Genomic DNA, 56,509 nt, shown 5'->3' with positions numbered 1-56,509 from the left:
TCTGGCCGGTGAACGAGTTCACCGTGAAGACGATCTGGTCGATGTGGACCGGAACCCGCTGCAGGTCGACCAGGATCGCCTCGTCGTCCCCGCCCGAGCCCGCGCCGCCGACGAGGTTGTCGCCGGTGTGCTTGACCGAGCCGTCGTCACTGACGAGGTGGCGGAAGAACACGACGTCCACGGGCTGCTTGTCGGCGAAGAGAACCGCCGAGGCGTCCAGGTCGATCTCCCGGGTGCGCGAGCCGAAAAGCCCGCGGCGCGGGGCCGCCTGCCAGCCGAGCCCCATCCGTACCGCGGTCAGGGTCCCCCCGTCGCTCTTCTGCAGGCTGATGGCCTGGCCCTTGGTCATGTTGACCGTCACGCGCTGTCCCCTCTCCGCTTGCCCCGCAACCGTCGGTGTGCGGTTTCCCCGCACCCTACGCAGTCCCCGGGGGCGGGAAGGAGTGATGGGCCGTTTTTGTGTCGGTCCTGCAACACTGCGCGCCCCACCGGTCAGGCGAGTCCCGCCTCCCTCATCTGACGCAGCTCCTTCTTCAGCTCCCCCACCTCGTCACGGAGTCGCGCGGCGACCTCGAACTGCAGGTCGGCGGCGGCCGCGCGCATCCGGTCCGTCATCTCCTCGATGATCCCCGCGAGCTCCGTGGCGGGCCGGTCGGTGACCACCGGGGCTTCGCCCTTTTTGCCCTTCGTCTTGGCTCCCGGCGCCGTCTGCGTGCCGAGCGTGGGCACCGGGGCCTTGGCTCCCTTTGCCTGCCGGTAGCCCGTGCCGAGGAGCTGCTCGGTGTCGACCTCCTCGCGGGCGATCGACGCCACGATGTCGTTGATCTTCTTGCGGAGCGGCTGCGGATCGACGCCCCGCTCGGTGTTGTAGGCGATCTGCTTCTCGCGGCGGCGGTTGGTCTCGTCGATCGCCTGGGCCATCGCGGGGGTGACCTTGTCGGCGTACATGTGGACCTGCCCGGAGACGTTACGGGCGGCACGGCCGATGGTCTGGATGAGCGAGGTGCCCGAACGCAGGAAGCCCTGCTTGTCCGCGTCGAGGATGGCCACGAGCGACACCTCGGGGAGGTCGAGGCCCTCACGCAGCAGGTTGATGCCGACCAGGACGTCGAATTCACCGGAGCGCAGCTCGCGCAGCAGCTCGATACGGCGCAGGGTGTCGACGTCGCTGTGGAGGTAGCGGACCTGGATGCCGAGCTCCAGGAAGTAGTCCGTGAGGTCCTCGGACATCTTCTTGGTGAGGGTGGTGACCAGGACGCGCTCGTCCTTCTCGGTCCGCTTGCGGATCTCGTGCACCAGGTCGTCGATCTGGCCCTCGGTCGGCTTGACGACGACCTCCGGGTCGACGAGCCCGGTGGGGCGGATGATCTGCTCGACGTAACCGTCGCCCCGGGACATCTCGTACTTCCCGGGGGTGGCCGAGAGGTAGACCGTCTGGCCGATCCGGCCCAGGAACTCCTCCCACTTCAGCGGGCGGTTGTCCAGGGCGGAGGGCAGCCGGAAGCCGTGGTCGACGAGTGTGCGCTTGCGGGAGGCGTCGCCCTCGTACATCGCGCCGATCTGCGGGACGGTGACGTGCGACTCGTCCAGGACGAGGAGGAAGTCCTCGGGGAAGTAGTCGAGGAGGGTGTTGGGGGCGGTGCCGGGCGAGCGGCCGTCGAAGTGCATCGAGTAGTTCTCGACGCCGGAGCAGGTGCCGATCTGACGGAGCATCTCGATGTCGTAGGTCGTGCGCATCCGCAGCCGCTGGGCCTCCAGCATCTTGCCCTGCTTCTCCAGCTCGGCGAGGCGCTCCCCCAGCTCCTGCTCGATGCCGCTGACCGCCTTCTCCATGCGCTCGGGTCCCGCGACGTAGTGGCTGGCGGGGAAGACGTGGAGCGAGGCGTCCTCGCTGATCACCTCGCCGGTGAGCGGGTGGAGCGTGGAGAGCGCCTCGATCTCGTCACCGAACATCTCGATGCGGACGGCGAGCTCCTCGTACACCGGGAAGATCTCGATGGTGTCGCCCCGCACCCGGAAGGTGCCTCGGGTGAACGCCAGGTCGTTGCGGGTGTACTGGATCTCGACGAAGCGGCGCAGCAGCTGGTCGCGGTCGATCTCGTCGCCGACCTTGAGCTGGACCATCCGGTCGACGTACTCCTGCGGGGTGCCCAGGCCGTAGATGCAGGAGACGGAGGCGACCACGACGACGTCGCGCCGGGTGAGCAGCGAGTTCGTCGCGGAGTGCCGCAGCCGCTCGACCTCCTCGTTGATCGAGGAGTCCTTCTCGATGTAGGTGTCCGACTGCGGGACGTACGCCTCGGGCTGGTAGTAGTCGTAGTACGAGACGAAGTACTCCACGGCGTTGTTCGGGAGGAGCTCGCGGAACTCGTTGGCCAGCTGGGCGGCGAGGGTCTTGTTCGGTGCCATCACCAGGGTCGGGCGCTGCAGCTTCTCGATCATCCAGGCGGTCGTCGCCGACTTTCCGGTGCCGGTCGCGCCGAGCAGGACGACGTCCTTCTCACCGGCGCGGATGCGCCGGTCCAGCTCGGCGATGGCCGCGGGCTGGTCACCGCTTGGCTGGTAGGGACTGACGACCTCGAAAGGCGCCACCGAACGTTCGATCTTCGAAACTGGCCGCATGCAACCACCGTACGACCCACCACTGACAACGGCCGGGGGTCAGCGGTTCCGCTGCTGCCGGTACTCCTTGCGGGCGGCCGTCGCGTACGGCCTGCGCCCGTGCTGGACCGGGATGGCGGCCATCTGCCCGCCACGCCGCACGGTGAGGCCGCGCTGCCGCACCGGGCCCGCGGGAGCACCCGACACCACCAGCGGGTCGATCATCACGACCACCGCGGCGAGCAGCAGGAAGCAGCCCGGCCCGATCATCATCGGCAGGAGCAGCGAGGTGGGGGCCTCGCCGGGCGGGACCGGCACGGCGTCGGCGTGCAGGTGCACCCGGAGCGCGGCCATTCCCGTGTAGTGCATCCCGCTCACCGCCACGCCCATGACCACGCTCGCGCCGAGGCTGGGCAGGAAGCCGTGGATGGAGACGGTCGCCCACAGGGCCGCCGTCGCCGCCACCACGGCGATGACGACGGAGAGCGAGACGGTGAGCGTGTCGTATTCGAACACTCCGTCGAAGGTCATGCCGGCCATGCCGAGGTAGTGCATGGAGGCGACACCGAGGCCGGTAATCGTCCCGCCCGTGACCAGCGCCATGCGGGTGGCGCCCCGGTAGCCGACGAGGAAGATGCCGATCCCGACCATCAGGATCGCCACGGCGAGGCTGGCGAAGGTGAGGGGCCTGTCGTAGCTGACCGGCGCCTCACGGACGCTGAAGCCCAGCATCGCGATGAAGTGCATCGTCCAGATGCCCGAGCCGATGGAGGTCGCCCCGAGGGCCAGCCAGCCCGCCCTGGACGAGCCGCGGGTGCGCAGGGAGCGGTTGGTGCAGCGAAGACCCAGAGCCGCGCCGAGGCAGGCCATGACGAACGCCGTGACCGGCGTGACGAGGCCGTAGGTGAATCCGTCAACTGTGCCCTGCATGCTGGTACGCCCTTCGCGGTGGCCCGGGTTCGGGGGTGACCCTAAAGGGCAAGGCCCGGCAAGCAAACGTAAGAACGGCATTTTATCCGCTTCTGGAGGGGCCCGGGATCCGGCACCCGACAATCCGTTCACATCATGGCCACCATCGTCCTGCCGTCCGTTGGGTAACGGCTGAGAGTCTCTGCATGTCGCCATCCCGATGCGAGGAGTACACGTGTCCGTACGCACAGCCACCACGTCCGCCGCCGTCACCGCCCTGCTCGGCACCTGCGTCCTGCTGCCCGCCACCCAGGCGCAGGCCACGGGCAGCCAGGACAGCCCGGTCGTCTACGCCCACCGCGGTGCCTCCGCGTACGCCCCGGAGAACACCCTGGCGGCCGTGGACGCGGCCGACGATCTGGGCATCGCGTGGGTGGAGAACGACGTGCAGCTCACCAAGGACGGTGTGCTGGTCGTCGTGCACGACACCACCCTGAACAGGACCACCGACGCCGAGGAGGTCTACCCCGACCGCGCCCCCTGGGGGGTCAAGGACTTCACCGCCGCGGAGATCGCGAAGCTTGACGCGGGCAGCTGGTTCGGCGCCGGTTTCAAGGGGGCCCGGGTGCCGACGCTGGAGCAGTATCTGCACCGCGTCGAGCGCAACCGCCAGAAGCTGCTCCTGGAGATCAAGAGCCCGGAGATCTACCCGGGGATCGAGAAGGAGACCCTGCGCGTCCTGCGCGAGGAGGGGTGGCTCGACCGCTCCCACGTCAAGCAGCGGCTGGTCATCCAGAGCTTCGGTGCAGAGAGTGTGAAAACTGTCCACGCGCAGCGTCCGGACGTCGTCACGGGCTTCCTCGGCACCCCGGCGGTGGCCGATCTGCCCTCCTACGCGGCGTTCACCGACCAGATCAATCCGTCGTACACCTCGATCGGTGCCGACTACGTCGCCGCGGTGCAGAAGCTGAAGGGCGCCCACGGCAAGCCGCTGCGGGTGAACACCTGGACGGTGAACGACGCGGCGAAGGCGGCGGAGGTGGCCGGCTTCGGCGTGGACGGCATCATCACGAACAACCCGGACGTGGTGCGGGACGCCACCCGCTGACCTGCGGCATCGGGGCGTTGTCGGTGGCCGGCCGTACGGTGGTCGCATGGAGAGCAACGAGCAGGTCGTGGAGTGGTCCGTGGTGCCGAGCGGCATCGGCCCGCTGCTGCTCGCCGCGACCCGCGCCGGCCTGGTGACCGTGGTCTTCCACGCGCGCCCCGGCGTCCGGGAGAAGGCGCTCGGACAGCTGCGGACACGACTGGGCGCGGAGCCGGTGGAGTCCCCCGGTTCCGCGCTGCTGGCCGGGCCCGTCCGCCAGCTCGCGGCGTATTTCGACGGAGAGCTGAGGGAGTTCTCGCTCGACCTCGACTGGTCGCTGACCTCCGGCTTCAACCGCGAGGTGCTCCAGGAGCTGGCCGCGGGCGTGCCGTACGGGACGGTCGTGGGCTACGGGGACCTGGCGGCCCGGGTCGGCCAGCCGGGCGGTGCCCAGGCCGTGGGGGCGGCGATGGGTTCCAACCCCCTCCCGGTGGTGGTGCCGTGCCACCGGGTGGTGGAGAGCGGCGGGGGCCTCGGCGGGTTCGGCGGCGGACTGGAGACGAAGCGGCGGCTGCTGGCACTGGAGGGGATACTTCCGCAGCCCCTGTTCTGAGGGCCCCCGGTCCGAGGGTGCCCGAAGGGCTCCGGCCGGTCCCGGCGAAAGACTCCGGGAGCTCTGGTTTGCGGCCACGGCGGCTGCGACAGGGATGGGGCATGCCTCAGAATCCAGCACTCCCCTCACAGGAAACCGGCCACCACGCGTCCGTGCTCTCCGAGGAGGTGCGGGAGGCCCTCGGTGAGCGGCGGCCCGTCGTCGCTCTGGAGTCGACGATCATCGCGCACGGTCTGCCGCGTCCCCGCAATCTCCAGGTCGCCCAGGAGCTGGAGGAGACCGTACGGAAGGCGGGCGCCGTGCCCGCCACCGTCGCCGTGCTGGACGGCCGGGCCCATGTGGGCCTGTCACCGGGCCAGTTGGAGCGGATCGCCGAGGACCCCGCCGTGCGGAAGCTGGGTCACCGCGACCTCGCGCCCGCCCTCGCCCGGAAGGCGAGCGGGGCGACCACCGTCTCCGCGACCGCCTTCCTCGCGGCGCGGGCGGGGCTCGGCGTCTTCGCGACCGGCGGGCTCGGCGGCGTACACCGCGAGTGGGCGCTGACACAGGACGAGTCCGCCGACCTGCGGCTACTCGCCCGGACCGGGATCACGGTGGTGTGCGCGGGCGTGAAGTCGATCCTGGACGTGCCCGCCACGCTCCAGCGCCTGGAGACGCTCGGCGTCGGGGTGCTCGGTTACGGCACGGAGTTCTTCCCGGGCTTCTATCTGAGCAGTTCGGGCGAGCCGGTCGACTGGACCGTGCGTACGCCGCAGGAGGTCGCCGACGTGATGCGGGCCCGGGAGGAGCTCGGGGGCCCGCCCGCGGCGCTGATCGTGGCCAACCCGGTTCCGGAGGAGGAGCAGTTGGACCCCGCCGTGCACGACCGGGTGCTCGCCGGGGCCCTGGAGGCCTGCCGGGAGCGCGGGATCACCGGGCAGGCCGTCACCCCGTTCCTCCTGGAGTACCTGATGCGGGAGACCGGGGGCGCGTCCCTGGAGGCCAATCTCGCCGCAGTACGCGGAAACGTGGCGCTGGCGGCGCGGATCGCCGTGGCGGCGGCGCGGTGAGCGGGGGCGCCCTGCTCGTCGTCGGGGAGGTGGTCACGGATGTGGTCGTCCGGCACGGCTCCGCGCCGCTCCACGGCACGGACACCCCGGCGCGGATCACCACGCTGCCGGGCGGGGCGGGGGCCAACGCGGCGTGCTGGGCGGTGCGTTCGGGCTGCCGGGACGTGCGGCTGCTCGCCCGGGCGGGGGCCGACTCCGCCGACTGGCACAGGGACGCGCTGCGCCGCGCGGGGGTGCGTCCGCTGCTGGCCGTGGACGAGGAGGTGCCGACCGGCACGGTGGTGGCGCTCGTCGACCCGTCGGCCGAGCGCACCTTCCTCACCGACAGCGGAGCGGTCCTGCGTCTCTCCCCCGGCGACTGGTCGCCCTCGCTGCTCGACGGCGTCGCCAGGCTCCATCTGTCCGGCTATCTCCTCTTCGCCGAGACGAGCCGGGCCGCGGCCGCTCTCGCGCTGCGCGAAGCACGGCGGCGGGGCGTCCCGGTGAGCGTGGACCCGGCGTCGGCCGGTTTCCTCGCCGGGCTGGGCGCCGGGGCGTTCCTGGACCTGGTGGAAGGCGTGGACCTGCTGCTGCCCAACGCCGACGAGGCACGCGAGCTGACCGGGCTTCCGGAGCCCGCCGACGCGGCGGTCAAGCTGAGCCGCCATGTCGGCCGGGTCGCGGTCACGCTCGGGGACCGGGGCGTGCTGCTGGCGGCGGGAGGCACGGTGACCACGCGCGTGCCGGCGGCGGCGATCCGCGCCCGGGTCGACTCGACGGGCGCGGGGGACGCCTTCACCGGCGGCTTCCTCGCGGCGCTCATCGCCGGGGCCGACGACGCCTCGGCCGCCGCGGCGGGCTGCCGGGCGGGGGCGGAGGCGGTCGCGACGGTCGGGGGGCGTCCGGCCTGAGCGAGGGGCGTTCAGGCCGAGCGACGAACACTCGGCCCGAGCACGGGCACCCGGCCCGAGCGAGGGGGCGTCCGGCCTGAGCGAGGGGGCATCCGGCCCGGACCAGGCAGGTCAGGCGGACCATGCAGGTCAGACCGGACCAGTCACCAGTCACCAGTCACCAGTCACCAGTCACCAGTCACCAGTCACCAGTCACCAGCATGATCCGGACGAGACCTACGCTCCGAGTCCCGTCCAGGCGGGGTGGTGCGGGTCGTCGGCCCGGACCACCACGTCCGCGCGTTCGGCGGGCGCGACCTCGTCCTCGTAACGCGCGAAGGCGGGCAGTGTCCACCGCTCCCCCTCCTCCGTGCGCCGCCGGAGCGCGCCGGGCGAGAGGCTCAGATGGACGCTCACGTCGAACGGGAACCAGTGCCCGAGGAGCAGCGGGCCGTGCAGGATCAGCACCCCGCCCTCGGGCAGTTCCTCATAAGGGCTGCGGGTCGCCCGGTCCGTCACGGGGTTCCAGAGATCGGGCAGGACCCGTCCGTTTCCGCCGGCCTCCAGCGGGCGGAAGACCTCGCGCCACAGCGCCCCGGTGTCGAACCAGCTGTCGGCGTAGGAGTCCGGGTCCTCCTTGCCGTACTCGTACCGCAGGCTGGCCGGGCGCAGGAAGCCGCTGGTGGAGACCGTGAGTACGGGCCGACCACGGCTCCGCAGCGCCTCGGCGAGCCGCCCGGCCGGCTCTTCGGGCCGGGCGGCGGGAGCGCCGTCGACGCCGATCCGCAGCCAGGACCCGCCGTCGGCCGGTTCGAGTCCGTCGGCGTGGACGGCGAGGGCGCGGGCGAGCCGTTCCCAGGTGATGGGTTCAAGTTGCACGCATCCATCATCGCTCTGCGCCATGATGATCGTATGGATCTCGACTTCGCCCGCCGGTTCGCCGCCCAGTGGCAGGACGACTGGAACTCCCACGACCTGGACCGCGTCCTGGCGCACTACCACGAGGACGTCACCTTCAGTTCGCCCATGATCGCCCGGCTGACGGGCGACAGCGCCGGGACCGTGCACGGCAAGGAGGCCCTGCGCGCGTACTGGACGGCCGGCCTGGAGCGGATCCCGGACCTGAGGTTCGAGGTGATGGACGTCCGGGCGAGCGTCGACGCGCTGGTGATCGACTATCTCAACCAGATCGGCGGCAGGGTGAGTGAGGTGCTGACCTTCCGCGACGGCCTGGTCGTGGCGGGCTTCGGTGCGTACGGCGAGACGCCCGCCAACTGACCCGGGTGCCGCTCTACTTCTCCGCCGGGCAGTCCACCGCGTCGGCGTCGTAGGAGAGTTCGCTGCCCTCCGGGAGTAGATAGGTCACCCACAGCACCACGGGTTCCGTCCCGAGGTTGCGGCCGATGTGCTGGTGGGAGGCCCCGGCCGGTTCGATGAAGGACGTTCCCGCGGGCGTCACCTCGACCGAGCAGTCGTCCAGGGTCCGGGTGAGCGTCCCCGCCTTGACGACGACGATCAGCTGCCCGCGGTGGGTGTGCCAGCCGGTGGAGCCGCCGGGCTGCACGGTTATCTCCCGGAAGGTGACATCCGTAGGGCCGTTCGGGGGCTTGATCTTGAGCTTGGACCCGGAGGTGCCCTCGGCGACGACGGTGCCGCTCACCCCGCTGCCCGGTGTGGCGACCGCCGCCGCGGGCACCAGGCCGAGCGCCGCGACGCAGACCCCCACCAGCGCGGCGTTGCGCAGCGCCCCCCGCTTCCTCGCCACGCGCCCGTCCGCGGAGCGCCTGACGCCCTCCGCGCTCCCGCCGCCCTTGACACCGACCATGCCGCCGAACCTCATGAAGGACTCCCTCAGCACCGGGGACCGATGAAAGTCCCTACGCTACCGGCGAGTTGACCGCCCGGAGTCACTGATGCGACTGTTGGCCGCCACGGAGTTCCTCGGCGAGCGGCCCCTCGCCGAGCACCTCCGCCCGGCCGTCCCCGACCGCCTCGGCCAGAGTGCATTCACCGCGCCCGAGCGCGAGGGCGACGTCCGTACCGAGCACGAGGCACGCGTCGGGGCGATCCGCCGGACCGTATCCGTACGCCTCTCCCCCGGCAGCCTCCGCCCCCGTACGCATATGGAACTCGCCCTCGGCCAGCCGGACTTCGACCACCCCCGCGTGGGTGAGGCCGTCCAGGGCGCGCAGCAGCGGCAGCGCGAACCAGTGGGCCCTGACCGCGTCCGTGGGGCGGCGCTCGTCGAGTGCGGGCGCGCCCCAGCCCGCGAGCGCGGTGAGGACCGGGAGCAACCCCCTTCCGTGCTCGGTCAGTTCGTAGACCGAGGCGGCGGCGGGAGGCGGGAGCCGGCGCCGCACGGCCAGGCCGCCCTGCTCCATGTCCTTCAGCCGGGAGGCCAGCACATCGGTGCTGACACCGGGCAGATCGGCGAGCAGGTCCGTGTAGCGGCGGGGGCCTGCCAGCAGTTCACGGACGATCAGCAGCGTCCACCGGTCGCCGACGGAGTCGAGGGCACGGGCGGTGGCGCAGAACTGGTCGTAGCTCCGGCGGCGGGCTGGGCGTGCGGGCTGCTGCTGACGTGGCATGCGACGCAGTCTAGACATGTTGTTGGACTTTCCAAGCCCGAGCTTGGTAAAACCAAGTATCGCAATTCGGGGTCGGGGAGGCACCGCATGGAGTTCCGGCAGTCCAGCAAGCTCAACGAGGTCTGTTACGAGATCCGGGGCCCGGTCATCGAGCAGGCGAACGCCCTGGAGGAGGCGGGCCACAGCGTGCTCCGCCTCAACACGGGCAATCCGGCGCTCTTCGGCTTCGAGGCGCCGGAGGAGATCGTCCAGGACATGATCCGGATGCTCCCCCAGGCCCATGGCTACACCGATTCGCGCGGCATCCTGTCCGCCCGCCGTGCCGTGGCGCAGCGCTATCAGGCGATGGGGATGACCGATGTCGGCGTGGACGACATCTTCCTCGGCAACGGGGTGTCCGAGCTGATCTCCATGGCCGTGCAGGGGCTTCTGGAGGACGGCGACGAGATCCTGATCCCGAGCCCCGACTATCCGCTGTGGACCGCCGTGACCACGCTCGCGGGCGGGAAGGCCGTGCACTACGTGTGCGACGAGGGGGCGGACTGGAACCCCGACCTCGCCGACATGGCCTCGAAGATCACCGACCGCACCCGCGCCATGGTGATCATCAACCCGAACAACCCGACGGGCGCCGTCTACTCCCGCGAGGTCCTGGACGGCATGCTCGACCTGGCGCGCAGGCACGGCCTGATGGTGTTCGCCGACGAGATCTACGACCAGATCCTGTACGACGACGCGGAGCACCACAGCGTGGGCGTCCTGGCGCCGGATCTGCTCTGCCTGACCTTCAGCGGGCTCTCCAAGACCTACCGGGTCGCCGGTTTCCGCTCCGGCTGGATGGTGGTGTCCGGTCCGCGGCAGCACGCCCGCAGCTACCTGGAGGGTCTCACCATGCTCGCCTCCATGCGGCTGTGCCCCAACGCCCCGGCGCAGTACGCGATCCAGGCGGCGCTCGGCGGCCGGCAGTCGATCCACCAGCTCACCGCCCCGGGCGGCAGGCTCCACGAGCAGCGCAACCGTGCGTGGGAGCGGCTGAACGAGATCCCCGGGGTGTCGTGCGTGAAGCCGAAGGGCGCGCTGTACGCCTTCCCGCGCATCGATCCGAAGGTCCATGCCATCGTCGACGACGAGCGCTTCGTCCTGGACCTGCTGCTGCGGGAGAAGATCCAGGTGGTGCAGGGCACCGGCTTCAACTGGCCGCGCCCGGACCACTTCCGCATCCTCACCCTCCCGCACGCCGACGACCTGGACGCCGCGATCAGCCGCATCGGCCGCTTCCTGAACGGATACCGCCAGTGACCTGCCCGTCCTGCCGTTTCCCCGCGCACACGCAGTTCGCCTCGCCGGATCTGGTGGGGGCGATCGTGGAGGGCGGTCTCGATCCGGCCGAGGACCCCGGCTGGGCGGACTCGGGTGCGGCGTCACCGGCGGAGTACGCGCGCTGGGCGGGCCATCTGTGCGGGATGACCTGCCTGCGCATGGCGCTCGGGGCCGGTGCGCCGACCCTGTTCGCGCTGCGGGACGGGGCGTTGGCGTACGACGCGTACACCGAGGACGCCGACGGGGACATCAAGGGCCTGGTCTACGCCCCCTTCGCCCGGTACGCCGCCGAGGTCCACGGCCTCGACGCGGTCGTCCACCGGGAGCTCACCCCCGACAGGATCCTGGATCTGCTGGACGGGGGCAGGACGGTGATGGCCTCCGTGCACTACGGAATCCGGCACCCGGACCGGCCGGCTCCGGGGCGCGGTGGCCATCTGGTGCTGGTGACCTCGCGTACGGCGGACGGCGTGCACTTCCACAACCCGTCCGGGACGACGGCCCACACGCGTACGGCCGCTCTCCCCATGCCCGTTTTCGAGCGGTTCTTCGCGGGCCGCGGGGTGTCCCTGCCCGCCCCTGCGCAGGCGTAGCCGCTCCCCCTTACGGGTGGTCCGGGCGTGATCCGGATGTCCCGGCACGCGGGCGCGGGGCTCGCGTGCCACGGTGGGCGCCGACCTCGTCCGACCCGTACCCGGGAGACCGCAGTGCCGCGTCCGCGCACAGAGACCGATCCACGTCCCGAGCGTTCCGGGCGGCGCACCGCGGTCATGGCCGCCGTCGCCGCCTGCGCCGTACTCGGCGCCGGTACGCCCCTCGCGTACGCCACCCTGGGCGACACCGCGCCCCGGAGCGCCGCGGCCCCCGCCGCGCGCGGCACCGCCTACGTCGAGACCCGTCTCTTCTTCGGCACCGAACGGCCCGACGGCGGGACCGCTGTGACGGGCGCGCAGTTCCGGTCGTTCATCGACCGCGAGGTCACCCCGAGCTTCCCCAGCGGTCTGACGGTCCAGGAGGGCCGGGGGCAGTGGCGCGACTCCAACGGGGTGATCGAGCGGGAGCGTTCGTACGAACTCATCCTGCTGTACCCGGCGTCGGAGGCCCGTCTGCGGGACCCGCAGGTCGAACGGATCCGCACCGCGTACGAGAAGGCCTACGCCCAGGACTCGGTGGCCCGGCTGGACGAGCGCACCCTCGCCGACTTCTGAGCCGCTGGACGGACCGCCGCGGCGTCATCGGGGCACCGACGGACGGAGCGGACCTGGCGGCGCCTCACCGGCGCCGCCGCGCGGCTCCCCTGCCGCGGGACCGCCGCCGGTGTCGGGCCTCCGCGGACCGAGCAGCGTCAGCTCCGCAGGCCGGCGAGCGCGGCGACCGGGTCCGGGTCCGGTGCGGCTCTGGGCCACCAGTCGTCCTCGCCCGGATCGGACTCGTAGCCGTACCACCGGCTGTCGTGGCCGAAGCGGAGCTGCAGGGTGCCCCTGGCGTTGGTGAGGTGGTTGCGCCAGGGCTGGAAGCGCGGGAAGTCGGCGGCGGCGAGTGCGGGGCGGGCCCGGTCGAAGGGACCGGCCGGCGGGTCCCACGGGTTCTCCAGGACGTCGAGGCCCTCCGCGCCGCCCTGTCTCCAGGCCGCGACGGCGCGGGCCAGGTCGGTGGTGGTGCGGCCGGTGGCGAAGGCCAGTTCGCGGTAGAGGGCCCTGGTCGTGGCGGTGAGGCCTGCGGTGGGGCGGGACGCGGCGATCCGGACGGCGTCCTGCCAGGTGCTGAGCCCTGCGAGCGGGTCCTCTCCGGTGGTGAGCATCGTGTGGGCCCGGGCCGCCGCGTCCGTGGCGAGGTGGTCGAGGCCCAGCGGGTCACGGGCGCCGGGCAGTTCGGGGTAGGACGGGGGCTCGCCGGGATGGGGCGGCACCGGCAGTGGCGGGGGCAGCGGTGGCAGGAAGCGGTCGGCGAGGGCCTCGGCGGCCGGGACCGACGGCATGGCGGGGGTCTCCGGGCGCTCGCGTGCGGAGTGCTCCGCGTTGCGGCGGCCGAGCTCGTCGAGGAGTTCGCGCTCGCCCCGGCCGCGCATCAGCAGCAGGACGAACGGGTCGCTGTCCAGGAGCCGGGCCGTCTGGTAGCAGAGGGCGGCCACGTGCTTGCAGGGCCAGCCCCGGTCGGGGCAGGAGCAGTCCGGGTCCAGGTCACCGGCGGCGGGCAGCAGCCGGATGCCGGTCTCGCCCGCCGTGTCCACCAGGGAGTGCGGCATCTCCTTGTCGAGCAGGGCGGACAGGTGCCCCGGCCTGGCGGCCACGGCGTCCAGGAAGGTGTCCCAGTCGGCGGCCGAGAACGAACGCAGGCGCAGCTCCGCGCGGTAGGGGCGGGGGCGGCTTCCGTGGACGTAGGCGATGACCCGGCCGGGGGTGACGGTGATCGCGGCGACATGGCCGCCGTCGGCGTACGAACGGCCGCGGGCGAGGCGTCCCTCGTCCATCGACAGGGACTCCAGGGCGTCCACCCAGGCCCGGCCCCACCAGCTGTCGGCGAAGGGGCCGTCGGCGTCGGTGGCCCGGGCGGGCACCGCTTCGAACGTACGCCGCAGATCGTCGGGGCCGGGGCGGACCGCGGGGCTCCCACCGGGGCTCATGACGTCCTCCGGAGCGAGACGAGGTCGGCCAGGTCACGGTCGCTGAGCTCGGTCAGGGCGGCCTCGCCGGACCCGAGCACCGCGTCGGCGAGGACCCGCTTGGAGGCCAGGAGTTCGCTGATCCGGTCTTCGACCGTGCCTTCGGCGATCAGCCGGTGCACCTGGACCGGCTGGGTCTGACCGATGCGGTACGCCCGGTCGGTGGCCTGCTCCTCGACCGCGGGGTTCCACCACCGGTCGTAGTGGATGACATGGGCGGCCCGGGTGAGGTTCAGTCCCGTGCCCGCCGCCTTGAGGGAGAGCAGGAAGACGGGGACCTCGCCGGACTGGAAGCGGTCCACCATCCGCTCACGCTCGGGCACCGGCGTGCCGCCGTGCAGCAGTTGGGAGGGGACGGCGCGGGAGGCGAGGTGGGCGGAGAGGAGCCGGGCCATCGAGACGTACTGGGTGAAGATCAGGACGGAGCCGTCCTCGGACAGGATCGTGTCGAGGAGCTCGTCGAGCAGGGCGAGCTTGCCGGAGCGTCCGGTCAGCCGGGTCGGCTCCTCCTTCAGATACTGCGCGGGGTGGTTGCAGATCTGCTTGAGCGAGCCCAGCAGCTTCATGATCAGCCCGCGTCGCGCGATGCCCTCCGACTGCTCGATGAACGCCATGGTCTCCCGGACCGCGGCTTCGTAGAGGGTGGCCTGCTCGCGGGTGAGGAAGACGGGGTGGTCGGTCTCGGTCTTGGGCGGCAGCTCGGGCGCGATGCCGGGGTCGGACTTCTTGCGGCGCAGCAGGAAGGGGCGGACCAGCCGGGAGAGCCGCTCGACCGCCTCCTCGTTGCCCAGGCCGGCGGCGGTGCCGGTGTTCTCCACGATCCGGGCGTGCCGGGCGCGGAACGCCTTGAGCGGGCCGAGCAGACCGGGGGTGGTCCAGTCGAGCAGCGCCCAGAGCTCGGAGAGGTTGTTCTCGACGGGGGTGCCGGTCAGGGCGACCCGCGCGGGGGCGGGGATGGTGCGCAGGGCCCTGGCCGTGGAGGAGTGCGGATTCTTCACGTGCTGCGCCTCGTCGGCGACGACCAGGCCCCAGGTGTGCGCGGCGAGCTGCTCCGCGCTGGAGCGCATCGTGCCGTACGTCGTGAGGACGAAGCCGCCGTCCGCGCCCGTGAGGCTGCGGTCGGTGCCGTGGAAGCGGCGCACGGGGACGCCCGGTGCGAAGCGGTTGATCTCGCGGTGCCAGTTGCCGAGGAGGGAGGCGGGGCAGACGACGAGGGTGGGGGCGGGGTGGGCGCGGTGCAGGTGGAGCGCGATGACCGTGATCGTCTTGCCCAGCCCCATGTCGTCGGCGAGACAGCCGCCGAGGCCGAGGGAGGTCATCCGGTCCAGCCAGGCCAGGCCGCGGAGCTGGTAGTCGCGGAGGGTGGCGTCGAGGCCGGGCGGCGCGGGGAGGGTGGCGTCCTCGTCCAGGATGCGCGCGCGGAGCGCGGCGAGGGCTCCGGCGGGCACGGCCTCGACCTGCTCGCCGTCGACCTCGGCGGCGCCGGTCAGGGCGACGGCGAGGGCGTCCACGGGGTCCAGGAGGCCGAGCTCCCGCTTGCGCGCCTTGCGCACGAGCGACGGGTCGACGACGACCCACTGGTCACGCAGACGCACCACGGGGCGGTGCGCCTCGGCGAGCGTGTCCATCTCCGCCTCGGTGAGGTGGTCGTCGCCGAGGGAGAGCTGCCAGTTGAACGCGAAGAGCTGCTCGGCGTCGAAGAACGAGGTGCCGTCGGTGGCCGAACCGGGCGCGGGCCGGACGACGGCCGCCGCCGTGAGCGAGCGCGCGAGCTCCCGGGGCCAGTGGACGGCGACCCCCGCCGCCGCGAGCCGCGCTCCCGCCTCGCCGATCAGTTCGTGGAGCTCGTCCTCGGTGACGGCGAGGACGTCGGGGACGGGCTGCTCCAGCAGGCGCTCCAGGGGCGGCCAGACGCGGGCGGCGCGGCGCAGCGCGAGCACGGCGTCGATCCTGGCCCGGGGCCCGAAGGGCTCGCCCGCGCCGCCGGCCCACAGGGTGGCCGCGTCGGTGACGTACGTCGGGTCGGCGAGGCTGTGCACCTGGGTGATGGCGGCGGCGGCATGGCGCGCGGCGGACGGAGCGGCCCGCACGTCCTCGCTCCCGGCGGCCTCCGCGCCGTCTCCGGTGCTGTCGCCGTCGGTGTCGGTGCTGTCGCCGTCGCCGCTGTCGAAGAGGTCGTACGCCGACAGGTCGAGCCGGAGCGACACACGCACCCCGGCGTCGAGTCCTGCGGCCACCTCGACGGCCCAGGCACGGGCCTCCGGCAGATGCTGTGCCTCGCGGGCGGCGAACGGCGTCCCCATCGCGTGGGCGGCGGCGGGCGTGCGGGGAAGGACGTCGGCGACTGCGTCGAGGAAGGCGCCGATCAGCGCCCTGGGTTCGGGAACCCGCAGGGGTGTGCCGTCGAGCGGGACCGCGTGTCCCTCGGGCGGCATCGAGGCGGCGACGGCTCTCAGATGCGCGATGTCCTCCGCGTCGCGCGGGCCCGCGCGCCAGGCGTCGTGGTCGTCGGCCGTCAGCCCGGGCAGCAGTCTTCCGCGTGCGACGAGGGTCAGCGCGTGCACGGCCGCCGCACCCCAGGCGCGGGTCGCGGGGTGGGCCGCGGCGCGGTGCCGGGCGCGGGCGAGCAGCGGGACCGCGTCCTCGACGGGAAGCACCACGGCGGGCACCGTGCGGGAGCGGACGCCGTCCGAGGCCGTACTGCCGGTGCTGCCCGCGCCGGCCTCCTGGCGCCCGACGACCGTGAGCCCGGTCAGGGCGTACGCGGACTCCCCCGCGGATTCGACCGCGGCCGGCGGCGCCCCACCGGGCAACGCCGTGTCGGAGCCGCCGAGGCCGGCGCTCCCGTCCGGGTCCCAGAAGGCGATCCGGCCGTCCTGGGGCAGTGCGCCCGGCAGGAACACCGCGGCGCACCGGAGCAGCCGCTCGCCGGCCTCGTCCCGCGTCTGCCGCGCCATGCCACTGCCCCCTTCCGCCTCGGTCCCGTCAACGTCTCCCCCCGCCCTGGTGAGTCTAGGCGGGGGGTGTGACAGCGCCCGCCCCGGCCGTGTTTCCACAGGTGGGACGGGCTACGAAGGGGGTCAGTGACGGGTGAGGGGCCTGGCGTGGGACCCGTCGGACAGCTGCTCGGGGTCGAACTCCGGCAGCCCGTCCGGATCGAACTCCGGCACCGGACCGGACCCGGTCTGCGCCCGGCGCGGAGCGGGCCGCTCCGGGACGGACTCCTCCGGGACCGGCTCCTCCACGACGGACTCCTCCGGGACCGGCTCCTCCACGACGGACTCCTCCGGGACCGGCCCGTCCACCGCGGCCCCGTCCGGAGCGGGACGCTCCTCCACCACGCGCTGCTCGGCCGACGCGCTCCGCGGCTCCCCCGCGGCGACCGGCTGCGGCCCCTGCTGGGCACGCTCGAGGAAGCGGAGCAGCTCCACGGGGAAGGGCAGCACCAGTGTCGAGTTCTTCTCGGCCGCGACCGCGACCACCGTCTGCAGCAGTCGCAGCTGGAGCGCGGCCGGCTGGGCCGACATCTCGCCGGCCGCCTGGGCGAGCTTCTTCGACGCCTGGAGCTCGGCGTCCGCGTTGATGACCCGGGCGCGCCGCTCACGGTCGGCCTCGGCCTGCCGGGCCATCGAGCGCTTCATCGTCTCCGGCAGCGACACGTCCTTGATCTCCACCCGGTCGATCTGCACGCCCCAGCCCACGGCGGGGCTGTCGATCATCAGCTCCAGGCCCTGGTTGAGCTTCTCGCGGTCGGACAGCAGATCGTCCAGATCGCTCTTGCCGATGATCGACCGCAGGGAGGTCTGCGCCATCTGGGAGACCGCGAACCGGTAGTCCTCCACCTGGATCACGGCGCTCGCCGGGTCCACGACCTTGAAGTAGATGACGGCGTCCACACGCACCGTCACGTTGTCCCGCGTGATGCCGTCCTGGGCGGGGACGGGCATCGTCACGATCTGCATGTTGACCTTACGAAGCCGGTCGACACCCGGGACGATCATGGTGAAGCCCGGGGCGCGCACCTGGTCGTGCAGCCTGCCGAGCCGGAGCACCACGCCCCGCTCGTACTGTTTGACCACCCGCGCCGCGGCCAGGGCGTACAACAGGCAGCACGACACCACCGCCACCAACGCGACCACCAGCTCCTGGACCATCACGGCCCCCTGCCTCCGGGAATGCGTCACCGCATCCACTCGCCATGCCTCTATTACCACGATATGCCCGATATGCCCACTCTCGAACCTCTGTCCGGGTGTCCATGGCCCCGGCCGGCCGCACACCGGATGCCGGCACCCGGGGGAACGGGCAGGGTGGCCAGCGCCAGCACGTCTCTGTGACGTACCGATGAGCCGGACGAGCAGACGAGGACCCCGCCCATGTCCGTCACCGCGCCCCCCACCGTTCTCCGCCGACGTACCCGCATCGCCGCCGGTGCGGCCCTGCTCACCCTGGCCGTCACCGGCTGTTCGGGCCTGGGGCGCACCGCGGTGGGGCCGGTCTCCTACACCACCGAGCGGGAGAAGGTCATCACCGTGAACAGCCCTTCGGTGAAGGGCTGCCACCGGATGGCTCCGGCCGGGGCGAACAAGGTCGCCAACCAGACCCTGATCGACATGATCCTGTACCGCACCGTCGACTGCACAGGGGGCGGCACCACCTACGTAGCCACCACGTTCACCGACTCCAACTCCCCGCGCAGCCTGCCCTGGCGCAGCTACCGGTTCGTCCACTGACCGGCGCGGGGTGCCCGGCCCCGCCCGCGCAGCAGTCCGGCCAGCTCCGCCGTACGCTCCCGCCGCTCGCGGGCGATCAGGACGACCAGCACGATGAGCAGCGCCGGCATGACGGCGTTCGGAGGGTCGAGCAGGGTCAGCTGGACGACGGCCGCGCCCGCCAGCAGCCCGGCCAGGGCCACCGCGGCCACTCCGGCCAGCAGCGGGATCAGCAGGGCCACCGCACCGGCGAGCTCCAGGCCGCCGATCGTGTACATCGCGCCGCTGCCCCAGCCCATCCGGTCGAAGGACTCCACGGCGGACTCATGGGCGACGAGCTTGGCCACCGCGCTGAAGCCGAGGAACAGCGCGAGGGCGACGCGGGCGCCGGTCAGGGCGACAGCTGCCGTACGGCGGCGCGGTGCGGCCGGGCCCGCGGCGGTGGGGGAAACGGTGGAAGCGGCTGTTTCGGACATGGAGGTCTCCTCGCGTGGCGTCGTCCGGGACGGGCGCCAGGGGGGCGCGGCCTCCGCCGCGCCACCTCCCGGCACCTGTACGACCAAGACCGCGCGGGGCCCCGGAACTCATCGCTTCCGGGCCTCGGATCCGCCTGCTTCTCAGGGCTTCCCGGGACGCGCGAGCACCCAGACGCCGTCCGGGGTGAGAAAGCGGTCGACGGCGAGCCCGGCCTCCGCCAGATACGCCTCGAAGCGCTCTGCGGACAGCGCACGGGAGCGGAAGGTCTGGGTCCAGCGGGCGTCCTCGAAGACGTACTCGGCGCGCACCTCGTCCACTCCGTCGCCCAGCGGCTCCGCCGAGAGGATGCGTATGGTGCAGCCCGCCTGCCGGTCCTCCCGCTCCCGGGGCAGGTTCGAGTGGTAGTCGGCGCCCTCCCGCTGGATGAGCACGACCCCGTCGTCCTTCACATGCCTGCGGCAGGCCCCGAGCAGCCCTTCCCTGACCCGGTGGTCGCTCGTGTGCACCAGGAAGGACCCCAGCACCACCGCGTCGAACCGCTCCTCGCCGAGATCCAGCTCCTCGATCGGGCTCCGCACCGTGCGGGCTCCGCGGACGCGCTCCAGCATCTGCGCCGACTCGTCCACCGCGGTCACCGCGAAGCCGAGCTCGACCAGCGGATGCGTCACCCGGCCCGCGCCGCAGCCCAGTTCGAGGACGCTCGCACCGGGTGGCAGGACCGACCCGATCACCTCCGGTTCGGTGTCGGCGGACAGGCGCGCGTAGAGCTCGACCGCGCAGCCGTCGGGTGTGATGGAGCCGGGTCCCGTCCCTGTGTGTCCCTCACGTATCAGGCTCATACCGGCGCAACGCCCGGGCGGGGGTGAGGCGTTCCCCGTCAGTTCCGCGGGTAGCGCCCTTCCGGCCATGCGACCGGGTGCTCGAACTCCATGCAGAGGTCGTCGGCGAGTTCGGCGATCACGGACCGCCCCTCCGTGGCCGCGAGCCATGCGGCGGGCAGCCGTACGTCCCCGTGGTGGGCGCCCAGCAGATTGCCGCAGACCGAACCGGTGGAGTCGCTGTCGCCCGAGTGGTTGACCGAGAGCAGCAGCGCCTCGGCCACGTCGTCGGCCCCCGGCAGCGCGAGCGCGCAGTACACGGCGATGGCGAGGGCCTCCTCGGCGACCCAGCCCGCGCCGAGCGACTCGGCCCGTTCGGCCGTCGGCCGGCCGGGCGCGGCGGCGAGGTCGACCGCCGCCCTCAGCGCGGCCGTCGTCTCCTCGTGGCCGTGGTGGCGGCCCAGCAGCTCCATGGCGCGCAGCACGGCACCGGCCGGTGAATCGCCCTCCAGCAGATACGTGACGATCGCGGCCAGCGCACCCGCGGCGTACGCCCCGGTGGGGTGGCCGTGGGTGATAAGCGCGCACCTGGCGGCCAGGGCGAAGCCCGTCGCCGCGTCCTCGCCGAGCAGCCCGAAGGGGGCCGACCTCATGACCGTGCCGCAGCCCTTGGAGTGCGGATTGACGGGGCCGGGCTGTCCGAGCGGGGCACCGGGCGCGGGGGCCTGCCCGGACGCCAGGCCCGTCAGGCAGGCGTTGCCGGGCGCGCGGCGCGCGTACAGCCAGGGCTGGTGTCTGAGCCACCCGGTGCGTACGGGGCCGTCCCCGTCGGGCGCGGGCGGGAAGGGGTGGTTCTGGGTGTCGAGCCAGCGCAGATAGGCGTTGCGGACGATCTCGGTCTCGGCTCCTCCGACGCCCTTGGCGGCTGCCCTGGCGTGGGCCCTGATCAGCCCTTCGACCGTGAACAGCGTCATCTGTGTGTCGTCCGTGACCCGTCCGACCGCCCCGTCCTGATCGGCGACGAGCCCGCGGACCCCGGCCTCGCCGTGGGCGCGGCGGATGCCGTCGAGGGAGAGGAACTCGACCGGGTTGCCCAGCGCGTCCCCGATCGCCCCGCCCAGCAGCGCGCCCCGCACCCTGGACCGGCGGGCGGTGCCCTCGTCCCATGACCGGGCGCCCCTCGTCGCGTATCCCCGTCCCGTCGTCGTCACAGTCCGCTCCCCGTCGTCCTCATCGGTTTCCGTACGCCGTGCCGCGGGTTCATGCTGGAGAAGAGGCGATGGTGATGCGTACCGGAAATGAACCGTCCACCGCGCGCAGCCCCCTGCGGATTCGGCTCTCGCTGAGTGTATGGGGCATGATCTGGGCCGCGTTCGGCCTGACGGCCTTCGTGGCGGCCGGGCGCCCGGGCTGGGCGACGGCCTGCGGTGTACTGCTGGCGATCACCGTCACGGACTTCTGCCTCGTCCTGCGCCACATCCGGCAGGGCCCGCGCTATCAGCCGGGCCGGAACATCCCGCCGTACGAGCCCGAGAGGGACGGACCCGGCAAGGGCGCACCACGGCGGAACGCCCCGCCGTACGAACCCGGCCGGCGCGACTGGGGCCCGTACGACAGACGCTGAGCCCGGCCGGCGCGACTGGGGCCAGTACGAGCCGCCCAGAGGCCGGGGCCCGCGCCCGTCAGGACCGGTTGGACCGGGCCTCGCCCGTCACGGCCGGTCGTCGAAGCGGGCGGCCCGCAGGTATTCGGGGTTCGGGTCGAGCGCGGCGGCCAGCCGGAAGTGACGGGTGGCCTGTTCCGGCCGGCCGGCGCGCTGGAAGGTGCGGGCGAGGGCGAAGTGGGCGAAGGCGTTGTCCGGCTCGCGCTCCAGGACCAGCTCGAATTCGAGCTCGGCCGGACGGAGTTGGGCGGCGGCGAAGAAGGCCCGGGCGCGCAGCAGCCGGGCCGCCGTGTTCTCCGGGTGGGCGGCGATCACCGAGTCGAGCAGCTTGACCGCACCGCGCGGATCCCGCGCGGCGAGCAGTCGCTCCGCGGCACGGAAGTCGATGACGTGTGTTTCCGGGTTCCTCTCGGGCACGGCCGTATCCTTCCCTTCGCCTTCCGCTCTTCAACATCCGGCCGGGTGGCCGTATTCCGGCCGGTCGCGGGGTCAGCCGGCGGCGGCCCGGGCGGTCAGCTCCGACCAGACCTTCCTGACCTGCGGTTCCAGGTTCTCCAGGGGCCCGTCGTTGTCGACGACGAGGTCGGCGACGGCCAGCCGCTCCTCGCGGGTGGCCTGGACCGCCATCCGGGCGCGGGCGTCGGACTCCGTCATGCCGCGCAGCCTCAGGAGCCGGTCGAGCTGGGTTTCGGGGGCCGCGTCCACGACCACGACCAGGTCGTAGAGGGGGGCGAGGCCGTTCTCCGTGAGCAGCGGGACGTCGTGGACGACGACCGCGCCGGGTCCGGCGGCCCGCTCCAGCTCGGCGGAACGGGCGCCCACGAGCGGGTGCACGATGCCGTTGAGCGTGGCCAGGCGGGCGGGATCGGCGAAGACGATCGTGCCGAGCGCCGAGCGGTCCAGGGAGCCGTCGGTGTTGAGGATGCCGGGCCCGAAGGCCTCGACGACGGCGGTGAGCCCGGGGGTGCCGGGCTCCACGACCTCGCGTGCGATCCGGTCCGCGTCGATCAGTACGGCTCCGTAGCGTGCGAGCAGCCGTGACACTTCGCTCTTGCCGGCGCCGATCCCGCCGGTCAGGCCCACTTTCAGCATGCGCCCGAGCCTAAGGGATGCACCGACGGCCCCCGGCCTCAGGAATCGCCCTCGCGTTCCGCGAGGAAGCGCTCGAATTCGCGGCCGATCTCGTCGGCCGACGGCAGATCGACCGGTTCCGCGACGAGGTTGCCCCGCGTCTCGGACCCCGCGACCGCGTCGTACTGGTGCTCGAGCCCTTCGACGAGCGAGACGAGCTCCTCGTCGCCCTGGCCGATCTGCCGGTCGATCTCGGTCTGGGTGCGGTGCGCCTCCGTGCGCAGCGTGTGCGCGACGCTCGGCAGGACCAGTCCGGTCGCCGCCGTGATCGCCTCCAGGGCGGTGAGCGCGGCGTCCGGGTAGGCGGACCTGGCGACGTAGTGCGGCACATGGGTGGCCACACCGAGGACGTCGTGCCCGGCCTCCATCAGCCGGTACTCCACGAGCGCCTCGGCGGAACCGGGCACCTGCGCCTCGTCGAAGGGGCTGCGGTGGCCGGGCATCAGGTCGGTGCGGTTGCCGTGCGGGGTGATGCCGACCGGGCGGGTGTGCGGGACGCCCATCGGGATGCCGTGGAAGTTGACCGAGAGGCGGACGCCGAGCCGCTCCACGATCTGCTCCACGGCGGCGGCGAACCGCTCCCACTCGACGTCGGGCTCGGGGCCGGACAGCAGCAGGAAGGGCGCGCCCGTGGCGTCCTGCACGACGCGGACGTCCAGAGTGGGCGCCTCGAACGCCGTCCACCGGTCGCGCCTGAAGGTGAGCAGCGGGCGGCGCGCCCGGTAGTCGACGAGCCGGTCGTGGTCGAAGCGGGCGACGATCTGGTGCGGCAGCGTCTCGAGCAGGCCGTCGACGATCTGCTCACCCGTCTCGCCCGCGTCGATGTATCCGTCGAAGTGGTAGAGCATGACCAGGCCGGCCGACTCCTGGGCGAGCGCCATGTCGACGACTGCCAGGCCCTTCGGCTCCCATTCGTACAAACTCTGCGGATCAGGCACGGTTACCGCTCCTCCTCGTGTTCCTCGACAAGAACACCCCGCCCGGCCACGGCATTCCCGCTCCCGCGCGTTTCACATGTGGTTACGCGAGGACACGGCTGTGCAGGGCCGTCACCGCCTTCCGCGCGGAGGTGAAGGCTCCGTGCTGCCAGGCGTCGGTGTGGCTGAGGTGGTCCCCGGCGAAGTACACATGTCCGGCGGGGCTGTTGAGCGGTGCGAACACGGCGGCGTCGGGTCCGCCGGACAGGGAGTGCCAGGCGGTCTCCAGATGGGGCGTCTGACGCCAGTGGTGGGAGAACGACGAGGCCAGCTCCGTACGGTACTTCTCGCCGTGGATCTTCACGCCCTGGGCGACGGCCCTCGCCTCCCGGTCCCGCGGGGCGAGCGCGGCGTAGGCGTCCGCCTGGGAGCCGTAGTTGTAGTACCCGATGACGACTCCGCGCGCGCCGTGGTGGCCGTACGACGGGTACCAGATGTGGGAGAGGTCCATGTCCGTCTCGGTGATGCCCCCGTAGATCCGGTGGTCGGTCTCCCACCAGCGGCTGCGGTACTCCAGCCCGATCTTGCCCGCCGAGGCGGGCTTGCAGGCCTCCAGGGCGGTCTGGACGGCGGGGCCGAGGTTGTGGGCCGTCCTGGCCAGGATGTTGGGGGGCAGCGCGGCGACGCAGTAGTCCGCCTCGATGCGCTGGGTGCGGCCCGACCGGGTGTAGGTGACGGTGACGCCGTGGGCCGTGTCGGTGATGTCGGTGACGACCGCCCCGGTGCGTATCCTCCGCTCGCCTATCGCCCGGGTGAGGGCGGCGGGTATCCGGTCCATGCCGCCGACCGGCTGGAACATCAGCATGGCCTGGTCGTACTCGAACTCGAAGGAGAAGTAGCGCCCGACGCCGCTGGCGAAGACCTCGGACGCGGTGGGTACGGAGCCGAGCACCTCACCCGGGGTCCCGGCGGCGGCCGGGTCGACGCGGTAGCCACGGCGGGAACTGCCGGTGTAGTCGAGCGTGTCGCCGATGTCGCCGAAGTCCTTGAGGAACTCCAGGAGCCGTTCCTGGTCGTCGGCGGTGATCTGCCGGTCCAGGGCACCCTTGTCCGTGGCCTTGGCGAGGAGCTCGGCGACATAGCCGTAGACGTCGGCCTTCGCGGTGCGGTAGCGCACCGGGGCCTTCATGCCCGCCTGCTCGTTGTAGAGGTAGGCGTTCGCGTTCGTGTTGGTGAACACCTCGACGGGGACGCCGAGTTCACGGCAGTAGTCGAGGGTGACCATCCACTGCGGGATGCGGCCGGGCCCCGCGTTCATGTACTGGCCGTCGCCGAAGCGGGCGGTCTGCTTGTTGCCGTAGGTGTCGGTGGTCGAATCGCCGCCCCGGACGGTGAAGTTGCGCCCGCCGGTGCGGCCCCTGGCCTCCAGGACCGTACAGTCGTACCCCGCCTTGCCCAGCTCGTACGCGGCGGCGAGGCCGGCGATGCCTCCGCCCACGACGACGACCTTCGCCGCGGCCTTCCCCTTCAGCGAGAAGTCGCTCGCGCTCGGCGCCCGGAAGACGGGTTCGCGGGCCGCCGCCTGCGCGGTGGGGGCGAGGCCGAGCGCGCCCATGGTGGCGAACATGGCGCCGGCGCCGCCGGTGATGCCGACGCTGCGCAGAAAGCTCCGGCGGCTGGCGCCCGCCGGCACGGGAGAGACGTGCGAGACGCGTGAGGTGTTCGACGTATGAGGCATTCCCGGGCTCCCCTGAGTGATCCTGACGTTGCGCCGGATCCTGGCAAGCGCTTGTTTCGGGCCGTCAGTGACTCGTGTATCCCACACGTTTCCTCTGCCCGGCGACGACCGCGCATATTGGTCCAGACCTTGACATGCCCACGCAGCTCTCTTAGCGTCGCCGGCAAGTTCAGAGCCTCGCCCCACATTCACGTACGGGACCATCTGGGACCCTCGACGGGAAGGCACCGCCATGCGCACCCGCACACTGATCCCCGCCCTGCTGACCGCGGCCCTCGCGGCGGGCGTCCCGTCCCCCGCCGCGGCCGGCGGGGCGCGGGCGGAAGCGGTCGTCGACGTGAGCACCGCGGCCCAGCTCAAGGCGGCACTGGCCGCCGCGGCCCCCGGTGACACGATCCGGCTCGCCGACGGTACGTACACCGGCAACTTCAAGGCGACCGTCCCGGCCACCTCCGCCGCGCGGATCACCCTCACCGGATCCCCGGCGGCCGTCCTCACCGCGGGCGGCGGATACGGGCTGCACCTGAACGGGGCCTCGTACTGGACGGTCCACGGCCTGACGGTGACCGGTGGCCAGAAGGGCATCGTGACGGACGCGGCAAACGGCGTCGTCATCGACTCGGTGACCGTGCACGACCTCGACATGGAGGGCGTGCACTTCCGCACGTCAAGCCGGGACGGTGTCCTGAGGAACTCCCGGATCCACGACACCGGCCACAACGGCCGGGGCATGGGCGAGGGCGTGTACGTCGGCTCGGCGGGCGACCTCACCGACCGGAGCGACGGGGTCCTGATCCAGGGCAACACCATCGGTCCGGGGGTCGGCGGCGAGAACGTCGACATCAAGGAGGGCACCACGGGCGCGAGGATCATCGGGAACACCTTCGACGGCAGCGGACTGACCGGTGCCAACTACGACGACTCCTGGGTCGACGTGAAGGGCAACGACGTGCTGGTGGAGAACAACAAGGGCGTCCGCACCACGAACAACGGATACGAGACCCACACCCAGCAGAGCGGCTGGGGCTGCGGCGCGGTCTTCCGCGGCAACACCTCCGACCTGACCGGCGCCACCGGAGGCGGGCAGCTCGCCGTGAACGTCACCAACCAGAGCGCCGCCTGCCGCACCACGGTGTACGGCAGCAACACGGTGACCGGCGGCAAGGGGCTGACGAACATCGCGGTGACGCCCTGACGCCCTGAAGCCGCCCGCCCGCCCCGGCGGTCCGGACCCGGTGCCCCGCCCCGGGACACGCATGAGGCCCGCCCCCCGAAGGGGACGGGCCTCATTCACAACTCTACAGCTCTACGCCGATGAGCGGCTGGGGTCGGAGCGTCAGCTCTGGCCGCCGGCCAGCTTCTCGCGCAGGGCAGCCAGGGCCTCGTCCGACGCCAGGGCGCCGGAGTTGTCCGCGGACTCCGAGGAGTACGAGCCGCCACCGCTGCCACCGGAGGCAGCCGGGGCAGCGCCGGCCGGGGCGGCAGCGCCCTCGGCAGCGGCAGCCTCGTCGGCCTCGCGGGACTTGATGACCTGGGCCTGGTGCTGCTCGAAGCGCTGCTGCGCCTCGGCGTACTGGGTCTCCCAGACCTCGCGCTGCGCCTCGAAGCCCTCGAGCCAGTCGTTGGTCTCGGGGTCGAAGCCCTCGGGGTAGATGTAGTTGCCCTGGTCGTCGTAGGACGCGGCCATGCCGTACAGGGTCGGGTCGAACTCGACCGAGGCCGGGTCGCCACCGAAGGCCTCGTTGGCCTGCTTCAGCGAGAGGCTGATGCGACGGCGCTCGAGGTCGATGTCGATGACCTTGACGAAGATCTCGTCGTTGACCTGGACGACCTGCTCCGGGATCTCCACGTGGCGCTCGGCCAGCTCGGAGATGTGGACCAGACCCTCGATGCCCTCGTCGACGCGCACGAACGCACCGAAGGGAACGAGCTTGGTGACCTTACCGGGAACGACCTGCCCGATCTGGTGCGTACGGGCGAACTGCTGCCACGGGTCTTCCTGCGTCGCCTTGAGCGACAGCGAGACGCGCTCGCGGTCCATGTCGACGTCGAGGACCTCGACGGTGACTTCCTGGCCGACCTCGACAACCTCGGAGGGGTGGTCGATGTGCTTCCAGGACAGCTCGGAGACGTGCACGAGACCGTCGACGCCACCCAGGTCCACGAAGGCACCGAAGTTGACGATCGAGGAGACGACGCCGGAGCGGACCTGACCCTTCTGGAGGGTCGTGAGGAACGTCTGGCGAACCTCGGACTGGGTCTGCTCGAGCCAGGCACGGCGGGACAGGACCACGTTGTTGCGGTTCTTGTCCAGCTCGATGATCTTGGCCTCGAGCTCCTTGCCCACGTAGGGCTGGAGGTCGCGGACGCGACGCATCTCGACGAGCGACGCCGGGAGGAAGCCGCGGAGGCCGATGTCGAGGATGAGACCACCCTTGACGACCTCGATGACGGTACCGGTGACGATGCCGTCTTCTTCCTTGATCTTCTCGATGGTGCCCCAGGCACGCTCGTACTGAGCGCGCTTCTTCGAGAGGATCAGGCGACCTTCCTTGTCCTCCTTCTGGAGAACCAGGGCCTCGATCTCGTCGCCGACCTTGACGACCTCGTTCGGGTCGACGTCGTGCTTGATCGAGAGCTCGCGGCTCGGGATGACGCCTTCGGTCTTGTAACCGATGTCGAGGAGAACCTCGTCCCGGTCAACCTTGACGATGACACCGTCAACGATGTCGCCGTCGTTGAAGTACTTGATCGTCTCGTCGATCGCCGCGAGGAACGCGTCCGCGTCGCCGATGTCGTTGACCGCAACCTGCGGAGTGGTGGCGGTGGTCTCGGTGCTGCTCGTCATGTGGGAAAGGGCTCCGGTACGGACAGTGAGTCGTAGGTACTGCTACGCCGAAAGCCCGTATCGCCTCTGCAGAAGCCGGACAGCTTGGAGGGCACCCAACCTGTACCGGATAGGCACCTCGACAACCGAGGGGACATGCAACAGACGCGAGCGCGGCCTGCTAGGTCTGAAGCGCGCAGGCTCGCAGCGCAACTTGTAGCATACGGGGGCAGCCGGACAGGGTCAATGCGCGAAGGCGCACACCCGGGGCACACCACCCCATTCCCGGCACAACTCACGTTCACCGAGGCCACATCGGTCGCAGTGGTGTGGTGCGCGCACACGAGCGTACTCACCCGTACGGCCCGTGGAGGCACCCGCGCGAGGCGGGTGAAGGCAAACTACAACGACGGGCACGATGAGCCAAGAGATCTACGGGTCCGAACCCGAAGCGACCCGGCGGAACGCCGGCGAGGCGGAGAGCAGCCGGGCGAGCCGCGGCTGGTGGGACCGGAACGCCGACGAATACCAGAGCGACCACGGGGCCTTCCTCGGCGACGACCGCTTCGTCTGGGGCCCGGAGGGGCTCGACGAGGCCGAGGCCGCGCTGCTGGGGCCCGCGGCCGGTCTGAAGGGCCTGGACGTCCTGGAGATCGGCGCGGGCGCCGCGCAGTGCTCCCGCTGGCTGGCCGCCCAGGGCGCCCGCCCGGTGGCCCTGGACCTCTCGCACCGCCAGCTCCAGCACGCGCTGCGCATCGGCGGCGGTGTCCCGCTGGTGGAGGCCGACGCGGGCCGGCTCCCCTTCCGGGACGGCTCCTTCGACCTGGCCTGCTCCGCCTACGGCGCGGTGCCCTTCGTCGCCGACCCCGTCCAGGTGTTCCGCGAGGTCCGCCGGGTGCTGCGGCCGGGCGGCCGCTGGGTCTTCTCGGTGACGCACCCGATCCGCTGGGCCTTCCCCGACGAGCCGGGGCCCGAGGGCCTCTCCGTCGCCGCCTCCTACTTCGACCGCGTGCCGTACGTGGAGCAGGACGAGCACGGTGACGCGGTGTACGTGGAGCACCACAGGACGCTGGGCGACCGGGTGCGGGACGTGGTGGCGGGCGGCTTCCGGCTGGTCGACCTGGTGGAGCCGGAGTGGCCCGACTGGAACGACCAGGAGTGGGGCGGCTGGTCCCCGCTGCGGGGGCATCTGATCCCCGGCACGGCGATCTTCGTCTGCGAACGGGACGGCGCGGCCTCCTGAGGCACCGGCCGTCCTGCCGGGACCGGGGGCGTACGAGACTGGGGGCGTGATCCGTACCGACGCGCTGGACCAGTTGCCCGTACGCACCGCTGTGCCCGCCCTGGAGCGGGCGCTGGAGGAGCGGGGGGCCGCCGTGCTCTGCGCGCCGCCGGGTACCGGCAAGACGACGCTCGTACCGCTGGCGCTCGCCGGGCTGACCGGCCGGGGCCCGGTGCGCCGGGTCCTCGTCGCCGAGCCCCGGCGGATCGCGGCCCGCGCCGCCGCGCGGCGGATGGCGTGGCTGCTCGGCGAGCGGACCGGCGGCCGGGTCGGCTTCACGGTGCGCGGGGAGCGGTCGGTGGGGCCGGACACGGTGGTGGAGGTCGTGACCACCGGGGTGCTGCTCCAGCGGCTCCAGCGCGACCAGGAGCTGGCCGGGGTCGACGTGGTGATCATCGACGAGTGCCACGAGCGCCATCTGGACGCCGACACGGCCGCCGCGTTCCTCCTCGACGTACGGGCGACGATCCGGCCCGAGCTGCGGCTGGTCGCGGCGTCGGCGACGACGGACGCCGAGGGCTGGGCCCGGCTGCTCGGCGGTGTTCCGGTCGTCGAGGCGCAGGGCGTGGCCCACCCGGTGGAGGTGGTGTGGGCCCCGCCGGCCGGTCCGGTGCGGCCTCCGCACGGGATGAGGGTCGATCCGGCCCTGCTGGGTCATGTGGCGGCGGTGGTGCGCCGGGCGCTCGCGGAGCGCGACGGCGACGTGCTGTGCTTCCTGCCCGGCGTCGGCGAGATCGGCCGGGTGGCGGGACAGCTCGCAGGGGTGGACGCCGAGGTGCTCCAGGTCCACGGGCGGGCCCCGGCGGCGGTGCAGGACGCGGTGCTCGCCGGGTCCTCGGAGGGCCGCCGGGTGGTGCTGGCGACATCCGTGGCCGAGTCCTCCCTGACGGTCCCCGGCGTGCGGGTCGTCGTGGACTCCGGCCTCGCCAGGGAGCCGCGTACGGACCACGCCCGGGGGCTGAGCGCGCTGACGACCGTGCGCGCGTCGCGGGCGGCGGGCCGCCAGCGTGCGGGCCGCGCGGGGCGCGAGGCGCCGGGCGCGGTGTACCGCTGCTGGGAGCAGGCGGAGGACGGGCGGCTGGCCGCCTTCCCCTCCCCCGAGATCAAAGTGGCCGATCTGGCGGCGTTCGCGCTGCAGGCGGCCTGCTGGGGCGATCCCGGCGCCTCGGGTCTCGCGCTGCTGGACCCGCCGCCGGCCGGGGCCATGGGCGCCGCGCGGGAGGTGCTGGGCGCGGTCGGTGCGGTGGACGAGGCGGGGCGGGCGACGGGCCGGGGCGTACGGATGTCCCGCCTCGGCCTGCATCCCCGGCTGGCCCGCGCCCTCCTGGACGGCGCGGACGAGGTGGGCGGGCGCCGGGCCGCGGAGGTGGTGGCGCTGCTGAGCGAGGAGCCGCCCCGGGAGTACGGCGACGACCTGGCGCACGCCCTGCGCACGGCGCGGCGGGGCGGTGACGCCTACGCGGCGCGCTGGCGGCAGGAGGTGCGGCGGCTCTCGGGGTCCCTGGGCTCGGGCTCCTCGAAGGGTGCGGAGAGCGGGGCCGGGCAGGGCTCCGCGGGCGCCGGAGGGCCGGACGACGGGGCTGTGGGCCTGGTGGCGGCGCTCGCCTTCCCCGAGCGGGTGGGGCGGGCCCGCGGCGAGGGGGCGTTCCTGATGGTGTCGGGTACGGGCGCGGAGCTGCGGGACGGCTCGCGGCTGCGCAGCGCGCCGTGGCTGGCCGTCGCGGTCGCCGACCGGCCCGCCCACGCGGCGTCGGCCAGGGTCCGGCTGGCGGCCGTCGTCGACGAGGGCACGGCGCGGCTGGCCGCCGGGCACCTGGCGTTCTCCGGCGAGGAGGTCCGCTGGGCGGACGGCGATGTGGTGGCCCGCTCCGTGGAGCGCCTGGGCGCCGTCGAGCTGTCGGTGCGCGCGCTGCGCACGCCCGCCCCCGAGCTGGTGCGCGGGGCGCTCCTGGAGGGGCTGCGCCGCGAGGGCCTGGGGCTGCTGCGGTGGAACCGGGACAGCGAGCAGCTGCGGCAGCGGCTCGCGTTCCTGCACCGGGTGCTGGCGGCGCCGTGGCCCGACGTGTCGGACGGAGCACTGACCGCGCGCGCCGACGAGTGGCTGGAGCCGGAGCTGTCGCGTGCGCGGCGCCGCTCGGATCTGGCGCGCATCGACGCGGGTCAGGCGGTGCGGCGGCTGCTGCCGTGGGCGACGGGCGAGGCCGCCAGGCTGGACGAGCTGGCCCCGGAGCGGATCGAGGTGCCGAGCGGCTCCAGGGTCCGGGTGGACTACGGCGGTGAGCAGCCCGTGCTGGCGGTGAAGCTCCAGGAGCTCTTCGGGCTGCGCGAGACGCCCAGGGTGGCCGGGGTGCCGGTCCTGGTCCATCTGCTGTCCCCCGCCGGGCGCCCGGCGGCGGTGACGGCGGACCTGGCGTCGTTCTGGCAGGACGGCTACAAGGGCGTACGGGCGGAACTGCGCGGCCGGTACCCGAAGCATCCGTGGCCCGAGGACCCGACGACGATGGAAGCCACCCGCTTCACGTCTGCGCGGCTGCGCCGGGACCAGGACCGCCGGGACTAGAGACTTTCCGTCCCGGCCCGGGTCACCGCGACGGGAGCCCGGGCCGGGACGCAGGGTGCCGGGCGCCCTGCGTCCCGCGCGGGTCAGGCCGCGGGGGCCTCGACCTTCAGCTCGATCGTCAGCGTGTCGCCGCTCGCGGTGGTGAGCCGCAGCTTGAACGTGCCCTCGGTGGTGTCGGCGAAGATCGCCGGGAGCGAGAGGAGCCCGTCGGCGCCGGTCTCCAGGACCAGGGTGCGGACGGGATCACCGTTCGCGTCCTTGAAGTACGGGCCCTTGTCGTTCTCGGCGGGCGTCTCCGCGTCGGTGATCATCGTCGCGGTGACGGCGGTACCCGCGACACCCGTGCCCTTGTAGGACGTACGGACCTCGGGGCTGTCGGCGAACTCGGCGCCGGGGGCGGCCGTGAGCGCCTTGTCGTCGGTGCGGGTAAGGGTGTCGGCCACCCGGGCGGTGACCTTCGCGCCGAAGCTGAGGCTGCGCTGCACGGTGGTGCCGGCGACGGCCGTCACCTTGAAACTGCCCGCCTTCTCGCCCGCGGTCAGGACGGGCGCGGTGACGGTGCCGTCGGCTCCGGTGGGCAGCGTGACGATGGTCTTCCCGCCGGCGAAGCGGGTGTCGGTGTCGCCCACGATCGAGAAGGTGACCGACGCCTTGGCGAGCGCGGCGCCCAGGGTGTTCCTCGCCCGCACCGTGACCTGCTCGGTGAACGCGTCGCCCGCGGTGGCGGCGAGGATGCCGGTGCCCGCGTTCTCCAGGCTGCCGAGCGTCCGGGACGGCGTGGGCGTGGTGGTCGGCGGCTTCGTCGTGGGCGGCGTCGTCGGCGAGGGGTCGACGGGCGGCTTGGTGCTCCCGCCGGGCTGGGACGGCGTCGGGTCGGGGCTCGGCGTCGTACCGCCGGGGGTGCTGGGCGAGGGCGAGGGGGAGGGAGAGCTGGGGCTGGTGTCCGTGCCCGTGCTCGTGTCCGCCGGGAGTACGCCCGTGCCGTCCGGGACCTCGTGGGTGCCGCGCTTGTAGAACTCGAACCAGGAGCGGACCGTGCGGAGGTACTCCGTGGAGTGGTTGTAGCTCAGCACCGCGCGGTCGAGGTCCGTGGCCAGGGACAGGTCGCGGGTGCCCGCGCAGAGGTAGCGCCCGGCGGCGAGCGCCGCGTCGTAGATGTTGTTGGGGTCCTTGCGTCCGTCGCCGTTGCCGTCCTGGCCCCAGGTGGCCCAGGTGGACGGGATGAACTGCATCGGGCCGACCGCGCGGTCGTGGGTCGCGTCGCCGTCGAAGGCCCCGCCGTCGGTGTCCTTGATCAGCGCGAAGCCCTGGCCGTTGAGAGCCGGGCCGAGGATCGGGGAGTACGTGGTGCCGTTCTCGTCGACCTTGCCGCCGCGGGCCTGGCCCGACTCGACCTTGCCGATGGCGGCGAGCAGCTGCCACGGCAGACGGCACGCGGCGTCGGTGCCCGCGAGTTCCTGCTCCGCCTTCTTGTACGCGGCCAGGATCGAGGCGGGTATGCCCGATTCGGCACTGCCTGTCACCGGCAGATTCACGTCCGCGCCGGGCTTGTTGGGCGTGTTGAGCGGCGGCAGATCGGTGTAGTAGGGCGAGTTGCCGGTGGCGGCGCCCTCCCCCGACGGCGTGGCACCGGCCGAGGTCTGGTCCCCGGTGACGGTGTCGGGCTGCGGTGCGGCGGGGGCCTGCGAGGCGGAGAGGGCCGCTACGGCAGCGGCGGCCACCGCCGTGGTGGTGGCTCCCCTGCGCAGCCTGCGGCCGAATTGCGCTGCCATACGATCTGACCCTCCCCGTCGACGGCGCTCGCGCTCCCCAGCGCGAGGACTCAGGCGACCCTACGGCAACTCCCGCCGCCCGGACACCGGCCCTCGACCGGTTCTTACCGATTCTTCAGCTTCGCGTCCGTCAAGTCACCCGTGCACCCGGGCGGGTGACTTGAACTCACGCATACTTGCCGCCATGCCTTTCACGCTCAGCCACGCCGCCGCCGTGCTGCCGGGGATCCGCAGGTCCGGCGAGGGCCGGGGTCCTCTGCTCGCATCCGCACTCGTCGCCGGGTCGTTCGCACCCGATATCACCTATTACGCGGACACGGTGGTGCCCGGGGCGATGGAGTTCGGCGAGGTGACACACGCCGTGTGGGGAGTGTTCACCGTCGATGTCCTCATCACCGGTGCCGTGCTGGCACTCTGGCTGATGCTGCGCGAACCGCTGGTCGCCCTGCTGCCCCGGGCCGCGCAGGGGCGTGTCCACACCTTCGTACGGGGACGGCGGCGGGAGCGCGGTGGCCTGGGCCCGGCCGAGGCGGGGTGGTTCGTCCTGTCGGCCGTGATCGGTTCGGGCACCCATGTGGTGTGGGACGCGTTCACCCATCACGACCGGTGGGGCACGGACCTGCTGCCCGTGCTCAACCGGTCCGTCGGCGGTTTCCCGGTGTTCCAGTTCGTCCAGTACGGCAGTTCGGCCGTGGCGCTGACGGTCCTGGCGTGGTTCACGTACACGGGGCTGCGGCGGACCGGCGCGGTCCCGGCGCCGGAGTCCGTGCCGGTGCTGGGCCGTGCGGAGCGCCGGTGGGCGGGCGCGTTCCTCGCGGTGTGCGTCCTGCTGGGCGTCATCCACCGGTGCGCCCGCTGGTACGCCTGGTTCGGGCACATCGACACACCGCTCGACATCATCCCGACCGCGTGCTTCGGCGCCGGGGCGGGCCTGGCCGCCGGGCTCGTGCTGTACGGGGCGTGGATGCGCCTCCTGCGGAAGCCGTCCGGCCCCCGGCCCCCGGAGGCACCCGGTGCGGACACCCCCCGTCCCCGGCCGGCCGGGCGGGACACGGCCTGAGGCCTCACGGGGCGCGGCTCCCGGGAGGGTCGGGGCCGGGTTCGGCTCCCGAACGGGGCTCCGCCGCCCCCGGCGGTCCTCCGCAGGGTTGAGGCCGGTTGCGGCGTCCGAGCAGGCGAGGGCGCCGGAGGCCCGGCGCGGCGGTGTCAGGCCTCGGCGCCCGGCAGGCCGCTGGTCACGACGATCACAGCCACGTCGCCGGTGGCGGTGCGGCCCAGCCAGACCGTGCCGCCCGACTCGGCGGGGAAGGTGACCAGATCGGCCTGTCGCGACTCGTCGCTCACCCGCTCGTACCCCTCTGCCAGTTGTTCGGTCGGGCGTCGTACGGGCGCGCCGTCGGCGTACGCGCGAAACGGCGCCGACAAGGCCGTCCACGCCCCCGCGTCGGCGAAGCAGCCGACATTGGAGTCGGAATGGAAGCGTGGCCGGTCACCCGGCTGAAGCCGGTCGACGTCGTCGTCGACCCCCAGGCCCGCCTCCCACCGGCACACGGGCTGGTCGCTCACGCGCAGGCGGGTCGCGGCGCGTTCGACGCCGTCGCAGTGCTCACCGAAGAACTCGTACGGGCCCGCCGTCCAGGCGAGTTCAACCCGGTGGGTGCCCGGGGGAATGCGCACGGCCAGCTCTCGCGGCGGGCTCGTCTCCAGCCCACGCCGGTACTTCCAGGTCTCGTCGTCGTGCCACGGGGCGTCGACGACGAGACGGCCACTGGGCACGCGAAGGGTGGCCACCTCCTCGATGCCGGTCACGACGACGGGCGTCGTCGGATCGTCGTACACCGTCCCCAGCTGAGCACCGGGAGTGAAAGCCGCCTCCAGATACCGGACGGCCTCGGGCCCGGCCGCCAGCCGGGCGTCTCCGGCCCACCCCATGTCGCTCCCCATGTCGCTCCCCCTGCCCGCCCCTCGCCGAGCGCGCCTACGCGGCCCCGGCGACGCCGGCGCCCGGCGCACCGGCCTTCCGGCCGTGGTCCCCATGGCCGGTCACCGTCGTCGCCGGGACCGCCGCGAGTGCGACGGTCCCGGGGACGGCTCCTGGTGCGTCGCTCAGTGCGCGGCGGTCTCCCAGTCCTTGCCGACGCCCACCGACACGTCCAGCGGCGCACGGAGCTCGACCGCCGTGGACATCTCGCGGCGCAGGATCTCCTCGACCCGCTCCCGCTCGCCCTTCGCGATCTCCAGGACGATTTCGTCGTGGACCTGGAGCAGCATCCGTGAGGTCAGCTCCGCCTCCGTCAGCGCACGGTCCACCTTGAGCATCGCGACCTTCACGATGTCGGCGGCCGTCCCCTGGATCGGGGCGTTGAGCGCCATCCGCTCGGCGGCCTCGCGCCGCTGGCGGTTGTCGCTGTTCAGGTCGGGGAGGTAGCGACGGCGGCCGAGGATCGTCTCGGTGTACCCGGTGGACCTGGCTTCCTCCACGACCCGGTGCAGATAGTCGCGCACCCCGCCGAACCGCAGGAAGTAGGTGTCCATCAGACCGCGCGCCTCGCCGGCTTCGATGTTCAGCTGCTGGGAGAGGCCGAACGCGGACAGCCCGTAGGCGAGGCCGTAGGACATTGCCTTGATCTTGCGGCGCATCTCGGCGTCGACCGCCGACTTCTCGACGCCGAACACCTGCGAGGCGACGGTCGTGTGCAGGTCCTCGCCCGAGGTGAACGCCTCGATCAGACCGGCGTCCTCGGAGAGGTGGGCCATCACGCGCAGCTCGATCTGGCTGTAGTCGGCCGTCATCAGCGTCTCGAAGCCCTCGCCGACGACGAAGCCCCGGCGGATGGCCCGCCCTTCGTCCGTGCGGACGGGGATGTTCTGAAGATTCGGGTCGGTCGAGGAGAGCCGGCCCGTCGCCGCGACCGTCTGGTTGAACGTCGTGTGGATACGGCCGTCCGCGCCGATCGTCTTGATCAGCCCCTCGACGGTGACCCGCAGCTTCGCCTGCTCGCGGTGGCGCAGCATGATGACCGGCAGCTCGTGCTCGGTCTGTGCCGCCAGCCACGCCAGCGCGTCCGCGTCGGTCGTGTATCCCGTCTTCGTCCTCTTCGTCTTGGGCAGGGCCAGCTCGCCGAAGAGGACTTCCTGGAGCTGCTTGGGCGAGCCGAGGTTGAACTCACGGCCCACCGCGGCGTGCGCCTCCTTCACCGCCTGCTGCACCGCGCCGGCGAACTGCTGCTCCATGCCTTCCAGATGGGAGCGGTCGGCTGCGATGCCGTGCCGCTCCAGGCGGGCCAGCATGATCGAGGTGGGCAGCTCCATGTCGTACAGCAGCTCGGTCGCCCCGACCTCCTTCAGGCGCGCCGTGAACGCGTCCCCGAGGTCCAGCACGGCGCGGGCCTGCGCCATCAGCGCGTCGGCCTCCGCGCGGTCGTCGGCGCCGAAGGCCAGCTGCCCGTCGGACGCGGCGGCCGGGGCCAGCTCCCGGCCGAGATACTCGACGGCCAGCGCGTCCAGCGCGAAGGAGCGGCGGCCCGGCTTGACGAGATAGGCGGCGAGCGCGGTGTCCATGGCGATGCCGTCCAGCCGCCAGCCCTGCTCGGGGAAGACCCGCAGGGCGTTCTTGGCGTTGTGCAGGACCTTGGGACGCGCGGGGTCCGCGAGCCAGGCGGCGAACGCCCGCTCGTCGGCCTCGTCGAGCTCGGCCGGGTCGAGCCAGGCCGCGGCCCCGTCGGCGGCGGCGAGCGCGATCTCGGTGACCGAGCCGGTGCCCAGCGACCAGGTGTCGACGCTCATCACTCCGAGCGGCTGCCCGCCGTGGGCCTCCAGCCACGGGGCGACCTCGCCCTGTCCCAGCACCGCGCCGTCCAGCTCGACACCGGCCGCGGGCTCCGGCGGACCGGCCTCCTCCGCACCCGGGTCGACGGCGAGCAGCCGCTCGCGCAGGCTCGGGTTGCGGATCTCCAGGACGTCGAGCACACCGGTGACCGCCGAGCGGTCGTAGGGAGCGCGCTCCAGCTCGGCCGGGGCCTTCGGCAGCTCGACGTCGCGGACCATCTCGGTCAGCACGCGGTTCATCTTCACCGCGTCCAAGTGGTCACGGAAGTTCTGGCCGGCCTTGCCCTTGACCTCTTCGGCCCGCTCGACGAGCTCCGCGAACGAACCGAACTGGGTGATCCACTTCGCCGCCGTCTTCTCACCCACACCGGGGATACCCGGAAGGTTGTCCGAGGGGTCACCGCGCAGCGCCGCGAAGTCCGGATACTGGGCCGGGGTGAGGCCGTACTTCTCCTGGACCTTCTCCGGGGTGAAGCGCGTCAGCTCCGAGACGCCCTTCGTCGGGTAGAGCACCGTCACGTTGTCCGTGATCAGCTGGAACGAGTCCCGGTCACCCGTGACGATCAGCACCTCGAAGCCCGCCGCCTCGGCCTGCGTGGCCAGCGTCGCGATGACGTCGTCCGCCTCGAAGCCGTCCACCGCGAACCGGTCGGCGTGCATCGCGTCCAGCAGCTCGCCGATCAGCTCCACCTGCCCCTTGAACTCGTCGGGGGTCTTGGAGCGGTTCGCCTTGTACTCCGGGAACTCCTGCGCCCGCCATGTCTTGCGGGACACGTCGAAGGCGACCGCGAAGTGCGTGGGCGCCTCGTCGCGCAGCGTGTTCGCCAGCATCGACATGAAGCCGTACACGGCATTCGTCGGCTGCCCCGTCGCCGTCGTGAAATTCTCCGCGGGCAGGGCGAAGAACGCCCGGTACGCCAGGGAGTGCCCGTCCATGAGGAGCAGGCGCGGTCGGTTGTCTGCCGTCTTCTTCGATGCCGTCTCAGCCACGCCCCCGATCCTGCCACGGACCACTGACAATCCGGACCGCCCGCCGCACGGCCCCACTACCACGCCCCCGGCGCCGCCGCCGGGCCTCCCCGCTTCCCGCGGAGCGCTCCGGCGCGCGTGCATGACAGGATCGAAAGACAGTGAAGGCGTAAGAAGACGCGACAGGACGCCACGGCACGCACGGACGCGACGCGCGCCCGCACGGGCGGAGGCGCCGAAGGCTCGAAGGGGAGCACCATGGCCACCAAGCCCCCGACCGGTGACCCGGTCCAGGACGCGCCGCGGATCGACGCGGCCCAGCACGCCGCCGCCGGACTGCCCGCCGTCGCACACACCCTGCGCATCGCCCAGCAGCAGATGGGCGTGCGGCGCACCGCGCAGACCCTCCTCAAGGTCAACCAGAAGGACGGCTTCGACTGCCCCGGCTGCGCGTGGCCCGAGGGCGACAAGCGGCACACGGCGGAGTTCTGCGAGAACGGCGCCAAGGCCGTCGCCGAGGAGGCGACCCTGCGCCGCGTCACCCCCGACTTCTTCGCCGCCCACCCCGTCGCCGACCTGGCCGGCCGCAGCGGCTACTGGCTCGGCCAGCAGGGACGCATCACGCAACCTGTGTATCTGCCCGAGGGCGCCGATCGGTACGAGGCCGTGACCTGGGAGCGCGCCTTCGGGATCATCGCCGAGGAGCTGACCGCCCTCGCCTCCCCCGACGAGGCGCTCTTCTACACCTCCGGGCGCACCAGCAACGAGGCCGCGTTCCTCCTCCAGCTCTTCGCACGGGAGTTCGGCACCAACAACCTGCCCGACTGCTCCAACATGTGCCACGAGTCCTCGGGCTCCGCACTCACCGAGACCATCGGGATCGGCAAGGGCAGCGTCAGCCTCGAGGACCTCCACCAGGCCGACCTGATCATCGTCGCCGGGCAGAACCCCGGCACCAACCACCCCCGGATGCTCTCGGCCCTCGAACAGGCCAAGTCCGCCGGAGCGAAGATCATCTCGGTGAACCCGCTGCCCGAGGCCGGACTCGAACGGTTCAAGAACCCGCAGACCGCCCGCGGCATGCTCAAGGGCGCGGCCCTCACCGACCTCTTCCTCCAGATCCGCATCGGCGGCGACCAGGCGCTCTTCCGCCTCCTGAACAAGATGATCATCGAGGCCGACGGAGCCGTCGACACCGGCTTCATCGCCGAACACACCCATGGATACGAGGAGTTCGCCCGCGAGGCACGCGCGGCCGACTGGGACGAGACCCTCGCCGCGACCGGTCTCGACCGCGACGCCATCGAAGAGGCGCTCGCCATGATCCTCGCGTCCGAGCGCACCATCGTCTGCTGGGCCATGGGCCTCACCCAGCACAAGCACTCCGTGCCGACCATCCGCGAGGTCGTCAACCTCCTCCTGCTGCGCGGCAACATCGGCCGCCCCGGCGCGGGCGTCTGCCCCGTGCGCGGCCACTCCAACGTCCAGGGCGACCGCACCATGGGCATCTTCGAGCGTCCCTCCGCCGCCTTCCTCGACGCCCTCGACCGGGAATTCGGCATCACCTCGCCCCGGCACCACGGCTACGACGTCGTACGGTCCATCCAGGCGCTGCGCGACGGCGACGCCAAGGTCTTCTTCGCCATGGGCGGCAACTTCGTCGGCGCCACCCCCGACACCGCCGTCACCGAGGCCGCGATGCGCCGCGCCCGGCTCACCGTCCACGTCTCCACCAAGCTCAACCGCTCGCACGCGGTCACCGGCACCCGCGCCCTGATCCTGCCCACCCTCGGACGCACCGACAAGGACGTCCAGGCCGGGCAGAAGCAGTTCGTCACTGTCGAGGACTCCATGGGCATGATCCACTCCTCACGCGGCAACCTCACCCCCGCGAGCCCCCACCTGCTCTCCGAGCCCGCCATCGTCGCCCGCCTGGCCCGCGCCGTCCTCGGTCCCGCCTCCACCACGCCCTGGGAGGAGTTCGAGAAGGACTACGGGACCATCCGCGACCGCATCTCCCGCGTCGTGCCCGGCTTCGAGGACTTCAACGCCCGCGTCGCACGGCCCGGCGGCTTCACCCTCCCGCACGGACCCCGCGACGAACGCCGCTTCCCCACCGCCACGGGCAAGGCCAACTTCACCGCCGCACCCGTCGAATACCCCGAGCTCCCCGAGGGCCGGCTGCTCCTGCAGACGCTGCGCTCCCACGACCAGTACAACACCACGATCTACGGCCTCGACGACCGCTACCGCGGCATCAAGGGCGGCCGCCGCATCGTCATGGTCAACCCCAAGGACGCCCTCGCCCTCGGCCTCGCCGACGGCTCCTACACCGACCTCGTCAGCGAGTGGAAGGACGGCGTCGAACGCCGCGCCCCCGGCTTCCGCGTCGTCCACTACCCCACCGCCCGGGGCTGCGCGGCGGCGTACTACCCGGAGACCAACGTCCTCGTCCCCCTCGACGCCACCGCCGACACCAGCAACACCCCGGCCAGCAAGTCGGTCGTCGTCCGCTTCGAGACGGCCTGAGCTCCCGCACGCTAAGCGCACGCTCAGCCGTCTGATAAGAACAGTGCACACAGCAACGGACGACCGCACACGATCGGAGCCGGACCCCATGGGCGAGCACACCGCACCCACGTTCCCCCAGGAGATCATCGACGAGTACGCAGCGCTCGGCGTCGACCTCCCGGCACTCTTCTCCGCCGGACACCTCGGCGAGCGCATGGGCGTCAGGATCATCGAGGCCTCCGCCGACCGCGTCGTGGGCACCATGCCCGTGGAGGGCAACACCCAGCCCTACGGACTGCTCCACGGCGGCGCCTCCGCCGTCCTCGCCGAGACCCTCGGCTCCGTCGGCTCCATGCTCCACGGCGGCGCCACCAAGATCGCCGTCGGCGTCGACCTCAACTGCACCCACCACCGAGGCGTCCGCAGCGGCCTCGTCACGGGCACCGCCACCCCCGTCCACCGCGGCCGCTCCACCGCCACGTACGAGATCGTCGTCACCGACGAGGCGGACAAGCGGGTCTGCACCGCCCGCCTCACCTGCCTGCTCCGCGACGCGCCCCGTCCCGACGCGGACTGACGCCGCACACCCAACCCCCCTCTGCCCGGCCGGAATCGCACCGCATTCCGGACCGGGCAGACCCATATCCGAAATATTTCAGGCATGTTGACGAACACGCACGGTCAACACCCTTGACCGGCGCACGTGTTCCATGACCCACTTCAACAGCCACACCGCCCTCGCGGCGAATCAAACACATTCCACGGATGTAACACTCCGTAATATGTGCGCAATACACGAAAAAGCTCGCGCACCTCGCCCCGGCGCACCCCGCCGACAGTCACCGCGCCCCTTGCGCCCCGATTCGCGCGACAGCACCAAGATCACCCCAAGCCCCTTAGCAGAGCTGCGGGTTCTCACCATGCGGTCACTTCACCGTCCGGGCAAAAGCCGTACACCTCCACACTGCGACCAACAAGCCTTCCCCACGGCATAACAAGACAGTCACATCATCACCGGACCCGTCCCGGACCCCCTCACCTGCCCTTAGAGTCACGGCCAGTCACCGCGCCGCCGGGCGCGTCTGCTGCACGGCCATGAATCGACCAGTACGGCCCGGCGAACGTCACGGCACCTCAGCAGAGGAGGCCGCGCCAGGGAAAGGACCTTTCGTGCGACACCGTTCTTTGCTCATCCTCACCACAGTGCTCACCACAGGAGCACTGACACTCACCGCCTGCGGCTCGCGCGACGACGACTCCAAGAGCGGCAGCGGCGGCGGCGACACCCAGACCGTCGTCATCGGTGTCGACGCACCCCTGACCGGCGACCTCTCCGCCCTCGGCCTCGGCATCAAGAACTCCGCCGACCTCGCCGTCAAGACCGCCAACAAGGACAAGACCGTCCCCGGCATCAAGTTCGAGCTCCAGGCGCTCGACGACCAGGCGCAGCCCTCGGTCGGCCAGCAGAACGCCCAGAAGTTCATCGGCAACAAGGACCTCCTCGGCGTCGTCGGCCCGCTGAACTCCGGCGTGGCCCAGTCGATGCAGAAGCCCTTCACCGACGCCAAGCTCACCCAGGTCTCCCCCGCCAACACCGGCACGGAGCTGACCCAGGGCAACAACTGGAAGACCGGCGACAAGAAGCGCCCCTACGCGGCCTACTTCCGCACCGCCACCACGGACGCGATCCAGGGCGCCTTCGCCGCGAACTACCTGTTCAAGACCGCCAAGGTCAAGGACGTCTACCTCATCGACGACCAGAAGCCCTACGGTGCGGGCCTCGCCGCCTCCTTCAAGGCGACCTTCACCGAGCTCGGCGGCAAGATCGTCGGCACCGACCACATCAACCCCGACGACCGCGACTTCAACTCCGTCGTCACCAAGGTCAAGAGCTCCGGCGCCAAGGCCGTCTACTACGGCGGTGAGTACCCCGCCGGCGCGCCCCTGAGCCAGCAGCTCAAGGACAGCGTGAAGATCCCCCTCATGGGCGGCGACGGCATGTACAGCGCCGACTTCATCAAGCTCAACAAGAAGGCCGAAGGCGACATCGCCACCTCCGTCGGCAAGCCCGTCGAGGAGCTGGACTCCGCCAAGAAGTTCATCGCCGACTACAAGACCGCCGGTTACAAGGACGCCTACGAGGCCTACGGCGGCGGCACCTACGACGCCACCTGGTCCATCATCGAGGCCGTCAAGGCAGTCGTCGCCGAGAACGACGGAAAGCTCCCCGACGACGCCCGCGCCAAGGTCCTGGACGCCATGGCCAAGGTCAGCTTCGAGGGCGTCACCGGCCCCGTCGCCTTCGACGAGTACGGCGACACCACCAACACCCTCATGACCGCCTACCAGGTCACCGGCGGCAAGTGGGTCTCCAAGCTCAGCGAGGCCGTCAAGTAGGTCCACCGAGGACCCACAGCACAGCGCACGCACACAACCCGCGCGGGAGCGCTACGAGCGCTCCCGCGCGGTGCCATATCCGAACCACTCCACGGAGGCCCTGCGGTGAACGAACTGCCGCAACAGCTGGCCAATGGACTCATCCTCGGCGCGATGTACGGTCTCATCGCGATCGGCTACACGATGGTCTACGGAATCATCCAGCTCATCAACTTCGCACACGGCGAGATCTTCATGATCGGGGGCTTCGGAGCCCTCACGGTCTACCTCGGGCTTCCGTCCGGACTCTCCCTGCTCGCTGCGATACCCCTCATGATCGCCGGCGGAGTCATATGCTCCGTCGCCGTCAGCGTCGCCGCCGAACGCTTCGCCTACCGGCCACTGCGCAGCGCGCCACGCCTAGCCCCCCTCATCACCGCGATCGGCCTCTCCCTCGCACTCCAGCAGGCAGTGTGGATGTGGTACCCGGACGCCACGAAGGACCGCTCCTTCCCCCAGTTCAAGGGTGAAGCGATCGACATCTTCGGCGCCCACATCCAGCGCGGCGACCTCTTCGTCCTGATCGCCGCACCCGTCTGCATGCTCGCCCTCGGCCTCTTCGTCTCCAAGACGCGCGCCGGCCGCGGCATGCAGGCCACCTCGCAGGACCCCGACACCGCCAAGCTCATGGGCATCAACACCGACCGCATCATCGTCATGGCCTTCGCCATCGGTGCCGCGTTCGCCGCCGTCGCCGCCGTCGCCTACGGGCTCAAGAACGGCCAGATCGGCTTCCGTATGGGCTTCATCATGGGCCTCAAGGCCTTCACCGCCGCCGTGCTCGGCGGGATCGGCAACATCTACGGCGCCATGCTCGGCGGAGTCGTCCTCGGCGTCGCCGAAGCCCTCGCCACCGGCTACATGAGCGAAGTTCCCGGCATGGAACTCTTCGGAGGCGGCGCCTGGAAGGACGTATGGGCCTTCGCCCTCCTCATCCTCGTCCTCCTCATACGCCCGCAAGGCCTCCTGGGCGAACGCGTCGCGGACAGGGCGTGATACGGATGACCACGACCAACGCCGCCCTCATCCCGCTGCCCACCACGGCAGCCCGCGCCACCGCCACGACCGGCGCCGCGCTCGCCCTCATCGGCACCTTCCTCGCCTGGACCTACACCGACACCTTCCCCGGCGACCTCACCGTCACCGGCTACCCCGGCGGCCTCCAGGTCCTCACCCTCATCAGCGCAGCACTCACCCTGCTCCTCGCCCTCTCGGGCTACGGCATCAAGGGCCTGCGCTGGCTCACCCCCGGCGGCACCAACAGCCCCGTGCGGCTCGCCGCCCTCGGCACCTTCGTCACCACCGCCTACACCGTCATCGCCGTCATCGTCACCAAGGACGACAACGGCAACCTCCTCGGACTGATCGAACTCGAGCCCGGAGCCTGGGTCAGCCTCATCGGCGCCGTCATCGCCGTCGCCGCGGCCCTCGGACTCCCCAACGACCAGCCCCAGGACGACACCACCAACCCGAACGCACTCCAGCGATTCCGCGACAGCCTCCGCGCACCGGCACCCGCCCGCGCCAAGGCACTCCCCTCCTGGGCCGAAATCCTGATCATCGCCGGAGCCTTCGGCGTCGCGCTCGAGGTCTTCACCTACGGCATCGACACCGAGTACGCCGAACTCTTCATCGGCTACGTCCTCGCCGTCGCCTTCGGCTTCACCGCACTCACCCGGGCCGGCGTCATCGCCCGCGTCACCGCGCTGACCTCGAAGCACCGCAACGTCACCCTGTGCGCCGCACTCGTCGCAGCCTTCTGCTTCCCCTTCACCCAGCAGAACGAGGAATACGCCCTCATCGGCGCCAACATCCTCATCTTCGCGACCGTCGCACTCGGCCTCAACGTCGTCGTCGGCCTCGCCGGCCTCCTCGACCTCGGCTACGTCGCCTTCCTCGGCGTCGGCGCCTACGCCGCGGCACTCGTCTCCGGCAGCCCCCTCTCCCCCGTCGGCGTCCAGTTCCCCTTCTGGGCCGCCGTGCTCACCGGAGCCGCCGCCTCGCTCGTCTTCGGCGTCGTCATCGGAGCACCCACACTCCGCCTCCGCGGCGACTACCTCGCCATCGTCACCCTCGGATTCGGAGAGATCTTCCGGCTCACCGTCAACGCCCTCAACGGCGTCAGCGGCCCCGACCTCACCAACGGCTCCCAGGGCATCCCCAGCATCCCCGACCTCAAGCTCCTCGGCTTCGACTTCGGAATCAGCCACGACATCGGCGGCATCACCCTCGGCAGGTCCGCCAACTACTACCTGCTGATGCTCCTCTTCACCGCCGTCGTCGTCCTCGTCTTCCGACGCTCCGGAGAGTCCCGCATCGGCCGCGCCTGGGTCGCCATCCGCGAGGACGAGACAGCGGCCACCGCCATGGGCATCAACGCCTTCCGGCTCAAGCTGCTCGCCTTCGCCCTCGGCGCCACCCTCGCCGGCCTCGCCGGAACCGTGCAGGCACACGTCTCCTACACGGTCACCCCGGAGCAGTACCAGTTCGCCGGCTCCGTGCCTCCGAACTCCGCGTTCCTCCTCGCCGCCGTCATCCTCGGCGGCATGGGAACCCTCAGCGGACCCCTGGTCGGCGCCGCGCTGCTCTACCTCATCCCGGCCAAGCTCCAGTTCATGCAGGACTACCAGCTCTTCCTCTTCGGAATCGCCCTCATCCTCCTGATGCGCTTCCGTCCCGAAGGCCTGGTGGCCGACCGCAGGAAGCAGCTCGAATTCCACGAGACCGGCCAGCTCGACGTACCACCGGACACACCACTCACCGACACGGCCGCCGGCACCACGAAGGCGGGGGCGTGACCACCATGACCAAGACAGACACACCCACCGGCACCACGGTCCTCGACGCGAGCGGCGTCACCATGCGGTTCGGCGGCCTCACCGCCGTGCGCGACGTCAACCTCACCGTCAACGCGGGCGAGATCGTCGGCCTCATCGGACCCAACGGCGCCGGCAAGACCACCTTCTTCAACTGCCTCACCGGCCTCTACGTCCCCACCGAGGGCAAGGTCAGCTACAAGGGCACCGTCCTGCCGCCCAAGCCCCACCTCGTCACCCAGGCAGGCATCGCCCGCACCTTCCAGAACATCCGGCTCTTCGCCAACATGACCGTCCTGGAGAACGTCCTCGTCGGACGCCACACCAGGACCAAGGAAGGGCTCTGGTCCGCCCTCCTGCGCCTCCCCGGCTACAAGAAGGCCGAGAACGCCAGCCGCGAACGCTCCATGGAACTCCTGGAGTTCATCGGCCTCGCGGACAAGGCGGACCACCTCGCGCGGAACCTCCCCTACGGAGACCAGCGCAAGCTGGAGATCGCCCGCGCCCTCGCCAGCGACCCCGGACTCCTCCTCCTGGACGAGCCCACCGCGGGCATGAACCCCCAGGAAACCCGCGTCACCGAAGAGCTCATCTTCGCCATCCGGGACCAGGGCATCGCCGTACTCGTCATCGAGCACGACATGCGGTTCATCTTCAACCTCTGCGACCGCGTCGCCGTCCTCGTCCAGGGCGAGAAACTCGTCGAGGGCACCGCCCCCGTCGTCCAGGGCGACGAACGCGTCGTCGCCGCCTACCTCGGCACCCCCTTCGAAGGCGCCCCCGGCGCCGAAGAAGCCGCCGAGGTCGAGGCAGCCGAAGCATCGGCGGCGAGCACCGCCAAGGCAGCGACCCCCGCGAGCACGGACAAGGCCAAAACCCCGGCCGCCACGGCGGAAACCCCCGCCACCGACGACACCGAGACCACCCGCACCGAGGAGGAGGACACCCGATGACCGCACTGCTCGAGGTCGAAGACCTCCGCGTCGCCTACGGCAAGATCGAAGCCGTCAAGGGCATCTCCTTCACCGTCGAGGCCGGCCAGGTCGTCACCCTCATCGGCACCAACGGCGCGGGCAAGACCACCACCCTGCGCACCCTCTCCGGACTGCTCAAGCCCGCCGGCGGCCGCATCCTCTTCGAGGGCAAGCCGCTCACGGGCATCCCGGCACACAAGATCGTCTCCCTGGGCATCGCCCACTCCCCCGAGGGACGCCACATCTTCCCCCGGCTGACGATCGCCGAGAACCTCCTCCTCGGCGCCTACCTCCGCAACGACAAGGCAGGCATCGAGAAGGACGTCCAGCGCGCCTACGACCTCTTCCCCATCCTCGGGGAACGCCGGAAGCAGGCCGCCGGAACCCTCTCCGGAGGCGAACAGCAGATGCTCGCCATGGGACGCGCGCTCATGTCCCAGCCCAAGCTGCTCATGCTCGACGAGCCCTCCATGGGCCTCTCCCCGATCATGATGCAGAAGATCATGGAGACCATCGTCGAGCTCAAGGCCTCGGGCACCACGATCCTGCTCGTCGAGCAGAACGCCCAGGCGGCCCTCTCCCTCGCGGACCAGGGCCACGTCATGGAGGTCGGCAAGGTCGTCCTCTCCGGCACCGGCGCCGACCTGCTCCACGACGAATCGGTCCGCAAGGCCTACCTCGGCGAGGACTGAGCACCCGAGCACACCAGAAGGGCCTGCCCCCGGACACCTCCGGGGGCAGGCCCTTCTCGTCGCCTGCGTACGCGCCTACTCGGCGGCCTTCTTCTTCTCCTCGGCGTCCTCGATCAGCGCCTCGGCCAGCTGCTGCATGGACATCCGGCGGTCCATCGACGTCTTCTGGATCCAGCGGAACGCGGCCGGCTCGGAGAGCCCGTAATCCGTCTGGAGGATGCTCTTCGCCCGGTCCACCAGCTTCCGGGTCTCCAGCCGCTGCGACAGGTCCGCGATCTCGCTCTCCAGCGCCTTCAGCTCGGCGAACCGGGACACGGCCATCTCGATGGCCGGGACCACGTCGCTCTTGCTGAACGGCTTCACCAGGTACGCCATCGCACCAGCGTCCCGCGCCCGCTCGACGAGATCGCGCTGCGAGAACGCGGTGAGCATCAGGACCGGGGCGATGGACTCCTCGGCGATCTTCTCGGCGGCGGAGATCCCGTCGAGGACCGGCATCTTCACATCGAGGATCACCAGGTCCGGCCGGTGCTCCCGGGCCAGCTCGACGGCCTGCTGCCCGTCCCCGGCCTCGCCGACGACGGAGTAGCCCTCCTCCTCCAGCATCTCCTTGAGGTCGAGGCGGATGAGCGCCTCGTCCTCGGCGATGACGACACGGGTCGTCAGCGGCGGGACGTGCGACTTGTCGTCGTCGACGGCGTCTACGGGCTGGGGCGACTCGGGGGTGGTCACGGGACTCCTTGGTCAGGACAGGGGTACTGCTCCCAAGAGCCTACCTAGCTACGATAAGCTGGATCATCAGCGGGTCGAAGTAAATCTTCGATTCATCGCGCCCCGGTAGTCCAATTGGTTAGAGACAATGGATTCAAAACCCATACAGTGTCGGTTCGAGTCCGACTCGGGGTACTTTTCCTTGGATTCCAAGGTTGAGCAAGAGTTCAAACGCTTCACCTGATCCGGGTACCGACCCGTGCGTCTCCGCACCAGCCTCAGCCCGGCCCCTTCGGGAGTGCCGCCCGTTTCGACGACACCACCTTCGCCTGCGGCCCGTTCGGCACCTCCGTAGCCCGACGGGCGTCCGTAGCCCTCATGGACGCTCACGTCGGGCCGAAGTACTGACGACCGTCACTTCGGGCTGTCGTCCTCGCCGATGTGGTGCACCCGTACCAGGTTCGTCGAGCCCGCGACCCCGGGCGGCGAGCCCGCCGTGATGACCACGATGTCGCCCTTCTGGCAGCGGCCGATCCGCAGCAGCTCCTCGTCCACCTGCGCCACCATCGCGTCCGTCGAGTCCACGTGCGGCCCGAGGAACGTCTCGACGCCCCACGTCAGGTTCAGCTGCGCGCGGGTCTCCCTGTCCGGGGTGAAGGCCAGGAGCGGGATCGGGGAGCGGTAGCGGGAGAGGCGCTTGACCGTGTCGCCGCTCTGGGTGAAAGCCACCAGGAACTTGGCTCCGAGGAAGTCGCCCATCTCAGCTGCCGCGCGCGCGACCGCGCCGCCCTGGGTGCGGGGCTTGTTGCGGTCGGTGAGGGGCGGGAGGCCCTTGGCGAGGATGTCCTCCTCGGCGGCTTCGACGATGCGGGCCATGGTGCGGACGGTCTCGACGGGGTACTTGCCGACGCTGGTCTCGCCGGAGAGCATCACCGCGTCGGTGCCGTCGATGACGGCGTTGGCGACGTCGGAGGCCTCGGCGCGGGTGGGCCGGGAGTTGTCGATCATCGAGTCCAGCATCTGGGTGGCGACGATGACCGGCTTGGCGTTGCGCTTGGCCAGTTTGATCGCGCGCTTCTGGACGATCGGGACCTGCTCCAGGGGCATTTCGACGCCGAGGTCGCCGCGGGCGACCATGATGCCGTCGAAGGCGGCGACGATGTCGTCGATGTTGTCGACGGCCTGGGGCTTCTCCACCTTGGCGATGACGGGGAGGTGACGGTTCTCCTCCTTCATGACGCGGTGGACGTCGTCGATGTCGCGTCCGGTGCGCACGAAGGAGAGGGCGATGATGTCCGCGCCGGTGCGCAGGGCCCAGCGGAGGTCTTCGATGTCCTTCTCGGAGAGGGCGGGGACGGAGACGGCGACACCGGGGAGGTTGAGTCCCTTGTGGTCGGAGACCATGCCGCCCTCGATGACGGTGGTGTGGACGCGGGGTCCGTCGACGCCGGTGACTTCGAGGGTGACGCGGCCGTCGTCGATGAGGATGCGTTCGCCGGTGGTGACGTCGGCGGCGAGGCCGTCGTAGGTCGTGCCGCAGGCGTGGCGGTCGCCCTCCATGGGCTCGACGGTGATGGTGAAGTCGTCGCCGCGTTCAAGGAGTACGGGGCCTTCGGCGAAGCGGCCGAGGCGGATCTTCGGACCTTGAAGGTCGGCGAGGATTCCTACGCTGCGACCGGTTTCCTCGGATGCTTTGCGTACACGGTGGTAGCGCTCTTCGTGTTCGGCGTAGGTGCCGTGGCTGAGGTTGAAGCGGGCGATGTCCATTCCCGCTTCGACCAGTGCCTTGATCTGGTCGTATGTGTCGGTTGCGGGTCCCAGGGTACAAACGATTTTCGCTCGGCGCATGGTTCGAGCCTAGACCTTACCTGTGGGTAGGTATTTGTCTCTGCATGACTGCTCAACGGCCTTTGAATGAAGGGTTATTGCTAACTGTTGAATTGTGCGGCGGGGCGCTCCGATGAGCGCGCGCGGGGGTGCTCCGAGGCCGGCGTGACGGTGCCCCGGTGGGGTGCGCGGTGGCTGCCGGTCACCAGATCGAAACCTGCACGGGGTGTTGCGGGTGGGGGTGGCTGGGTCAGAATCTACGCGCGTTGTTCGCAGACACGAGGAGTCAAGGATGCCGTTGAACCGTAGGTCGTTTCTGGGTGGTTCGGCCGTCGCCGGTGCGGGTGTGGCGCTGGCCGGAGGGGTCGGTGCCGGGCCGGCGGCGGCTTCGGAGTCCCGGGGGCACGGCCACGGCCGGCCGGTGAAGCGGTACTCCTTCACCGTGATGGGGACGACGGACCTGCACGGGAACGTCTTCAACTGGGACTACTTCACGGACAAGGAGTTCGACGACAAGGCGCACAACGATGTCGGCCTGGCGAAGATCTCGACGCTGGTGGAGCAGATCCGGGAGGACCGGGGGCGCCGGAACACGCTGCTGATCGATGCGGGTGACACGATCCAGGGCACCCAGTTGTCGTACTACTACGCGAAGATCGATCCGATCACGGCGAAGCGCGGTCCGGTGCATCCGATGGCGCAGGCGATGAACAAGATCGGCTATGACGCCGCGGCGCTCGGGAACCATGAGTTCAATTACGGGATTCCGGTACTGCGGAAGTTCGAGGAGCAGTGCGATTTCCCGCTGCTGGGTGCGAATGCGCTGGACGCGAAGACGTTGCGGCCGGCGTTCGCCCCGTATGTGATCAAGCGGATGCGCACGCCGCACGGTCGTGATGTGCGGGTGGCGATACTGGGGCTGACGAATCCTGGTATCGCGATCTGGGACAAGGCGAATGTGGGCGGGAAGATGGTGTTCCCGGGCCTTGAGGAGCAGGCGGCGAAGTGGGTGCCGAAGCTTCGTTCGATGGGTGCGGACGTGGTGATCGTTTCGGCGCATTCGGGTTCGTCGGGCACGTCGTCGTACGGGGATCAGTTGCCGTACGTGGAGAACGCGGCGGGTCTGGTGGCGGAGCAGGTGCCGGGCATCGACGCGATTCTGGTGGGTCACGCGCACTCGGAGATTCCCGAGTACTTCGTGACAAACGAGGAGACGGGGAAGCAGGTCGTTCTCTCGGAGCCGTTGAAGTGGGGGCAGCGGCTGACGCTGTTCGACTTCGACCTGGTGTGGGAGAAGGGTCGTTGGGTGGTCGAGAAGGTCGGCGCCTCGGTGCTGAACTCGAACACGGTGGAGGAGGACCCGCGGATCGCGTCATTGCTCGGTGATGAGCACACGAAGGTCGTGGCGTACGTGAATCAGGTGATCGGTACGTCGGTGGCGGCGATGTCCACGGCGGACGCGCCGTGGAAGGACGAGCCGGTCATCGATCTGATCAACCAGGTGCAGGCGGAGACGGTGAAGGCGGCGCTGGCGGGTGGGGAGTACGCGGCGTTGCCGGTGCTGTCTCAGGCGGCGTGCTTCTCGCGTACGGCGGCGATTCCCGCGGGCCAGGTGACGATCAAGGACGCGGCGGGGCTGTATCCGTTCGAGAACACGCTCGAGGCACGGCTGCTGACGGGTGCCCAGCTGAAGGACTATCTGGAGTATTCGGCGAAGTACTACGTGCAGACGGCCGCGGGGGCGCCGGTGGACACGTCGAAGCTGACGAACGCGGAGAACATTCCGGATTACAACTACGACGTGGTGTCGGGGGTGTCGTACGACATCGATATCGCGAAGCCGGTGGGTTCGCGGATCGTGGGGTTGTCGTTCGAGGGGGCGCCGGTGGATCCTGCGGCGCAGTTCGTGTTCGCGGTGAACAACTACCGGGCGAGTGGTGGGGGCAATTTCCCGCACGTGCCGGGTGCGAAGCAGCTGTGGGCGAATTCGGATGAGATCCGGAACACCATCATCGGGTGGGTGCAGGCGAAGGGGTCCGTGGATCCGGCGGAGTTCGCGTCGGTGGACTGGCGTCTGACGCGCGACGGCGTGCCGGTGTTCTGACCGGTACGCGGCCCGCTGTGACGCGGGCCGGCGTGATGCGGTCCGCTGTCATACGGGCCGGTGTGGTGCGGCCCTGTGACGCGGGCCGGTGTGATGCGGCCCCTGAGACGCGGGCCGGTGTGGAGCGGGCCCGCGTAATGCGGGCCGGTGTGGAGCGGCCGCTCTCCTTCTGGAGAGCGGCCGCTCGTTCGTCCCCGGTGGAGTGGGCGGGTCAGACGGCTGCCAGGGTCGCGCTGAGTGCCAGCAGGACGAGTCCTGCTGTGGTGATGACGATTCCGACGTATCTGAAGAACGAGCGGCCCACGCCGTCGGTCTGGGTGAGGCCGAGGTTGCCGGTCAGCTGCGCCCTGGCATCCAGGGCGGCGTGTCTGCGTGCCAGCGTGGCGTCTATGGCGCCGCGGATGTCGAATGCCCATCTTCCTCCGTACCAGATGGCTGCGATTCCCAGCACGGCGAGAAATGCCAGGACTCCGGTGGGTGTGGAGTCGGCTGCGGACGATGCGGTGATGATCATGGTGGGCATCGTGGCACCCGGAGGTCGTGGCCGACAGGCTTTCGGCGTGAGGTTCCGGTCCTCAGGGATCCGGCTCGGGGGTCCCGGGACCGAAGTACGCGCTGCGGTCGTGGCCTTGCGTGCCTCTCTCCCTTCCTCCGCTTCTCGCTTCTGTCTCCCCGGAGATGATCAGCGGCCTTCCGCGAGGGGGGTGAGCGGGCTGCCCTGCCCGGGGACGGTGGGCGTACGGGCGCTGTGGGGGGTGAGGCCGAAGGTGGTGAAGGCGGTGCGCTGCGGGAGGGGGTAGGGGGTGGTGCCGGTGAGGTTGTTGAGGATGGTGGCGCTGCGCCAGGCGGCGAGCCCGAGGTCGGGGGCGCCGACTCCGTGGGTGTGGCGTTCGGCGTTCTGGACGTAGATGTTGCCCGTGAGGGTGGGGTCCAGGTCGAGGCGGAAGTCGGTGTGGATGCGGGGGCGTCCCTGGCTGTCGCGGCGGATGTGGGGGGCGATGCCGGTGAGGAGGGTGTCCAGGGGGCGTTCGCGGTAGCCGGTGGCGAGGACGACGGCGTCGGTGGTGAGGCGGCTGCGGGTGGCCTGCTGGGTGTGTTCGAGGTGGAGCTCGATGCGGTTCCCGCTGCCGGAGAGGCGGCCCGCGGTGCGGACGCCGACGCCGGGGGTGAGGGTGACGTCGGGCCAGCCCCCGTGCAGGGTGCGCCGGTAGAGCTCGTCGTGGATGGCGGAGATCGTGTCGGTGTCGATGCCCTTGTGGAGCTGCCATTGCTGGGGGACGAGGTCGTCCCGTACGTGCTCGGGGAGTGCGTGGAAGTAGTGGGTGTAGTCGGGGGTGAAGTGTTCGAGGCCGAGTTTCGAGTACTCCATGGGGGCGAAGGCCTGGGTGCGGGCGAGCCAGTGGATCTTCTCGATGCCGCGGGGGCGGGCACGGAGGAGGTCGAGGAAGATCTCGGCGCCGGACTGGCCGGAGCCGATGACGGTGATGTGGTCGGCCCGGAGGAGTTCTTCGCGGTGGTGGAGGTAGTCGGCGGAGTGGATGACGGGGATGCCGGGGGCTTCCGCGAGGGGACGCAGGGGTTCGGGGATGAAGGGTGCGGTGCCGACGCCGAGAGCGATGTGGCGGGTGTGGGTGCGGCCGAGGGCTTCGGCCTCTCCATCGGGGCCGAGTCGGGTGTGGTCGACCTCGTAGAGGGCGCGTTCGGCGTTCCAGCGGACGGCGTCGACCTGGTGGTTGAAGTGGATGGTGGGGAGTTGTTCGCTGACCCAGCGGCAGTAGGCGTCGTATTCGGCGCGGTGGATGTGGAATTGCTCGGCGAAGTAGAAGGGGTAGAGGCGTTCGCGGGTGCGGAGGTAGTTGAGGAAGGTCCAGGGGCTGGTGGGGTCGGCGAGGGTGGTGAGGTCGGCGAGGAAGGGGACCTGGAGGGTGGCGCCGTCGATGAGGAGGCCGGGGTGCCAGTGGAAGGCGGGGCGTTGTTCGTAGAAGGCGGTGGTGAGGGGGCGGCCGGTGGCGGGGAGGCCGTCGGCGAGGGCGGCGAGGGAGAGGTTGAAGGGGCCGAGGCCGATGCCGACGAGGTCGTGGGTCCGGTCGCCGTCGGGGGTGGTCCGGTCGGTCATCGGGGGCTGCCTTCCGTGGTGGCTCGGGAGTGGGCGCGGGTGACGTGGGCGAGGAGTCGGCGCAGGTCGTCGGGGGTGGTGTGGGGGTTGAGGAGGGTGGCTTTGAGCCAGAGGCCGTCGTGGGTGCGGGCGCGGCCGAGTACGGCGTGGCCTCGGTCGAGGAGGGTGCGCCGGATGGTGGCGACGGTGGTGTCGTCGGTGTGGGTGGGGCGGAAGAGGACGGTGCTGATGGTGGGGCGGGCGTAGAGGTCGAGTGCGGGGTCGTCGTCGATGAGGTCGGCGAGGTGGTGGGCGGCGGTGACGGTGCGGTCGACGAGGTCGGCGAGTCCGTCGCGACCGAGTGCCTGGAGGGTGACGGCGATCTTGAGGGCGTCGGGGCGGCGGGTGGTGCGCAGGGAGCGGCCGAGGAGGTCGGGGAGGCCGGCTTCGGTGTCGTCGTCGGCGTTGAGGTAGGCGGCGTGGTGGTGGAGGGAGTCGAGGTCGTGGTGGTGGGGCACGGCGAGGATGCCTGCGGATGCGGGTTGCCAGCCGAGTTTGTGCAGGTCGAGGGTGACGCTCTGGGCGCGGTGGAGGCTGCGTAGCGCGTGGCGGTGGGTGGGGCTGAAGAGGAGGGGGCCGCCGTACGCGGCGTCGATGTGGAGGTCGGCGCCATGGGTGGTGGTGAGGTCGGCGATGTCGGTGAGGGGGTCGATCTGGCCGGTGTCGGTGGTGCCTGCGGTGGCGGTGACGAGGAGGGGGCCGTCGTGGCGGGTGAGGGCGTCGCGGAGGGCGTCGGTGTCCATCACGCCGGTGGGGGCGGGGATGACGACGGGTCGTGGGAGGCCGAGGAGCCAGGTGGCGCGGCTGATGCTGTGGTGGGCGTTGGCGGCGCAGATGGTCTGTACGGGGCCGTGGCGTTCGCGGGCGAGGAGGAGCGCGAGTTGGTTGGCTTCGGTGCCGCCGGTGGTGACGAGGGCGTCGGGGTTTTGGGTCTGGGGGTAGATCTCGGCGGCGAGCGCGGTGGTGAGGGCTGTTTCGAGGGCGGAGGCGGCGGGGGCCTGGTCCCAGGAGTCCATGGAGGGGTTGAGGGCGGATGCGGCGAGGTCGGCTGCCGCCGCGAGGGCGAGGGGTGGGGTGTGGAGGTGGGCTGCGCAGTGGGGGTGCGCGGGGTCGGCGGCGCCTTCGGCGAGGGCGGTGACGAGGGTGCGGAGGGCGTGGTGGGGGCCGGTGCCGTGGTCGGGGATGAGGGGGCCGGTGGCCTGGTGGAGGTTGTGGGTGACGGTGTGGGGGCCGCCGGCGGGGAGGGGGCCGTCGCGGCGGGTGGCGCCCTCGTGGAGGGCGTCGAGGACGGTGTCGAGGAGGGGGCGCAGGTGGGAGGGGCCTGCGGTGCCTCCGGCGAGGGGCGGGGTGGGCATGGCTGGTGTGGTCCTTCGGGTGGGCAGGGGGCGGTGGGGTCAGCTTGTCCGGATTCCGGATGGTGCGGCCGAAGAGCCCAACGATCTCAACCCGAAAGGGGTACTGCTGTGCGGTGTGGGTGGGTTGGGGGCGATGGGACTGGTATAGGCGTTCGTTGTTCGTATGGCTGTGCCCGGCCTTTCCGTGGAGGGGGCCGGGCACAGGTGTGGGCGTGGTGCGGGTGGGTCAGTGGGCTTCGCGTACGGCGAGTGCGCGGCGGAGGTCGTCGAGCTGGTCGGTGAGTTTGCGGCGGAGCGCCGGGGTGAGCGCGGAGGCGTCGAGGGCGTCGGTGCCGCGCCGGAGGCTCTGGGCGTCGATGGCGTGTACGGGGAAGGCGTGGCGCCCGGCGGCTTCGGCGATGGCGGGTCCGCGGCGGGCGGCGAGGGCGGCGGCGTCGGGGTAGTAGCGGTCGACGTAGTGATGGAGGAGTTCGCTCTGCTCGGGCTGCCAGAAGCCTTGGGCGGTGGCGGTGAAGAGGTAGTTGGACAGGGTGTCG

Annotated in this window: 48 protein-coding genes and 1 tRNA gene (2 of these 49 only partly in view); 23 read left to right on the top strand and 26 right to left on the bottom strand. The window is 71.3% G+C overall.

Features of this window, described 5'->3' with window-relative positions; all coding sequences use genetic code 11:
- The 3 genes from AMK10_RS12870 to AMK10_RS12860 form a co-directional block, all read right to left on the bottom strand.
- On the bottom strand, positions 1–361 hold the 5' portion of the coding sequence (locus AMK10_RS12870; protein ID WP_073747806.1) for a TerD family protein. Its footprint begins 218 nt before the window's first position; only the first 361 of its 579 coding nucleotides appear in the window; it begins with the start codon at positions 359–361; the stop codon falls past the left edge of the window.
- Positions 362–492: 131 nt separating this feature from the next.
- Positions 493–2,622, bottom strand: coding sequence for an excinuclease ABC subunit UvrB (uvrB, locus tag AMK10_RS12865; protein WP_073747805.1), 2,130 nt, complete (start codon positions 2,620–2,622; stop codon positions 493–495).
- Positions 2,623–2,661: 39 nt separating this feature from the next.
- The gene (locus AMK10_RS12860) at positions 2,662–3,531 is read right to left on the bottom strand and encodes an MHYT domain-containing protein (protein ID WP_073747804.1); all 870 of its coding nucleotides are present in this window, start codon (positions 3,529–3,531) and stop codon (positions 2,662–2,664) included.
- Positions 3,532–3,745: 214 nt separating this feature from the next.
- Between AMK10_RS12860 and AMK10_RS12855 the strand changes: the two genes are divergently transcribed.
- From AMK10_RS12855 to AMK10_RS12840, 4 genes are all read left to right on the top strand, one after another.
- Entirely contained in the window at positions 3,746–4,618 is an 873-nt protein-coding gene (locus tag AMK10_RS12855) for a glycerophosphodiester phosphodiesterase (protein ID WP_073747803.1), read from the top strand.
- Positions 4,619–4,664: 46 nt separating this feature from the next.
- Positions 4,665–5,210 carry a methylated-DNA--[protein]-cysteine S-methyltransferase gene (locus tag AMK10_RS12850; protein WP_073747802.1) on the top strand — a complete coding sequence of 182 codons (546 nt, stop codon included), beginning with the start codon at positions 4,665–4,667 and terminating at the stop codon, positions 5,208–5,210.
- Positions 5,211–5,311: 101 nt separating this feature from the next.
- Entirely contained in the window at positions 5,312–6,259 is a 948-nt protein-coding gene (locus AMK10_RS12845; protein ID WP_073747801.1) for a pseudouridine-5'-phosphate glycosidase, read from the top strand.
- A complete protein-coding gene (locus AMK10_RS12840; protein WP_073747800.1) occupies positions 6,256–7,149 on the top strand; it encodes a carbohydrate kinase family protein in 894 nt (297 codons plus the stop codon). The genes AMK10_RS12845 and AMK10_RS12840 overlap by 4 nt, the downstream gene beginning before the upstream one ends.
- A gap of 216 nt (positions 7,150–7,365) precedes the next feature.
- Here the strand turns inward: AMK10_RS12840 and AMK10_RS12835 are convergent, their stop codons facing one another.
- Positions 7,366–8,007, bottom strand: coding sequence for a uridine kinase (locus tag AMK10_RS12835; protein ID WP_073747799.1), 642 nt, complete (start codon positions 8,005–8,007; stop codon positions 7,366–7,368).
- Between the two features lie 33 nt (positions 8,008–8,040).
- On the opposite strand from AMK10_RS12835, the gene AMK10_RS12830 reads away from it, so the two are divergent.
- On the top strand, positions 8,041–8,406 hold the full coding sequence (locus tag AMK10_RS12830) for a nuclear transport factor 2 family protein (RefSeq protein ID WP_073747798.1): 366 nt from the start codon (positions 8,041–8,043) through the stop codon (positions 8,404–8,406).
- A 13-nt stretch (positions 8,407–8,419) separates the two neighbouring features.
- On the opposite strand, the gene AMK10_RS12825 is transcribed toward AMK10_RS12830, so the two are convergent.
- Together AMK10_RS12825 and AMK10_RS12820 are read right to left on the bottom strand one after the other, a co-directional pair.
- Positions 8,420–8,968 carry a cupin domain-containing protein gene (locus AMK10_RS12825; RefSeq protein ID WP_079180674.1) on the bottom strand — a complete coding sequence of 183 codons (549 nt, stop codon included), beginning with the start codon at positions 8,966–8,968 and terminating at the stop codon, positions 8,420–8,422.
- A gap of 67 nt (positions 8,969–9,035) precedes the next feature.
- Positions 9,036–9,716, bottom strand: a complete 681-nt coding sequence (locus tag AMK10_RS12820; RefSeq protein WP_241839523.1) for a winged helix-turn-helix transcriptional regulator — start codon at positions 9,714–9,716, stop codon at positions 9,036–9,038.
- Positions 9,717–9,803: 87 nt separating this feature from the next.
- Between AMK10_RS12820 and AMK10_RS12815 the strand changes: the two genes are divergently transcribed.
- The 3 genes from AMK10_RS12815 (at position 9,804) to AMK10_RS12805 (ending at position 12,244) form a co-directional block, all read left to right on the top strand.
- Positions 9,804–11,015, top strand: coding sequence for a pyridoxal phosphate-dependent aminotransferase (locus tag AMK10_RS12815; RefSeq protein ID WP_073747796.1), 1,212 nt, complete (start codon positions 9,804–9,806; stop codon positions 11,013–11,015).
- Positions 11,012–11,629 (top strand): peptidase, encoded by a 618-nt coding sequence (locus AMK10_RS12810; RefSeq protein ID WP_073747795.1) that lies wholly within the window; start codon positions 11,012–11,014, stop codon positions 11,627–11,629. Before AMK10_RS12815 ends, AMK10_RS12810 begins: the two co-directional genes overlap by 4 nt.
- 114 nt (positions 11,630–11,743) lie before the next feature.
- Positions 11,744–12,244 carry a DUF3574 domain-containing protein gene (locus AMK10_RS12805; protein WP_073747794.1) on the top strand — a complete coding sequence of 167 codons (501 nt, stop codon included), beginning with the start codon at positions 11,744–11,746 and terminating at the stop codon, positions 12,242–12,244.
- Between the two features lie 137 nt (positions 12,245–12,381).
- On the opposite strand, the gene AMK10_RS12800 is transcribed toward AMK10_RS12805, so the two are convergent.
- The 3 genes from AMK10_RS12800 to AMK10_RS12790 all read right to left on the bottom strand — a co-directional run bounded on the left by AMK10_RS12800 (position 12,382) and on the right by AMK10_RS12790 (position 17,852).
- Complete coding sequence (locus AMK10_RS12800) at positions 12,382–13,659, bottom strand: SWIM zinc finger family protein (protein ID WP_073747793.1); 1,278 nt, start codon at positions 13,657–13,659, stop codon at positions 12,382–12,384.
- Positions 13,656–16,655, bottom strand: a complete 3,000-nt coding sequence (locus AMK10_RS12795) for a DEAD/DEAH box helicase (RefSeq protein ID WP_073747792.1) — start codon at positions 16,653–16,655, stop codon at positions 13,656–13,658. Before AMK10_RS12795 ends, AMK10_RS12800 begins: the two co-directional genes overlap by 4 nt.
- A 123-nt stretch (positions 16,656–16,778) precedes the next feature.
- Positions 16,779–17,852: a slipin family protein gene (locus AMK10_RS12790; RefSeq protein WP_107428406.1), complete on the bottom strand. Its 1,074-nt coding sequence runs from the start codon at positions 17,850–17,852 to the stop codon at positions 16,779–16,781.
- A gap of 222 nt (positions 17,853–18,074) precedes the next feature.
- On the opposite strand from AMK10_RS12790, the gene AMK10_RS12785 reads away from it, so the two are divergent.
- The gene (locus AMK10_RS12785) at positions 18,075–18,431 is read left to right on the top strand and encodes a hypothetical protein (protein ID WP_073747791.1); all 357 of its coding nucleotides are present in this window, start codon (positions 18,075–18,077) and stop codon (positions 18,429–18,431) included.
- On the opposite strand, the gene AMK10_RS12780 is transcribed toward AMK10_RS12785, so the two are convergent.
- From AMK10_RS12780 to AMK10_RS12770, 3 genes are all read right to left on the bottom strand, one after another.
- Entirely contained in the window at positions 18,413–18,886 is a 474-nt protein-coding gene (locus AMK10_RS12780; RefSeq protein WP_073747790.1) for a DoxX family protein, read from the bottom strand. The two genes, AMK10_RS12785 and AMK10_RS12780, sit on opposite strands and share 19 nt — an antisense overlap.
- A 141-nt stretch (positions 18,887–19,027) precedes the next feature.
- Positions 19,028–19,726 carry a class I SAM-dependent methyltransferase gene (locus tag AMK10_RS12775; protein WP_073747789.1) on the bottom strand — a complete coding sequence of 233 codons (699 nt, stop codon included), beginning with the start codon at positions 19,724–19,726 and terminating at the stop codon, positions 19,028–19,030.
- A gap of 38 nt (positions 19,727–19,764) precedes the next feature.
- Positions 19,765–20,916 (bottom strand): ADP-ribosylglycohydrolase family protein, encoded by a 1,152-nt coding sequence (locus AMK10_RS12770; RefSeq protein WP_073747788.1) that lies wholly within the window; start codon positions 20,914–20,916, stop codon positions 19,765–19,767.
- Between AMK10_RS12770 and AMK10_RS12765 the strand changes: the two genes are divergently transcribed.
- Complete coding sequence (locus tag AMK10_RS12765; protein ID WP_443333121.1) at positions 20,871–21,329, top strand: DUF6343 family protein; 459 nt, start codon at positions 20,871–20,873, stop codon at positions 21,327–21,329. The two genes, AMK10_RS12770 and AMK10_RS12765, sit on opposite strands and share 46 nt — an antisense overlap.
- A gap of 87 nt (positions 21,330–21,416) precedes the next feature.
- On the opposite strand, the gene AMK10_RS12760 is transcribed toward AMK10_RS12765, so the two are convergent.
- The 4 genes from AMK10_RS12760 to AMK10_RS12745 form a co-directional block, all read right to left on the bottom strand.
- Positions 21,417–21,785, bottom strand: coding sequence for a tetratricopeptide repeat protein (locus AMK10_RS12760; RefSeq protein ID WP_073747787.1), 369 nt, complete (start codon positions 21,783–21,785; stop codon positions 21,417–21,419).
- A gap of 72 nt (positions 21,786–21,857) precedes the next feature.
- Positions 21,858–22,460 carry a dephospho-CoA kinase gene (coaE, locus tag AMK10_RS12755; protein WP_073747786.1) on the bottom strand — a complete coding sequence of 201 codons (603 nt, stop codon included), beginning with the start codon at positions 22,458–22,460 and terminating at the stop codon, positions 21,858–21,860.
- 38 nt (positions 22,461–22,498) lie between these two features.
- Complete coding sequence (locus AMK10_RS12750) at positions 22,499–23,437, bottom strand: PAC2 family protein (RefSeq protein ID WP_073747785.1); 939 nt, start codon at positions 23,435–23,437, stop codon at positions 22,499–22,501.
- 82 nt (positions 23,438–23,519) lie between these two features.
- Entirely contained in the window at positions 23,520–25,043 is a 1,524-nt protein-coding gene (locus tag AMK10_RS12745; protein WP_079180687.1) for a flavin monoamine oxidase family protein, read from the bottom strand.
- Between the two features lie 343 nt (positions 25,044–25,386).
- Here AMK10_RS12745 and AMK10_RS12740 point away from each other — a divergent pair, with 343 nt between their 5' ends.
- Positions 25,387–26,349, top strand: coding sequence for a right-handed parallel beta-helix repeat-containing protein (locus AMK10_RS12740; protein WP_073747783.1), 963 nt, complete (start codon positions 25,387–25,389; stop codon positions 26,347–26,349).
- Positions 26,350–26,490: 141 nt separating this feature from the next.
- On the opposite strand, the gene rpsA is transcribed toward AMK10_RS12740, so the two are convergent.
- Positions 26,491–28,002 carry a 30S ribosomal protein S1 gene (gene rpsA, locus AMK10_RS12735; RefSeq protein WP_014156844.1) on the bottom strand — a complete coding sequence of 504 codons (1,512 nt, stop codon included), beginning with the start codon at positions 28,000–28,002 and terminating at the stop codon, positions 26,491–26,493.
- A 397-nt stretch (positions 28,003–28,399) separates the two neighbouring features.
- Here rpsA and AMK10_RS12730 point away from each other — a divergent pair, with 397 nt between their 5' ends.
- On the top strand, positions 28,400–29,224 hold the full coding sequence (locus AMK10_RS12730; RefSeq protein ID WP_073747782.1) for a class I SAM-dependent methyltransferase: 825 nt from the start codon (positions 28,400–28,402) through the stop codon (positions 29,222–29,224).
- Positions 29,225–29,270: 46 nt separating this feature from the next.
- On the top strand, positions 29,271–31,823 hold the full coding sequence (gene hrpB / locus AMK10_RS12725) for an ATP-dependent helicase HrpB (protein ID WP_073747781.1): 2,553 nt from the start codon (positions 29,271–29,273) through the stop codon (positions 31,821–31,823).
- 83 nt (positions 31,824–31,906) lie between these two features.
- On the opposite strand, the gene AMK10_RS12720 is transcribed toward hrpB, so the two are convergent.
- A complete protein-coding gene (locus tag AMK10_RS12720) occupies positions 31,907–33,595 on the bottom strand; it encodes a lytic transglycosylase domain-containing protein (RefSeq protein WP_073747780.1) in 1,689 nt (562 codons plus the stop codon).
- A 184-nt stretch (positions 33,596–33,779) separates the two neighbouring features.
- On the opposite strand from AMK10_RS12720, the gene AMK10_RS12715 reads away from it, so the two are divergent.
- The gene (locus tag AMK10_RS12715; RefSeq protein WP_073747779.1) at positions 33,780–34,655 is read left to right on the top strand and encodes a DUF4184 family protein; all 876 of its coding nucleotides are present in this window, start codon (positions 33,780–33,782) and stop codon (positions 34,653–34,655) included.
- 146 nt (positions 34,656–34,801) lie between these two features.
- Here AMK10_RS12715 and AMK10_RS12710 read toward each other — a convergent pair whose 3' ends face one another.
- Positions 34,802–35,539: a DUF4241 domain-containing protein gene (locus AMK10_RS12710; protein WP_073747778.1), complete on the bottom strand. Its 738-nt coding sequence runs from the start codon at positions 35,537–35,539 to the stop codon at positions 34,802–34,804.
- Between the two features lie 162 nt (positions 35,540–35,701).
- Positions 35,702–38,413: a DNA polymerase I gene (polA, locus tag AMK10_RS12705; protein WP_073747777.1), complete on the bottom strand. Its 2,712-nt coding sequence runs from the start codon at positions 38,411–38,413 to the stop codon at positions 35,702–35,704.
- A 237-nt stretch (positions 38,414–38,650) separates the two neighbouring features.
- Here polA and AMK10_RS12700 point away from each other — a divergent pair, with 237 nt between their 5' ends.
- From AMK10_RS12700 to AMK10_RS12670, 7 genes are all read left to right on the top strand, one after another.
- Positions 38,651–40,921 (top strand): FdhF/YdeP family oxidoreductase, encoded by a 2,271-nt coding sequence (locus AMK10_RS12700; protein WP_073747776.1) that lies wholly within the window; start codon positions 38,651–38,653, stop codon positions 40,919–40,921.
- Between the two features lie 88 nt (positions 40,922–41,009).
- Positions 41,010–41,480, top strand: coding sequence for a PaaI family thioesterase (locus AMK10_RS12695; RefSeq protein WP_073747775.1), 471 nt, complete (start codon positions 41,010–41,012; stop codon positions 41,478–41,480).
- Positions 41,481–42,088: 608 nt separating this feature from the next.
- Positions 42,089–43,300: a branched-chain amino acid ABC transporter substrate-binding protein gene (locus tag AMK10_RS12690; protein WP_073747774.1), complete on the top strand. Its 1,212-nt coding sequence runs from the start codon at positions 42,089–42,091 to the stop codon at positions 43,298–43,300.
- Between the two features lie 105 nt (positions 43,301–43,405).
- Positions 43,406–44,335 carry a branched-chain amino acid ABC transporter permease gene (locus AMK10_RS12685; protein ID WP_073747773.1) on the top strand — a complete coding sequence of 310 codons (930 nt, stop codon included), beginning with the start codon at positions 43,406–43,408 and terminating at the stop codon, positions 44,333–44,335.
- A 5-nt stretch (positions 44,336–44,340) separates the two neighbouring features.
- Positions 44,341–46,137 (top strand): branched-chain amino acid ABC transporter permease, encoded by a 1,797-nt coding sequence (locus AMK10_RS12680; RefSeq protein WP_073748052.1) that lies wholly within the window; start codon positions 44,341–44,343, stop codon positions 46,135–46,137.
- A 5-nt stretch (positions 46,138–46,142) separates the two neighbouring features.
- Positions 46,143–47,108, top strand: coding sequence for an ABC transporter ATP-binding protein (locus AMK10_RS12675; RefSeq protein WP_073748051.1), 966 nt, complete (start codon positions 46,143–46,145; stop codon positions 47,106–47,108).
- Positions 47,105–47,821: an ABC transporter ATP-binding protein gene (locus AMK10_RS12670; RefSeq protein WP_073747772.1), complete on the top strand. Its 717-nt coding sequence runs from the start codon at positions 47,105–47,107 to the stop codon at positions 47,819–47,821. The genes AMK10_RS12675 and AMK10_RS12670 overlap by 4 nt, the downstream gene beginning before the upstream one ends.
- Positions 47,822–47,896: 75 nt before the next feature.
- Here AMK10_RS12670 and AMK10_RS12665 read toward each other — a convergent pair whose 3' ends face one another.
- Entirely contained in the window at positions 47,897–48,553 is a 657-nt protein-coding gene (locus AMK10_RS12665; protein WP_073747771.1) for an ANTAR domain-containing response regulator, read from the bottom strand.
- Positions 48,554–48,652: 99 nt separating this feature from the next.
- Here AMK10_RS12665 and AMK10_RS12660 point away from each other — a divergent pair.
- Positions 48,653–48,727: transfer RNA gene (locus AMK10_RS12660), tRNA-Leu, on the top strand.
- Between the two features lie 219 nt (positions 48,728–48,946).
- Here the strand turns inward: AMK10_RS12660 and pyk are convergent.
- Positions 48,947–50,380, bottom strand: a complete 1,434-nt coding sequence (pyk, locus tag AMK10_RS12655) for a pyruvate kinase (protein WP_073747770.1) — start codon at positions 50,378–50,380, stop codon at positions 48,947–48,949.
- Between the two features lie 271 nt (positions 50,381–50,651).
- On the opposite strand from pyk, the gene AMK10_RS12650 reads away from it, so the two are divergent.
- Positions 50,652–52,463 (top strand): bifunctional metallophosphatase/5'-nucleotidase, encoded by a 1,812-nt coding sequence (locus AMK10_RS12650; protein WP_073747769.1) that lies wholly within the window; start codon positions 50,652–50,654, stop codon positions 52,461–52,463.
- 211 nt (positions 52,464–52,674) lie between these two features.
- On the opposite strand, the gene AMK10_RS12645 is transcribed toward AMK10_RS12650, so the two are convergent.
- The 4 genes from AMK10_RS12645 to pepN form a co-directional block, all read right to left on the bottom strand.
- Positions 52,675–52,977 carry a hypothetical protein gene (locus AMK10_RS12645; protein WP_143194952.1) on the bottom strand — a complete coding sequence of 101 codons (303 nt, stop codon included), beginning with the start codon at positions 52,975–52,977 and terminating at the stop codon, positions 52,675–52,677.
- Between the two features lie 168 nt (positions 52,978–53,145).
- Complete coding sequence (locus AMK10_RS12640; protein ID WP_073747767.1) at positions 53,146–54,579, bottom strand: lysine N(6)-hydroxylase/L-ornithine N(5)-oxygenase family protein; 1,434 nt, start codon at positions 54,577–54,579, stop codon at positions 53,146–53,148.
- Positions 54,576–55,973 carry a pyridoxal phosphate-dependent decarboxylase family protein gene (locus AMK10_RS12635; protein WP_073747766.1) on the bottom strand — a complete coding sequence of 466 codons (1,398 nt, stop codon included), beginning with the start codon at positions 55,971–55,973 and terminating at the stop codon, positions 54,576–54,578. The genes AMK10_RS12640 and AMK10_RS12635 overlap by 4 nt, the downstream gene beginning before the upstream one ends.
- A gap of 226 nt (positions 55,974–56,199) precedes the next feature.
- Positions 56,200–56,509, bottom strand: the 3' end of a protein-coding gene (pepN, locus tag AMK10_RS12630; protein WP_073748050.1) for an aminopeptidase N. Its footprint extends 2,282 nt past the window's final position; 310 of the gene's 2,592 nt are visible here — the last part of the coding sequence; its start codon lies off the right edge, out of view; the stop codon is at positions 56,200–56,202.

This window comes from Streptomyces sp. CB02058 (assembly GCF_001905505.1).
Taxonomy (GTDB): domain Bacteria; phylum Actinomycetota; class Actinomycetes; order Streptomycetales; family Streptomycetaceae; genus Streptomyces.
The sequence above is the reverse complement of the archived record's forward strand: the minus strand, read 5'-3'. Positions and strand labels throughout refer to the sequence as shown.

Bases quoted from the DNA above. Each gene is read 5' to 3' on its own strand.
- uvrB (WP_073747805.1), bottom strand. From the start codon at position 2,622: ATGCGGCCAGTTTCGAAGATCGAACGTTCGGTGGCGCCTTTCGAGGTC.
- AMK10_RS12860 (WP_073747804.1), bottom strand. From the start codon at position 3,531: ATGCAGGGCACAGTTGACGGATTCACCTACGGCCTCGTCACGCCGGTC.
- AMK10_RS12850 (WP_073747802.1), top strand. From the start codon at position 4,665: ATGGAGAGCAACGAGCAGGTCGTGGAGTGGTCCGTGGTGCCGAGCGGC.
- AMK10_RS12845 (WP_073747801.1), top strand. From the start codon at position 5,312: ATGCCTCAGAATCCAGCACTCCCCTCACAGGAAACCGGCCACCACGCG.
- AMK10_RS12830 (WP_073747798.1), top strand. From the start codon at position 8,041: ATGGATCTCGACTTCGCCCGCCGGTTCGCCGCCCAGTGGCAGGACGAC.
- AMK10_RS12825 (WP_079180674.1), bottom strand. From the start codon at position 8,968: ATGAGGTTCGGCGGCATGGTCGGTGTCAAGGGCGGCGGGAGCGCGGAG.
- AMK10_RS12820 (WP_241839523.1), bottom strand. From the start codon at position 9,716: ATGCCACGTCAGCAGCAGCCCGCACGCCCAGCCCGCCGCCGGAGCTAC.
- AMK10_RS12815 (WP_073747796.1), top strand. From the start codon at position 9,804: ATGGAGTTCCGGCAGTCCAGCAAGCTCAACGAGGTCTGTTACGAGATC.
- AMK10_RS12800 (WP_073747793.1), bottom strand. From the start codon at position 13,659: ATGAGCCCCGGTGGGAGCCCCGCGGTCCGCCCCGGCCCCGACGATCTG.
- AMK10_RS12795 (WP_073747792.1), bottom strand. From the start codon at position 16,655: ATGGCGCGGCAGACGCGGGACGAGGCCGGCGAGCGGCTGCTCCGGTGC.
- AMK10_RS12790 (WP_107428406.1), bottom strand. From the start codon at position 17,852: ATGGTCCAGGAGCTGGTGGTCGCGTTGGTGGCGGTGGTGTCGTGCTGC.
- AMK10_RS12785 (WP_073747791.1), top strand. From the start codon at position 18,075: ATGTCCGTCACCGCGCCCCCCACCGTTCTCCGCCGACGTACCCGCATC.
- AMK10_RS12780 (WP_073747790.1), bottom strand. From the start codon at position 18,886: ATGTCCGAAACAGCCGCTTCCACCGTTTCCCCCACCGCCGCGGGCCCG.
- AMK10_RS12775 (WP_073747789.1), bottom strand. From the start codon at position 19,726: ATGAGCCTGATACGTGAGGGACACACAGGGACGGGACCCGGCTCCATC.
- AMK10_RS12765 (WP_443333121.1), top strand. From the start codon at position 20,871: ATGACCGGGCGCCCCTCGTCGCGTATCCCCGTCCCGTCGTCGTCACAG.
- coaE (WP_073747786.1), bottom strand. From the start codon at position 22,460: ATGCTGAAAGTGGGCCTGACCGGCGGGATCGGCGCCGGCAAGAGCGAA.
- AMK10_RS12745 (WP_079180687.1), bottom strand. From the start codon at position 25,043: ATGTTCGCCACCATGGGCGCGCTCGGCCTCGCCCCCACCGCGCAGGCG.
- AMK10_RS12740 (WP_073747783.1), top strand. From the start codon at position 25,387: ATGCGCACCCGCACACTGATCCCCGCCCTGCTGACCGCGGCCCTCGCG.
- rpsA (WP_014156844.1), bottom strand. From the start codon at position 28,002: ATGACGAGCAGCACCGAGACCACCGCCACCACTCCGCAGGTTGCGGTC.
- AMK10_RS12730 (WP_073747782.1), top strand. From the start codon at position 28,400: ATGAGCCAAGAGATCTACGGGTCCGAACCCGAAGCGACCCGGCGGAAC.
- AMK10_RS12720 (WP_073747780.1), bottom strand. From the start codon at position 33,595: ATGGCAGCGCAATTCGGCCGCAGGCTGCGCAGGGGAGCCACCACCACG.
- AMK10_RS12715 (WP_073747779.1), top strand. From the start codon at position 33,780: ATGCCTTTCACGCTCAGCCACGCCGCCGCCGTGCTGCCGGGGATCCGC.
- AMK10_RS12710 (WP_073747778.1), bottom strand. From the start codon at position 35,539: ATGGGGAGCGACATGGGGTGGGCCGGAGACGCCCGGCTGGCGGCCGGG.
- AMK10_RS12700 (WP_073747776.1), top strand. From the start codon at position 38,651: ATGGCCACCAAGCCCCCGACCGGTGACCCGGTCCAGGACGCGCCGCGG.
- AMK10_RS12695 (WP_073747775.1), top strand. From the start codon at position 41,010: ATGGGCGAGCACACCGCACCCACGTTCCCCCAGGAGATCATCGACGAG.
- AMK10_RS12680 (WP_073748052.1), top strand. From the start codon at position 44,341: ATGACCACGACCAACGCCGCCCTCATCCCGCTGCCCACCACGGCAGCC.
- AMK10_RS12675 (WP_073748051.1), top strand. From the start codon at position 46,143: ATGACCAAGACAGACACACCCACCGGCACCACGGTCCTCGACGCGAGC.
- AMK10_RS12670 (WP_073747772.1), top strand. From the start codon at position 47,105: ATGACCGCACTGCTCGAGGTCGAAGACCTCCGCGTCGCCTACGGCAAG.
- pyk (WP_073747770.1), bottom strand. From the start codon at position 50,380: ATGCGCCGAGCGAAAATCGTTTGTACCCTGGGACCCGCAACCGACACA.
- AMK10_RS12650 (WP_073747769.1), top strand. From the start codon at position 50,652: ATGCCGTTGAACCGTAGGTCGTTTCTGGGTGGTTCGGCCGTCGCCGGT.
- AMK10_RS12645 (WP_143194952.1), bottom strand. From the start codon at position 52,977: ATGATCATCACCGCATCGTCCGCAGCCGACTCCACACCCACCGGAGTC.
- AMK10_RS12640 (WP_073747767.1), bottom strand. From the start codon at position 54,579: ATGACCGACCGGACCACCCCCGACGGCGACCGGACCCACGACCTCGTC.
- AMK10_RS12635 (WP_073747766.1), bottom strand. From the start codon at position 55,973: ATGCCCACCCCGCCCCTCGCCGGAGGCACCGCAGGCCCCTCCCACCTG.